Origin of the sequence: Pseudoalteromonas luteoviolacea H33-S (assembly GCF_001625695.1) — a bacterium.
In the GTDB taxonomy this organism is placed as follows: Bacteria; Pseudomonadota; Gammaproteobacteria; order Enterobacterales; family Alteromonadaceae; genus Pseudoalteromonas; species Pseudoalteromonas luteoviolacea_B.
In genome coordinates this window covers 115,343-173,013 of the sequence record NZ_AUXY01000071.1, presented here as the reverse complement: position 1 = coordinate 173,013, position 57,671 = coordinate 115,343, and the positions used below count along the sequence as shown (strand labels likewise).

Genomic DNA, 57,671 nt, shown 5'->3' with positions numbered 1-57,671 from the left:
CGCTGATAGCAGTGTGTATGGCAAGAAAGTGGCAACTGATAGCGGCGATGATTGGCATACACAAAGCAGGTTGTGCTTATATACCTCTTGACCCGAACTACCCGACAAGTCGTGTGGAGTACATGCTATCTCATTCAGGTGCTCAGGCTGCGATTGTTGATAGTGATAACACAGCTACATTGTGTGCAAAAGTCAAAACGCGTATTCGTTTAGATACTCTCGACTTATCTCAACAGTGTATAGAACCAGAAATAGATATAAACCACGATGATTTGGCGTATGTGATCTATACCTCTGGTTCAACAGGCAATCCTAAAGGTGTTGCTGTTGAACATCACAGCTTGGTCGCAATGAGTAAAGCGCTTAGTTGTGTATTTGGTCCAACAGAATTGCAAGGTGTGCTGGCTGCTGCGTCAGTGTGTTTTGATACATCAGTGATGGAAACGTTGGGCACATTATCACTGGGTGGAACCGTTATACTGGCTGAAAATGCGCTCGGATTGATGACCTTACCACATGCAAATCGAGTTAAAGCCTGCGTCATGGTGCCCTCATCAATGCATACCATACTCAACTCAGGAGCTTTGCCAAACAATATCGAATGTATTGTTTTTGGGGGTGAAGCACTCAAGCTCTCATTAGTTAATAAAGTGCATGCACTTACTCCTAGACCTCGTGTAGTTAATGCCTATGGCCCGACAGAAGACACTGTATTTTCAACACTTAAAGACGTTGATGTGGGAGCGCAAACCATCACTATCGGAAAGCCTGTCGAAAATTCAATTGCCTATATTCTAGATGACGCCCTCAAGCCTGTGAGTCAGGGCATGGCTGGAGAGCTTTTTTTGGGTGGCGATAAGTTAGCCAGAGGCTATTTAAATGATGATAAACAGACGCTTGAACGATTTGTTGAACTTAACATCGAGCATTTGGCGCCTAAACAAAGGTTATACAGAACAGGTGATTTGTGCCGTTGGACCGACGCCGGAGAAATAGAGTTTTTAGGGCGAATAGATCAACAGGTTAAGATCAGAGGATTTAGGATCGAACTGGGTGAAATTGAGTCGACTTTAGAATCGATACCATTTATACATGCAGCCGCGGTGAGCGCGCTAGAAAGCGATACTGGGCAAAAGTTACTTGTGGCGTATATTGTAGAAAAGCCTGAAGCACTAGATCATGAGGCGTTAAAGTCATTGCTGCTAGCACGATTACCAAAATACATGGTACCACACTTGTTTATGTCCCTAGACTGCTTACCACTTTTACCCAATGAGAAATTAGACCGCAGCAAGCTGCCCAGCTTGGCGCAAGTCAGGGCTGCAAATCTAACCCAACCTTTGGCTAAGAATGAGCGCATTGTGTCAGGCCAAAATGCAGACATGATCGCGCGTATTCAGCAAGTGGTTGCAACGCTTTTAGGTATTAAAGATGGCCTGCTTATCGATGATAATGCAAGCTTTGAAAGCCTTGGCGTAGACTCATTGAATTTGCTGGAGCTTGCAAGCAGGCTAAACAAAGCATTTAGCACATCTTTAACCCCTGCATTGATATTAACGTTTCCAACAACCGCTTTGCTGGCTAGCCACTTATTGGCTGAACAAGCCAACTCTCCCAAAGAAAAAATGCCACATACCAGCGAAACTCTGAGCCAGTTTCAAACGCTATTGCAGTCTAGTCATCCAACATTTGGCTGTGCAAGCGCACAAGCTTGGAGCATAGACGATAAAAGTCTATTTGTTGAGGCAATATTGAGTATGGTAAATCGCTTAGGGATAAATCCATACGGAAAAGTTTTGCGTACAGGGAGCGCGTCCAAAGGTCTCATTGGAGATAGTTATAACGATGAGCAACGCGAATCAATAATTTGGTCTACGAACTTATACTTTGGACTTAACCGTGACCCTCAGGTTATTGAGCATGCGACTGATGCACTGCACAATTACGGCACGGGTATGGGGATCTCAGCCGCCGCTACAGGTATGACGGATCAACACGTTGAATTTGAGAAAGAGTTTGCAAAATTGGTTGGTAAAGACAGTGCCTGCCTTTTTCCGACCGGGTATACGGCAAACCTGGGTGCCATATCTGGTATATTGAGTGCTAATGACATCGTGGTTATCGATCAGCTTTGTCACGCCTCAATTGTTGACGGAGCAAGACTCAGCGGGGCCACGATCCGCACTTTTAAACACAATGATAAAGACGATTTAGCAAATGTATTAGCGCAAGAGCAATCGGCATATCGCACAACGTTAGTAGTATTAGAAAGCGTATATAGTATGGGTGAGGGCACCGCGCCTGTTGCAGATATCGTAAAAACGGCTAAGCAATATGGTGCATTGGTATTAGTAGATGAAGCCCATTCTTTTGGCTTTTATGGCGACAAAGGAGCCGGTGTATGTGCAGAGCAAGGTGTTAGCGATCAAGTTGATTTTATCATGACGACTTTAAGTAAAGCGATGGGGAGCATTGGCGGTGTGATTGCTGCCAGTGAACAGCACGTCAATTTACTAAAGTCGGCATCGAGAGCTTATATTTTCCAAGCATCTATTAGTCCAGCGGATATCGCTGCGGCACTGGCGTCTTTGCGCATCTTGCAAAACAATGATTCAATGCGGGCCCAGCTTTGGGATAGAACGCGTTATATGCGCCAAAAACTATTGCAAGCAGGTTTTGACTTGGGCACTGGGGATGGACCGATAGTTACCCCCCACTTTGGAGACAAAGACAAGTTATATGCGATTGTCCGAAGCTTGTATCAACGCGGAGTGCAAACCTTAGCTGTGACTTACCCAATTGTTGAAAAGGGGCGTGGGCGGTTACGCTTTATATGTTCAGCATCCCATACCTACGAAGACATTGATTATACGGTTAATGCATTAATTGAATCCGAAAAAGAAGTAAACACTCAATTAAGCCAAGCTTCACAACAAAAAATGAGTGGTTTGTGTGATGATCTAGACACCGAATTACCAAGTTTAAAAAGCTGGCGAGAAGGGTTTGTCCGTTACCTCAATGGTTATTTACCCAGTGAAACAAAGCCACAGCCAGATCTGACTATATCTATCTACCTCAAACCGAATAATGCCGCTGTCACTTTGGTCGTTAAAGATGGCCGAGCGTATAGTCAGTGCGAACAGCTGAGTCGCATAGCTGATTGTGAATTGCATATGACCAGTAGCGAAGCTTTAAAAGCCTTATTATCTGGTAATGTACAAGCGTTGCTTGAAGCTATCTGTGATACAGGTTGCATATTAAAAGGGCAAACAGAGGTGCTTGTATGGTTTGTCGCAAGGTTAATTGAGCGAAGTGTCAGCCGAGCTCAAAAAGGCGATCTAGAGGATACATACGTAGATATATAAGTAAACTTGAACTGCCAGTGGGCTTATCAAGCGAGTGAAAATAATTGAGCGCCAAGTGCGCTTGATTACTTTTTAAAAAGTATTCTATTTCAGTGTTTTATAGATCTTGTAGTTGGTTAAAATGGCCATGTTGTGATTGCCGACATGTTTGATACGAACCGCTAATGCAGTGTGCTCGAATCTTGATATGGATTACCACCAGCGGCCATTGCAACGAACAGTGAATAAAAACATATATAGACACGCCATTTATATCGTTCATATTTACCCAATATAGGCACGACTTAACCGCTAACCCTTCTATAAAGACCGTTTAAGAACGTGACTCGCTATAACAATTGCCTTATGCACAATAGTTGGGCATAGTCTGTGAAGGTTACAAAGTTATAATGGATGCACTCACCTTTCAGGATAAAGGCCCACATAACTTAAAATTATGTGTCATTTCTTTGTGTCATTTTATTAATTTAGGATATGTATTAGGGTTCTAATTATGCTTAAGATGCCACACTCTGTACTTTGGGTTTATGCGCTTTCTACAGCCACACTTTCAACCTTTGCCAATGCAAATAGCTGTGAGGGAGAGTTGTTTTCTATTAACTCTGGTCGCGGTGCACCAGGCGTATTATTTAGCTTGCAAGAGCAAGATAAGGCCGCCAAAGCATTGTCTATGGCTGAATTTAGCTCAGCGGCGATGGCTTACGATTCAACGCTTAAACGTATGTACTACACCTCTTCACCAATGCCATTTGAATATAAAGTGGATTTAAGTGAACTTGATGCGCCCGCAGAAGTGCTTGCGCAGATCCCTGTTCAGGGTGACCGATTTAAGTACAATCGCTTAGCGTACTACGATTTTGAAACCAAAACACATCACAGAGTGGACGGTATTACCAAGTCATTGATTGGTATGACATATGATGCGCAAAGCGACCAACTTTTAGCCAATAGCTACAGCAAGCTGTATAGCATTGATAAGTCAAACGGCAATGCAACAACCTTAATGCACTTTGACGGTGTTGAAGGTGAGTATCGCGGTGACCTTGTGATCAAAAATGAAGAACTATATTTGGTCACTTCAAGTGCTGTGTACTTGATTGATCGTAGCGATCCGCAAAACTACAGCATGAGCAAGCTTTCTGACCATAATTTAATTGCTGTAACAGGCGCGACCCTTGCGCAAAATGGCGACATGCTCATTAGCCGTACAGTCATAAATGATCATGGTCATCAAAATCAATCTGAGCTTTATAAGCTCAACCCAAACACGGGTGGTACGTGTTTAGTGGCGACTTTACCACTGCGTATCAACGATTTGGCGACCAATACCGACAGCTCAGTTGCTTGCTATACCCAAGACCCGTGCGCGTTAGACAATAAAATTACTTTGCTTTCTAACACCATTGTGAACGACTTGGATCACACGTGGCGCACCTATGGCCTTGGCAATACAAACTTTTATGCGCCCGCTGTATTCACTTCAGCGCCTACCTTTAATGGTGGCCATGGTGGTGTAAACCGCTTACAAAATGTGTCTCCAACTTCATTCGAAGTGGCATTTAAAGAATGGAATTATCTCGATCAAGTGCACCCTAATAAAGAGTCATTTGATTACATGGCACTGGAACAAGGCCGCTATACAATGGCCGATGGCACCGTATTAGAAGTAGGCAGTTTTGAGTTATCTGGCACTAAAAACTTTGACAGCATTAGCTTTGAACAAGCATTTTCTGCTAACCCCTATGTATTTTTACAAGTGCAAACCTATGAAGGTGGCCACACCATTGCAACGCGTGTAAAAGATATTTCAACAACTGGCTTTAAAGCCGCATTCTTTGAGCAAGATACGCTAAATGAAGGCCATACCACCGAAGTAGTATCTTACATTGCGATTGTCCCAAGCACGGGCTCGACCGGTACACTCGACACCCAAGCAGGCGCAAAAGGCTACAGCTTATTCAGTGCCGATATTGACCATAATGGTGGCCAGATTGGCGAGCACTTTTACGTGTTAGCTGAAGAAACCTCTAAAGATGCAGAAACGGCACATACGCTTGAAACCTTACACGTGCTCGATGTTGCGGGTGTAAGCCTAGTTCAGCAAGTGAGCAGTAATGGTGGCGATAACTTAAGTATTCGCCGTATTCAGCAGTAAATATCTTATCTTAAGCAATAAAAAAAGCCTGTACAGCTATGCACTGTACAGGCTTTTTATTTTCCGCTCATCGTTTGCATTCTTGTGCGTCCTGAAAGGCCTTTGAGATCACAATACTAAACGAGGTACCCTGCCCTATTGGCGATTGTTTTTAATGGCTTACATGATGCAATCAGTACGTGATTTATTTGCGCACTTTAAACTTAACAGGAATTATCGATATCGCTACGGAGCGCGGCAATAAAATAAGCATACGATGGCAAGACTGGCAAATGTTTGCCTGTTTGGTCTGAGCTTATACGCACCTATATGGCTGCTGGAACGATAAAACCCGAGTGGCCCGAAATTTGCTAATTTACTCTGTTCGTTTTATCTGCTTTTGGTTGAGAGGAACAACTTCGCAGTCAAAACACGCTAGACAGAATCTCAAAAGGAGCTGAATTATGCAAATTTCCCATTACGCAGGTGCGGGAGAACCCTATTACAATCGCACTCAGTCTATTAAACATGATCAATCAGTCAAAGAGTCGAGTACGCCATCGGATGAGGCGTCTTTTTCTACTCGTCTTGAAGGCAAAACAAATTTGACTTACCTAATTAAGCCGGAGCACGTCAAAGTAGCCGATAAAGATCAGTTCGCTATGTTAAATCGAGACATGAGTCCGCTGTCTTCCAAACATACAGACTTGGCCGGCTATTATAAACAACATGGTGAACAGCAGGATGTTGTTGGCATGATCAAGGTTGATGGTCAGGTTATGGCCTACTTGCGTGGAGATGGCTCTTACGCAGGTCGCAGTGGGGTACAGGATTTGTTCCGCCAGGCTGGCGGTGATATAGAGAAGTTAAAGTCGTTGGTTGAACAACATTACCCAGGAAGTGGTGAAGTTGAGTTTTTTGAGCAAGGCGAAGGGCCAACAAATGCAGAGGTCTTTGAAATGTTTAATGGTAGCTCTTACCAAGACTACGCTCAAAAGCAGGTCGTCATTCATAAGGAAACTGAGTTCAACGAAATGTTGGCACAAGATCAAGCATATCGAAGAAAGCTGATGTTCGATCAGACACCTCAAACATCAGTATTTCGTGTCGGTGGTCAAGTGGTCGGTAGTATGGATGATCAGGGGTTTGCTGATGTGGGTCAGGCGTTGACAGCCATGGCTGATCAGCGAGGCATTCAACGAGAACAACTCAAATCTCTGTTTACATTAGACTTTGATAGATCACCAGAAGACTTTAAAGCGATGCTCAATGACGTGTTTGGTGATGATGTGCAACTGGAAACCTTCAGCTCACAGCAAGCCCCAAGCCGCGCTGAAGTTCGAAGCATGGGTTTATAGATACCATGAAACGTGGTGCGAGGGCTGCCAAATCAATACGAGCCCATTAGACGTGAAGTCTCGAACGTTGACCCGCTTAAAATCATATAGAAAAGCCAGCCAAGTCTGGTTTTTTATTTTTCGATATCGCCTGCTTGAGCATAGCTGAAGTCTAAATTGATACGAAGCATTAACTTTGGCACTTAAATCAACCACTTTGATCCTATGATTACTTTTGATTACACTCCCCTTTTAATTAACTTTTTAATTACAACACCACTCTCTTCGGATACTATCAGTGCCGGATATTCCCTCCTATTGGATGGCAGGATATTTTATTGAAAGGTTAATTTAATACATACATCAAAAGGAAAGTTGCAAATGATTTTAGCTAGGTTTCTAACTATGCTCTTTGCTGTTTTCACTTGCATTTCATATGCAAGTGAAAGTAGTAGCAATACATTTACGTCCCAAACGCTGGGTAATTTAATTCAACATGGTGACTTTGAAAATGAAAACTTATTTAAGTTTCCATCTAATAGCAGCAACGTCGCCTATTTAACAGATCAATCTCCGATCAACGGAAAGCAAAGTGTAGAAGTTAATTTTACGGACTTTGATACCTATAGTCCTTACTTTCACAGATATGTTTTCCCTGAAAATACTCAACTTTCAAGCTTACACTTCAGTGGCGTAATAAAAATGGTGTCAGGATTTGATACAGAGTCCATTATTGCCGAAGCTCATTTGACTTATCATAGCGATGGGATATACCCATATACTTATGAACGAGTAACACTCTCACCTGGTCATAACTCAAACACATCATTCAAAGTTAATCTCCCATTGGATGAAACCAGAAAGATAAAGCATGTGTATTTAAAGTTTATGCACAATCGAAATCAGCAAAACCTTACCGTATTGCTTGATGATTTGGCGCTTCATGTTATCCCAAAAGGGAATAATAACCTGATCCCGCATGGCGATTTTGAAAGTGAAAACTTATTCAAGTTCCCTTCTAATAGTAATAGCACCGCGGGTATAACAAGACAGTCTCCTATCGTCGGCGAACAAAGCGCAGAAGTGCACTTTACTGACCCTAACGTATATAGCCCTTACCACCACACGTATACTTTCCCAGAAAACACGCAGCTTTCTAGTTTACACTTTAGCGGGCTATTACAAATCACCGCTGGCTTTGACACTGAATCAGTCGTTGCTGAGGCACATGTCACCTATCATAGAGACGGCAAGTACCCTTATACTTATGAGCGAGTAACACTCTCTGGCAATGCAGTCACACCTTTTCATGTGAACTTACCCTTGGATGAAACCAGAAAGATAAAATTGGTGCATTTAAAATTTATGCATTATCAAAACAGCCAAGACATGTCTGTACTTCTTGACGACCTTGCCCTTCACGTCGTTCACACAGAGCGTCCTAATTTAATTCCTCACGGCGATTTCGAGCACGAAAATTTATTTATATTTCCATCAAATAGTAGCGGCGTTGCCCACTTAACAAATCAATCTCCTATTCGTGGAGAGCAAAGTGTCCAAGTCCAATTTACGAATTTTAGTGTATACAGCCCTTTCTACCATACTTATGTATTTCCTGAAAATACCCATTTGAAGAGTTTAAATTTTAGTGGGCTGTTGCAAATGTTGACCGGTTTTGACACTGAATCTGTGATTGCAGAAGCACACGTCACTTATCAACGTGACGGTCAGTATCCCTACACTTATTCGCGAGTAACTTTATCGGGTAACGGTAATTCCGTGACACCGTTTGATGTCCATTTACCATTAGACGAGACCAGAGCGATCAAGCTGGTGAACTTGAAGTTTATTTATAACCAAAATCAGCAAGATACAACCGTTCTACTGGATGATTTAGCTTTGAAAGTAGAAACTAAATAACACATTGATATGCAATATTTTTAGTGTTTCATTATACAGGCAGCCATCGCTGCCTTCTCATCGTAATGTGAATAAAAACTATACTCCAACATACATATAAGACATCAAATAACATCGAATTTATAATAAAAAAAGCATTAACCAACCTTTACACCCCAAATTAGTTAAATACTATTTCCAATAACAATCCTAGGATTATGAATTTAAAAATAGAAACCTTACTAAATTCACATTTAGAAAATTCATTTTTAAAATGAAAGCCCTATTGTCAATAGCTTTTATTTATCATAACTTAAATACTAAATTAACAACGTAAAGAAAATATCTATGAAATTAAATCTAAACAAAAAGAAATTAAAATCTCTTTCTTCTGACAGTAATGCATTTCCTGCAGATCTAACACCTCGAGTCGGTGGTGGCAGAGGTAAAGCGGTAGATTCTGAATATACTTGCTATATAGACTACACAGACGGAGACGCTTGCAACACAGTCACCATTCCAATTTTCACAGAATATAAAGTGTGTTTTGTAACAGAGCAGTAAATAAAAAAATGAGCTCTCTTTAAAATAAAGTGGGCTTTTTCAAAAATAAGGAATTATCAGAGTCCATTGCAGATAGACTGCTTCATATATTTATCTATAAGTTATTATAGAATATAGTTTTACTCAGTGTCAGGGATAATTATTCGTCATGCTATATTGATTTATAATGCCTGATAAGCGTAAGCCACATCATTGATATGGTACGATGTACTTATGCTACCCTATGTCATTTATTCATATGACGATGCGGAACTTCTCATTTCAAGCAACTAGCTAAGGTCACCCGAGAACAGGGCTGACAGCTGATGCCTCGCCTAGTATTTATTTACTAAAGATCCACAAATTCGCGGTTAAATGCTAAAAAATCAGCAAATGAGCGAGTACTGAGGTGTTTAAGATAGTAAGCTCTGTGCTGCGCTATTTCAGATGCTGATTGCGATAGCATCTGCATGACACAATCAGTTCCTGCCTCTAATACTGAGCCTGCCAAAATAGCGTCAATATGTTGTTGTGCCTGAGCTTTCGGTTGCAAAACAGCGGCAATATATAATTGGTTGTACAAGTTCAACGCAGGAGTGAATTCATAAGGACAGGACTCACGATATACGTGGCCAACCGCCAGATCAGGGATCAACGCACATCGTCCTCCAGCCATAAACGCCTTGGCACTCAAAAACTGCTCATCACCTCCCCACTCTAGCAGTCCAACTAGACCGCCAATCTCTTCATAAAAGGTTCTGCAAAAGCAATAGAACGCACCATAAATGCACGGAATAGTCAGATCTGATGTTGGTTCCAGTAACCAATTTATGTGCTGGAAATCCTTCGGCTCTTTAACAGGAATATAAACACCACACCCTAGTGGCGTCGCTTCAACCTTTTCCCAGTCAGTATTAAGATGTAACGACTTACTACAAAATATTGTTCTAGGCTCGCTTTGGATCAGCTGTGCAACCTGCCTGTCCCAGCCCAAATCATAAAACTGCATGTGTGCATCTAGTAATACAATACTGTCGTATGAGGCAATTTTAATACCTAATTCACGGCAAGCAGCTACACCGATCCTGAAAGAGTTACGTATGTATTCAGCTTCAAATGTCTTTGCATGCTTTTCATAATCATAACCATCATCACTGGCATCATTTATCAGTATGATTTCTATGTCGTTCGTAATAGTTGCTTTGATGCTTTCTAGCGTCTTCTTGACATTATCGCCTTCATTCAAAAATGGGATAATCACACTGATACTCACTGGCAAACCTCACAATTAGTAAACTAATTGACTCAATGTACCTGTAGTGGTACGTTAAATCAAGATTTACATAAAGAAAACAAAGGAGTGACAAATGAAACCATATTTAAACAAGAAGAATATTAAAAAGTTATCAAGTGACAACAAAGATATGTTGCAGGCTGTAACACCTCAGGTTGCCGGTGGAATACGTTCATTACCGCCAACAAACCCGATGCAAGACTGCCCTATGACGAAAGACAAAACACGTTGTGTTGAGTGCTTACCTACGGGCCCTGTGACATGTCCTTGCCCTCCAGTAGGCTAAACAGCTTATAATACCTTTGGCTCGAGTCATTTAATTAACGCAGCTCTTAGTTTTCACTTGGTACACACCATGACTGAGCTGCGTTATATTATGAGCTAACAAGCGATTACCACTGATCAGACAAATCAAAAACCCTGTGACTTGTTATGGTATTAATCATACTAGGTGACTTTATATTCCCAGAACATAGGCGCAAATATAGTCACTCCATTTATGTCATCCACATTAGGCCACAACCTGATAAAGGGCCGTTAACGGCTTTAGGTCAGGTGCGCAACCAGCCTGTCCCAGCCAAGATCTTTTGCAATTCATTACAACCCACAATTTAAAAACCAGTTTCTAACATAAAAACAAACAAAAGCTCAATAATCACACATTAGCCATCAAAATAAGTTCTATCTACTCAAAAAATATAAATAATTGACATTTTGCGAACAAACATTACTATTCCCCCATTATTTGCACAAATAAAATTTACAAAACTCAACATTAAAAATCAGCAATTTGGAAAGCTGAAATAAGTGAAAAAATAATGAAACTAAGAAATATACTTTTGGCGCTTTGCGCTACCGGGATGGTCGCATCGTGTGGAGGTGGCAGCAGTTCATCTCAAGACTCACCAACAAGTACACTTGCTAATACGCAGCAAACAAGTACTACAGCCAATTCGAACACTCAGACAGATTCCGCGAATAACAGCCAAACTGGCAATATTGATGACAGTGGAAGCATCTCAGAAGACGCAACATTAGTCGCTCCTAAGGAAGTCGTTTCAGAGCACTTAAAATATTGTATAGAAAGAACGGCCAAAGAATCCGGCTGGAAGACGCTAGAAGACATTGAAGTTTTGAATTGTGACTTTGATAATAAATCAACCATTGTAAATAATATCAGTGGTTTGGATAAGTTACCCAATTTAAAAGAGCTCCAAATAACGGGGGGCTATTGGGACTATGATACCGAGCAACTCACTGATTTATCTCCACTCTCAAATTTGAAAAATCTAGAAGTTCTGCATATTGACTTTGGTAACGATATTCAATCTATTGAACCTTTAAGAGGCATGGAGTCACTTAAAAGTTTACATATCTGGCCAATGCTTTTTGAAGACTTAGACCCTATCTCTACACTCACAAATTTAGAGACACTGAGCATACAAGGCGCGCCCAGCTCAGGTGCAGAAGGCGGTAAAATATACCAAAGAAAAGTAACTGATTTTTCTGCACTAGAGAGTCTTCATAAGCTACAGCACTTGAATTTATCTAGACTAGATTTCGCCTTTGTGGATTACATCGGTAAACTTTCTTTCCTTGAAAATATGCCCAGCCTTAAATCTCTATATTTGACTGGCACACCAATCAGTGATTTTAATGGTATACAACACTTAACCGAGCTGGAAAAGCTCTCACTCACTTCAAGGTTTATAAACGACGACCCTCTGATAAAAGCAGAACTTGAAGCCAGTTACCAACATTTATATTCATTATCTAAATTAAAGTCTTTTCGCTGGGACCGCGTGCAGGAAAGCCCACTCGATGTACTAAAGACATTTAAACAGCTTGAGTATTTAAACTTACAAATTCTCACAATTTCTGAAAATGATAATAGAGCTGAGACTATCGGTTCACTGAGCACCCTGAAAGAGCTGCGCCTTGTATTAGTTAATAACTTTCCGCTTTCAAAGTTACAACAACTTGAAAACTTAGAGAGGCTAAATTTCTCTTCTGGTTCTTTTGACCCAACTCACTTTAACTTCCCAGTTGCTCTTTCTAATTTAAATCATATTGTCCTACAGCGAGTTTCAAGCTCTACAGATACACCATTAACCTATGGAGCATTTGCACCCTTACCTAACTTACAACTAATATCCATCGAAAATTCTGACTTAGAGAACATAGCACTTATTAATCAAGCCGCTAATCTTAATTGGGTTAGTTTATCAATTAATGACTCTGAAGATTTATCCTTCTTTTCAACAATGGATAAAGTAGAAAAACTAGCACTCACTTCAAATGGTGCACTAAACATTGACCCCTTATTGCAAATGAAAAGCTTAACAAACCTATTTTTATACCAACATGATATGTCTGATTTATCTCAGTGCGACAGTATCGCTAAGTTCAAAGAATTAAGACCCAATGTACAACTGAGTATAAATTATCTATGTAGCTCATAAAATTAAGTAATGGCTTTGATTGTGGCTAAGACAGGTTATCGCTACTAAATCACCATTACCTTTTTATTTAAAGCGCAAGTTTATAGCCATATAGATCTGCGCTTTGCTCATCTTTAATCAGAAAATAACCTACACTACTCCCTTAAAAGTGGGTAATTAACCCTATTACTAATTAAATTAACTATACTCAACGTTGGTATTGACGGCAATTTTTGCTAACCCACTACATATTAAGATTTTAAAACGCCTGAAATTCTGATGACAAAAATAAAACGACTCACATTGAATAAACCCCTCCCAAAGAATCATTAAATAAGTTTAATGTTTAAAGCTGGATAATTTAATTTTTGATAATTATTATGAAGTTTAAGTAGACTAAAAATAATAAATATCATGGCCTATCTAATACATTTTTTAAGTATCTCTCTTGTCACACTTGCACTGGCATTTCCAACTGACGTCGAAGGGAGTAGCAGTACTGATCCCATTGAATATTGCAAAGACTGCACTAACGGAGCGATTAAGTTTCATTTTTTATCTGAGGTATTAGAGAACAGCCAAAGGGTCGATGTTTATTTGCCTAAAGATTATGACCTAGGGGCTGATAATATCCGCTATCCAGTGATATATACCCTAGACGGCTGGACACTTTCTGAGTTGGTGGGAGGTGTAGTTAAGCACCTTAGCCAAACTGCTTCAATGCCAGAAGCAATCGTTGTTTCCATTGATCAACACTATGCCAAAGGTATAACACCGCAACTGTACAGCAATCAAAGTGGTTGGTCTGATGATCCAAAGGATAAGGCATTCTGGTCTGATAAAAACGGCGCAGATGATTACCTTAACTTCTTAAAAAACGAACTGATACCACTTATTGACAAGCACTATAGAACCAATTCTTTTAAGGCGTTAATAGGCATGTCACCCACAGCAAGCTTTGCCATGCACAGCTTGATCACCGAGCCCGAATTATTTAACGCGCATTTTCTATTTGCGGCAACAGATGTCATTGGCATGGGATATACACCTGAAAAGACCTTGATAGATAGTTTGGTCGAAACATTAAGTAAAAAGCCTGAACATATGGGCATTTTATACGTTGCATCGTCAATGCGAGAGGCAGACAAACAACCCGCCCAACAAAAAAATGTAGAGACGATAACTAACGCCCTAAAACCATTTAAAAACTTTAAAGTAAAGGCTGAACACATAGAAAACTATGGTCATTACCCTATGGCTGTAACAGGGCTGCTATCCGCGCTTGATTTAGTTTTCCCTCGAGCAAAGTTCGACTCAAGCAGCATACTTAATCACATGCGTGAAAACCCACAGAATGGCACTGTTACAGAGCAATTAATGCAACATTATAAGACCCTTAGTGATTATGTTGGCTTCGAAGTAAAGCCGTATTCCAACCTCACAAGAAACGCCAACAGCCTTCGCTCAGTAACGAGAATGTTGCGAAAAGAAGGTCGCTTTGATGAAGCAATTGAACTAGGACAGCTATGGGTAAAACAACAGCCTAAATCAGCCTATGCGTACTATAAACTCAGCGAAAGCTATCTGGCCGCGGGTTTATATAAGGCCGCAAAAAAGCAAAACTCAAAAGGACTAGATATTGCTAAAGTAAATAAAGACCCTAATATAGCACATTATATAAATCAAAAAGTAAACATTGAGAAGCAGCTTAGAACTCAAGCTCAAGCAGTAAATAGTGATTAGGCTGTATGCTTAAATTGTATTAGGCTCAAGGTTTTCAGCACAATTTTATTTAAATCTAGACAAGTATATAAAAATATATGGCATGAATATTTTATTAATTGAAGACGATACATCAATAGCGCAATATATATCCAAAGGGTTTAAAGAAGCAGGTCACCATGTTGAATGGGTAGATAACGGGAGAACCGGATTTACACTCGCAATAGAGCACCCGTATGATGTGTGCATTGTCGACAGAATGCTGCCAGAACTCGATGGTATTGCGATTATTAAGGGACTTAGAGCAATCAATAACTCAGTTCCGATTATCATTTTATCAGCCCTGTCTGACGTGGATGAGCGGGTAACAGGCCTAACTTCGGGTGCAGACGATTATTTGGTTAAGCCATTTGCGTTCAGCGAGCTAGAAGCCAGAGTAAATATCTTAGCGAGCCGCCATAAAACTTCGCAGACAAACGACACATCTACAATTCAGTTTCAAGACATAACGTTAAACCTCATCTCTCGCGAAGTAAGCGCTAATGACTCAATTATCGAATTAAAAAACAAAGAATTTGGTTTATTAGAAGTTATTATTCGTCAACCTAATAGAGCTTTCTCACGCACCATGTTGATGGAAAAAGTATGGGGCTATAACTTTGATACGAATACCAACATAATTGATGTGCACATAAGCAACCTCAGGAAAAAAATAGAATCGGTAAGCACAAAGTGTGTGATCAAAACATTACGAGGTGTTGGCTACACATTGGAAAAAATTAATCATGAGTAGTTATATCGGCAGACTTGCTTTGATTTATGCCGCTATCTGCGTTGTAACACTCGTGATGCTTTTTCCGATTTATAAAGAAATTGAATCACAGCAGAAAGAGAATATTCGCAGTATGTTGGCCCCCGATTGTCCTTACTGTAAGTTACGCAAACTATATATTAAAGACGGTCCTTTTGCGTTGAAGCAATACCTCGATCAAAGCCCCAAATGGATTAGTGTTAAGTTCTTAACGCTCAATAAGTTAAAATGCTTTTCATCGTCTGTTTGGTTACAACAAGAGGTGAGTAAAGCCGCAGAGCTCATAAGTTCAGACAAGTTATATGTCACATTCAATATTAACCCGTCCGCAGGTAAGAAGCTGACTCTCGTCTATTTAGAGCTCGGTAAATATGTAGTGATAGAAGAAAAGCTTTTTAAGCCAGCAAATAAAGCAACTGAAGTCGCAGATCAAGCAAATAATTACTTAGCACTTAGCCTATTAATAACGCTAATTATCATATGTGCTTTCTTGTTGTCGACACTGTACATAGCACGAAAAATCTATAAAAAAATAAACAATATCAGCCTTATCTCCGAGTCCATTAGCAAAACAGGAGATTTATCCAAAAGGATACCGGTCAATGAGGACAACAACGAGTTTAATCGTCTTGCAAAGCAATTGAATCAGACTTTTGCAACCATTGAAGCAAAAGTCAGCGACATAACTAATATGTCCAACACCCTAGCACATGAGCTAAAAACCCCTTTGACCCAACTCGCACATCAGATAGAAGCGTTAAATATTCCTCATGACGAATATATAACTTTAAAAAGTAGTGCTGATAACGCGACCGAAGTATTTAACTCCATACTGCGGATCTCGCGTTTAGAATCAGGCAATGCACGACTGATAAAAGAGCTATCTAATATAGAAGAAATTATCACGGATTCTGTTGATTTGTTGTCGCCACTGGCCGATTTAAAACAGCAAAACTTGCTGATGAATCTCAAACAGATAAAGGCCTTTGTAGACAAAAACTTAATTTTCCAAGCCGTGCTGAATCTTTTAGATAATGCAATCAAGTATGCACCTGATGAGTCTGATATTACGATTTCAACAATTATCAAAGAGCACACATTGATGATTTCAATCCAAAATGCTTGCGGGCCTATAGAGCAGAAGGAGCTTGATAATTTGACAAGCCGATTTGTAAGAGGCTCAAACGCCAACAATAATGATGGGCTTGGGCTAGGCTTGACGTTGGTAAATGCTATTGTCGCTGCACACCAAGGAGACTTAAAGCTTGAGGCTACAGCTGAAGGGTTTAAAGCTTCATTATTAATTGCTTTTAAAACTGAATAAAAAGCAGCAGTAAATGCTCACTTATCAAGAGCCTTAATTATCCAAATTAAGGCCTCCCCTCCTCATAAAAATCATAAATATATAAATAAATTAATACCACCACCACTATATAAAACACAAATAAATTTATATTTATCTTCGCAACATGTGATCCTCATAAATGCAACTATCGTAACAAGGCCTGCTAATGAAAAAATAATTCATTGGCCATTAAAATCAAACAAGGATATTAAAAATGATAAAAATAAAGAATAGTTTACTAAAAGCACTATCGTTCTCAGGATTAGCTTTACTTGCAACTCCGTCTTTTGCGGCAGTTGATGTATTCGCTGCAAACTCTGCCTGTAATACCCTAGTAGGTACCACAGAAACAGCTGGAAGCGGCGGGATTTCAAATGGTTCAGGCGGACTCAGAGCGACTTCTGATCTAACAATTATCTCTTGCGTATTACCAACTAACACGCCAACCCCCGGCGTCGAAGCATTTATTTTAGATAAAGAAGTAGGCCTTAGCTTTGGTAGCACAAATAGCCAAATACCGAGCTTTAATGGCACTACGGCATGCAGTTTAACGGCCTATGACCTGTTTGGTAATGTAAGGTTTTCAGACACCGACTTTTCAGATCAAACGGGTAAACGTACTTTATACGTGAGATCAACTCGTTCGAACACCAATGGATATTATGGCTTTGCTTGTCGTTTAAGCCGCGGCGATGAATTATATATGTATCAACTTTACCCGAAAGGACTTGAGCCAGGTACATTCTAAGCATTAAAAACTAAGCTTATTGTATATACAGTGTGAGTGTACTCACAGGTGCACTCACTCTTAAGCGAGCTTTGTATGCTGTTCGCTTTAAAAATTTAACCTTAATAATGACCATATAATAAAAACGTTTAAGGTAAGCTCACTATGAAAATAATTGTCAGTATTTTTTTCACGGCAATCATCACAGCTTTTTTCACCATGAGCTATTTAAAAATAGATAGTCAATCAAGCGCATCACACAGTGTTAGAAAAAGTGACCCAGAACATAAATTAGAGTCAGACTTAAACAGTGAGCAAACACTTGCAAACAACATTAATAGCCAAGCTTCGACACGCGGTGATATAGATTCACTAATTGAAACACAAACCGCATTACTCAATACCTTAAAGAATATGAATAACCGACTCACTGAAGTAGAAAACCGGTTAAACCTACTCGAACCTCAAGCTATGCCATCTACTCAGTCATTAGCTCGACCTATTCCGCAGGCACAGCTTCAAGCTGCCATCTCAGATAGCAATGCGCGACAGGACTTTATGCAAGCAGAAAACTCGTTTTACAGCCAAGGCCATGATCCTGCTTGGGATGCGCATATGACCTCAGCTCTTGAAGATGTCGAAACAGTCTTGCGTGGCACGTTTGATGATTCCGTACAGATCAGTGCCCAAGAATGTCGCAGTGATAGTTGTCGAGTCGAGTTTTCATTAGAGCAAGACGACATCAGCCTGCATCCACTGATGCTTGCTGCGCAAGGCAGTAGTAAGATGTTTTTTGATGAGCAAGTGATCAACGGCCAGAAAAAAACCATTGTTATTTACCAGCGCTAAAGCATATATGAATGACACGCCAAAATGTGAGTGCCCAATTACCAAAATGGTATAGGGCAACTTACATCAAGCTAAAAACGGATAAGTAAACAGACAAAAGTGCATGAGGTTAAACACAAAGTGTATATAAATAGGCACTAGAATATTATTGGTTTTTTGATAGCCATAAGCACAACCGACGCCCAACAGCGTCGCGATTAAGGCATATGCAATCCCTGCTGGAAGGTGCACAATACCGAATAAAGCACCTGAGCACGCTATCGTAAGCACTTGCTGATATCTTTGATGTTGAAAAGCCTTGTGCATTTGAGTTTGTATAAACCCTCTAAAAAACGCTTCTTCTGCATAACAAGTGATAAATAAATTAGTGACTACCCAGCCTATTAATATGGGGCTCAGCTTTGGATCCCACTCAACTAAGCCAGACATAACACCACCCGCTAGTCCACATAAAATTACCACGGTTGATACAGCCAAAACCTGATTCATATCTTTGCTATTGCTAGCGCGCATGCTTGGCACCATTAGCGCAATAGCCACCATGAGTTTGTCAAAGTTTAAATGTTTAGAGAACGGCACTGCGTTTTCGCTGACCAAATAAGACTCAATCACTAGTGGGTTATTAAACCCGGGGAATGCATGAACAAAAAATAAGATAGAAACGACAAATATGCCTATGCCGAGCAGCCAGCGAACTCCACTTTGTTTGCAGTATTTAAACCCATAGCTCATTAAAAACAAACTTAGCACGCCAATCACACCATAAGTCTCAACAACGCCAAAACTATAAGCGCACAGAAGCGAAATAAAGGCCAAAACGAGTGCAGTACGTTGCATAGCAAAGGTCACAGCACAAATCGCTAACAAAGCAGGAAGAAAAGATAAGACTATGTTTGCACTCAGGGTTAAGCCAAACAGTTCAAAAAGTGAATTCATCTCAATAACTACTTAAATTTTCACTCATCTAGGAGAAAAAATGCTGTTTTTACAAAGTGGTGCGTGAGAGTGTACGATGGTTCAAGCCAATTGAATAGTAAAATATAGCCCAGTAAAACTGGGCTTAGGTCAATTAGCAAATTTGCGCTGTTGGGCAAAATACAGGGGCAGTATGGCAAGCACCAAAGTCTCGACTATACGCTGATGCACCACCGCCAATTTGGCGTGTTTGCTTATCGTTTAAATTTTTAGTGCTGCTTAATTGTTTTAAGTTTACTTTGTTCAGCTTCATAATAAGTCCTGTTGTTAAATTAGATTGTTTTTATGTAGATATGCAGTAAGTACATCGCTTATCTAAACAAGACTGTGTTCAATTAATGTACACAATGCAAGCTTGAAATGTTTCGATTATGTATCTAACTTTTTAGGTAACTGTTTTATAAGTCATTTATAATATTGAAATTTTATCATATTCGGCAAAATTGACAGCGCTATAAAAATTAGTCTCTTCAAAATAATTCATTGCACTCAGAGCATAAAAACACGCTAGGCAATGCAAAAACAATCGATGCCGCTAAATTCGCAACTATTTCTCTCAACAAAACACTCCGTTATGTATGCCATCAACTAAGCACATAGCAGTATTCTCATCAGCTGCAGATTTACATCTCAAGCTCGAACTGAGTATCGGCAACCACTTTACCATTTATCTGCAATTCAACTTTGTGTAAACCAGGGTAATAAATGCGAGTCGTGATGGGCTTAATTGTATGGCGCTTTTTCAACGAAATTTGGCTTTTAGGCGCTAACTCTAGAGTTTTCCATTTAAACACTTTTGGTGATGTCGAGCCATTGGCTTTTTGATGGTGCACAATATAATCAATCATGAGTGATTGCGTTTTATTATCGCCACTGTCAATGTTTGCCATCAATTCGATGTAAGAACCAAATTTAAGTTTGGGTGCAGAGGTACTCAGTTTTACATTCGATAACTGAGCCGCTGTATAACCAAGCGCCTCTAAAGTACCAACATGACCATTTTTAACCAATGTTCGACAGCCATGCTTTATCAATGCAGTTCGCTCAGGGCTTGCATTTTGCAACCACTCAATGGCCACTTCACACACCCTATCGGGGTGGTCCTTAGCGATGTCATTCAAGTTATTTGCAACAGATCGCCTTACATATTCACTGGGATCATCTTTGAGCAATGACAGCAGCTCAATGACGGGCTCAGGATCATTAACAAACTTTTTTAAGCGTAAGCCCCAAGGAAGTCTTGGGCGACATCCCTCACTTGCAAGCCTTCTTACATCAATATTGTCATCAAGTGCCCATGCCTTCATCACTTCTAAAGTACGCTCTGGCTCTGTTTCCAAAAAGTATCTTATCGCAAATTCTGCTGTGTTTCGTTTTGTCAGTGCTTTTAGTAAATGCATAGAGCGCTTAAAATCTGCCCTGCCCCTTTTAGCCACATAGTCAGCCATAGGCAAAACTGCCCAGCCAGAGATACCATTTTTATCGCTTACCGCAGAGCTCCATTGCCCTTCGATTTGATCTCCCAAAGACAGCTCAATAATACGTGCTGCTTGTTCAAAATCTTGCGGTAAATACATCTCCATAACGTCACAAATTCGGTTACTGCGCTGCTTAAACTCAAGGCTATCAAAGTCAAGACTAATCTCTTTTATAAACGCATCATAAAAGAAGTCAGGATAAATACGTTGAAAGTGGCGTGCCATGGTATGCACTAGATCTAAATTAAAAACGTTTTTGAAAGGTTCTGGCATGATATTTAAACACTCTAAGGCGCATTAGTTCTGTTATTGAGTAAACATACATGCAAAGCAGCACAAAAAAAAGCGTCTTATTTTGCCACTTAAAGTTCAAGCTGAGCGCATATAAACATAGTGGCTGATAGCTCGAGTTCATCGCTAACTCATTTATTAAAATAAAAACTTTAGCTTTACCTACTTTTTAGTGAGTTATTTTAAATCACCAGGAAAATACTTTACTAATACTTTCAACCCTACCCATTAACAATACTATTCAAACCTAAATCATAAATAGGCCTAAAAAAATTGTATTCACTATTTTTGTATTATATAAAACACACAGATCGCATAAGGTATGCGTCTAAAATATGCCAATCTATAAAAACTCGAAGGCATTATTAAATCATCAAAAGGAAATTCCAATGAAATTAAAAATACAAAAAAAAAGTTTAAAAGCACTTTCAAATGATAAAGGGTTAGAAAATGGAGTCACGCCTCAAGTCGCAGGTGCACACTTCACACAAGCCTATGGCTGCCAGCAAACTGTAAGATGTGCAACGAACAATTCAAAGTGTTGTCATGCATCTGATGATGCAAGCTGCAGAATCGGTTGGTCTTGTCTGTGCTAATTGAATAGCGATGTGAGTATGCCAGCTAATGGCATGCTCGCTTTAATCTTGCTAGTGATACCTAAGTCAGCAGTAAATAACTCCGCCCCGCAAACGATATTTTACGCTATCAATCCATTCCCAAAAGATAAAATAGCGTGCATGCATTCCCATAACGATAAGCAATAGAGGAGCAAAGATAACTCTGCTCGAGATCAATACCTACTCATATTTCATACTTGATACCTTGAACACACGGGCTTTTGAGATGTAAACTAAGTGTAAAATACAATGAGACAAAAAGGAGCTTCACATGGGAAAATCCAAACCTGCTAATATGGCAAATGTTGGGCACTGCAATGTTGAAGATGCGTTAGAGCAATTGACTCAACAAAATCATGAAATCATATCTGAAAAGCCGATCACCAGCGGTAAATTCTTTGAAGCCTTGCGCGATATCTATGTTCGATATTGTGATATTGCGTCTCAATTACAGAACGCAGATAAAAAGATAGTCGCTTTTAGTGTTGACTATGAAACTCGCCAAACAAATGGCTTATGGAGCACTCACCCATGTTACAAGGTGCACTTTTCAGATAAAGAGATCTTGCCTTTCTCAACCAAGCACACTGGTATTTTCAGCCAGTAATACACAGACGGCAACACGATGCCTAAATGGGCATCGTGATCAATAACAGTATGCTTTAAAAGCACAATACGACAGAACTACGAAGTAATTAAGCTATGTTACCTAAGCCGCGAACACTCAAAACTTATAGCCAATATTGAAAATCAATGTCGGCTCAGTCGTTTTTTCTTCAATCTCTATACCTGATAAGAAAGTGGATTCGTCCCTATGGTATACACCTAGACCAGTGCCTATTTCAAAACCTGAGTTATGAAACCCCGTCAAATGATAGTTATAAGTTAATGCAACATAATCGGTGTCATCACGAAGAATACCCAATAACCTACCGAAATTAACACCCATAGTATGACGTGAGTTATCAGAAATTTGATATTGTGCGCCAGCAGACGCCCCAAAAAACCAATTGCTACAAAATATTTGCTTTCATCTAAGCGAATAGCCAATTGCTGACCACCTATCCCGCCATATTGCGTACCCACCCCAGTTGAAAGTTCAATTGCAGCAGAGTGCGTAAAAAATGACATGAATAATAACTTAAACAATAATACCGCTTTATACATCTTTACTCATCCAAACTTGCCTATAGCATTTATTATTAATTTAAATAGGCTTGTAAAAGCGCAGAACTTTAAATGGGGGTTGTTAATAATGCAATAAAATAAAATATTATAAACCTTTACGAATTCATTTAGATTCAATTCAAATTTGTCTAACCTTCATTAAGCTGATACTTTAGGATGTGTTTTATTGCTTAATCAGATTTCAAGGATGTCACACTATGAAGGCTCATAGAACAGAGCGATTTTTAAAGCTGTTTTTACCTCTTTTACTAGCTAAATACCTTGCCAGATCTCCAAAACTCCTTATTGGTCTATCACTATTTTTTATTTTACTTATCGTGTTTATTGTCAAAATAGCCACATTTGCAATTTACTCTTTTCTATTTGGTGGGCTCTTATTTATCGGCTGGCAAAGCTGGAATGCAACAAAACGGCTTTTTAGAAAACAAAAAAAGTCATAATCGACTCATATTCGTCACCTCGCGCAGTGGCGAGGTAACTAGGGCTATTACTGTACCAGCTGGTAACTATTACCCAGCTCATCTTGCAGTACATACGCTACACCGTTAACAGCCGTGACGTTCAGTGGTTCAGTCAGTATACGACTTGAATAGTGCCAGCCTTCAGGCAAGTTTAGTCGCTCTCCTAAATTCGTTAAATCATCCATTTGCAATGACGCATCCAAAATGCGGCTGAACGATTGCATTACATAAACTTGCCCAGTGTTATCGGTAATTTCATATACCCGTCTACCTTGATAAAAATGCCAAGTATTACTTCTAGCTACCTTACCAGCAACATATTGCGCTTGCTCACCACCTGCAGCGCTTATATCAGCGGTGGTTAGCAGGCGCATTTTGATGTCGCCAAATTGACGAAATTCAGTATCTGCATCCAGTGTAATTGTGTCACCACCTCGGCTTTCGTCCACCACAAAAAAACGCGGACCATTTGGTATTGCACTCAGCGCATCGTATTGCAGTGCAACTTCATCAAAATCAATGGCATCCCACTGTGCTTGACGGCACATATCAACCCCTGGGGTGCCCCACACTTGCGCAACGACTTTGCCGTTTTGCTGATAAGGCAATAAAATTTCACAGTAGCGCATATTGTAGCTTGGCCCACCTGTGACAAGCGGCTCTTGCACTTTGGTCGATTGCATAAACGCTAAAAAATGCAGCGCCAAGTCTTCCCCCACATCATCCTGAATAAAATGCCCTGCAGGAAAACGGCGATGGTCAGCGCCAGCAGCCCCCGGAACATGGTTAACCCATTTTTGTTGGTTAGATTCGCTCCCAAGCCCCGTATCGTATTCACCAGCGTTAAACATAAATGGATTATGATAAGCGCCTAATGTTTGCCACGCAGGTAACGTTTGCATCTCAATACCTGATAGCATGGACGGAAATGCGCGAATTGCCGCTTTGTATTGCACATTTGGATACGGCGCGTTGTACGCTGTGACTTCAGCATCGCTTAACTCAATTGCTGAGAGCTTTTGAACCACATCACCCGCCAATAACTCAGGTACACTGGCTGCATAATTGATCCACTGCTGAAACCCTTCAACACGATCTCGCGAGCGAGAATCAAAAAACGTACTGGCATCTGCAGTGATTGATTCATCAATCTCAAAGCTGGGCAACTGATAAGGGTTACTGCCTGTTGGGATAATTGGCATATCGCCATTTGCGACCACAATTCTGGCAAAGCGCTCAGACATATTACCCGCTATTCTCAGCCCGATAAGGCTGCCCCAGTCTTGGACAAACAAATTGATATCTGTGAGCTGTAACTGATCTATAAATGCCTTAGTCCAAGTCACATGATGCTCATATCGATGTACTGCCGTATTTAATGGTTTGTCCGACTTACCCATCCCCATATTATCTAAAGCAATCACTCGATAACCTGCATCCGCTAAGATAGGGATCATTTTACGATATAGATATGACCAACTCGGCTGACCATGAAGCATCAGTACAACTTCCCCATCTTTTGGCCCCTCGTCAACATAATGTAGTCTCAGTCCTTCTAGCTCTATATAGTTAGCTGAAAAGTCATAGTCGGGTAAGCCATCAAAACAGGTATCTGGTGTTCTAATAAACTCCACGCCTTTGGCTGTAGTCAACGTATTAATCTCTGCCTCTAAACACGCTTCACTTAATGGGCCTGTGACAGGTCTCGTCTCAACGGGTGTTTGAGCGGCGGTTTCTTCAATTGTGATAACTTCATCATCGTTATCACTGCATGCCACTAATAAGCCACTTAACAAGCACACCCCAAATACTTTTTGCAAAGCCGCCGCAGAGTGTTTCAACTTAAACTGTTTTTCTCGAATGCTATAAATCATGTTTGTTTTTCCTTATGCCTTTGCAGACAATTGCTTGTCGTGTTAGGCATAGGAATATCACCGTAAAAAGCTGTCGCGTAGCCAGTTGTGTGCAGATGGTGTAAAAGTCTGTATCAATGGTGTTTTCGCGGCATATCATCAAAACGAGTTTGCTTGTACCATGCAAATATATCGAGAACTGCTGGAATACTAAGTGAATAAATTCGATATGCCACCGAGCCAAATTGGGCTGTATAACAAAAGAAAAACACAAGCTTGGATATTTTTACTCATTTGGCCTTGGTTCAATATCTTGCTGCTGTCGTGTGTACTACTTGCCCTTGATGCCTTCACACCGCACTTATTTGCACAGGCCACATTCAAGGTTTGGAGCGGGTTTTGCGCAGGTTATCTTTTATTTAATATCTTAGAACCTGTTTTAGCGCGGCTGTTTACTGTAAATCTGCGCCATAATGTTTGGCTATTTAGACCGTTTTTCATCATTGTATTCTATGCGCTGATTGGCCCTATTGTGAACTTGCCCATCAACAGCGCTGCTGCCCCTCAAGTGACTTTTTTACCTATTGTCATTATGTTACTTGAAACCTTGGTTTACATTGCGGTGATGCTCATGTTTAAACAGCAAACTTATCACTTTCAGTCTCAGCTACAGACACAAAAAGCAGAACTACAGATACTGAAAATGCAATCTAACCCGCATTTTTTGTTTAATACTCTGAACCTCATTGCCAGCGAAGTAACACATCACCCACAAAAAGCCAAAGCGCTAATTTACGATTTGAGTGATCTATTGCGAGAAGCCATGCAGCAGGCCAAACAGCAATTTATTCCCCTTGAACAAGAGCTAAAACTGGCTGAGTTGTATCTAGCTTTGCAGCAAAAACGCTTTGCCGATAGGCTTACCTTTGATATTGATTGCCACAACGAGTTGGAACAACTGCTTGTCCCCTCTTTACTTTTGTTGCCGATTGTCGAAAACGCGGTGAAATATGGCATTGCGCCCTACGCTAAGGCGGGCCACATCAGTATCATTATTGAAAAAAAGCACTCAAACCTACAGATTGAAGTGCAAGATACCGGCGCTCAATTTGATGACAGCCAAGTTGCACAAGGTGAAGGGCTGCGCATCACAACTGAAACCCTCAAATTACACTATCAAGGCCAAGCCACATTTGCGTTACAATCCAGTCATGAAGGCACCAGTGCGTTTATTCAAATACCAGCATTACATTGAGCAACTATGAATACAAAAACCGTGATCCTTGTCGACGACGAGCCCGCTGCAAGACAAAATTTAAAGGATGTGATAGAGGGTTTTGATGACCTCACAATTATTGGCGAAGCCTCAGATGGTAAATCGGCCATAGCGCAAATCATGATTAAACGCCCTGATATCGTCTTTCTGGATATTGAAATGCCTGAATTAAATGGCTTTGATGTTGCCAAAGCGACCCAAGAAATAAACTATCAGCTGATTTTTATGACCGCATACGAACACTATGCCCTTAAAGCCTTTGATACCAAGGCCATTGACTATTTAGTCAAACCTGCAAGGCCTGAGCTCATCATAAGAAGTATCAATAAAATGCTTAATCAACATGCACACTATCAGGCACATATATCCACAGAACGCCTTATCCTCAGCGATCATGCTGAGCAAAAAATCATTGAATTTAACCATATCAATTATATTGAAAGCATTGGCCGCTATCGTCGAGTGCATTTAACTCAATCGGGTAAACACATACACAACACAGAGACCATCATCTCAGAAAAAACCCTAGATGGGTTTGAGGCAAAACTACCAGACTCGCAATTTTATCGACTACACCGAAGTTACATCATCAATGCCACACGGCTCGTAGAACTTAAATATCAAGCGCGCAAACATTTCGTTCGACTTGCAGGCACAGATGAAGACATTCCGGTTTCACGGGGTTTTGTCAGCACATTAAAAGCCCGTATCGCACACCATGACTGACAAGTTAAATTAAAAACGAGGTTTATCGACTTTGCCCAATCGCTGACACCAATATCTGACTACCTGGTAACCAACTATGCATGATAGACAGCACCTGCCCTTTTGCTGTTTGTACCTTATACACACCGGACATCACGTTCTGTTCAAACTCCAGTTCCTGCGGACCATACTGGGTAACCACTCCTTTGTTATAAAAACTAATTTTATTATTTTTTATAACAAAATGTGCGTTGTAGTACTTTAAGCATTTTATGTTCATAAACACAGTAAATACGAGATACGAGTAAAAAAGTGCCTTAAGTGCTTCAGTAAAGGTAAGCTTAAGATCACTCAAGTTCCCCATATACAAAGCGGTGGCGAGTAAAATAGAGATAATGCACAGTGCACTCAAATGCAAAACTTTAAACCAACCTGGTGTATCTATCTTAATCTCATCATTTAGCATCTGCACAGCTCTCCCATATTTATTACTTTGAATGACAACCATCCAATTAACGTAATAAACAACCATACAGTTGCATAATTCACAATAGAAACCTTTATTATGAGAAGAGCTTTAACTTTGAATATCTTATATTTTTATTGATAATCATAGATATAAATTCAAAACTACCAATTTAAACGATTCGATTTAAATGCAAACGAGTGTAAACAAAAATAAAGTTAACCTACACTAATAGCGAAGGCACTCCTTTGCTGACCTTATTAATAAAGATATGTGGCTCGTACTTAGCGAATAACGATTTACTAATTCATAGAATTACATTATGCAATACCCTCATTTCTCAACATCTCATTCAGCTGTGATGTGTGGAATTCTTTACTCAAAAATAGAGCATATTTACTTCACTATTGATACTTACCCCCCTAAATTTTTTATAAATACTTTTATAAAGTGCTAATTTAAAAGGGCTTTTGTTAAGTTTTGGTTGCAAATAAGAGTATCAGCTGATAATTTACGACAATCGATTAAGGAGGAGGTACAAGGGTGTGGTGGTGAGTAGCACAAGAAGGATCAAGACAGAAAACTTTAGAGCGTATGTCCAACGCTCAATGCGGCAGCTGCGCAAAGAAAGAAAATGGACACAAGAACAATTAGGGAAAAAGCTCGGTGTAGACCAAGCATCAATTAGTAACTATGAGTCTGGCAAAACTGATATGACATGCACTCAACTGTTTGAGCTATTTCTCATATTTGGTAAGGATTTGAGTGGAGTATTCGAATTTAAATCTTCAACAGTTACTAGTAGACAACAAGAAAAGGAGTAACCAAAATCATGTATGAAATTTATTCACTGGTAGATCATGGACAATTAGCTTTTGTAGCCCTAGGTCTCCTACTTAGTTGGAAATCAGCTTCAGCACGATGGTTTATAATTTCATATGCCGTAGTAATAATATTTAATCTAGCTTCTTACCCTATAAGCTCACAATGGAACACTCATTACTATCTTTTTCAAGCGGGCGTAAATGTTGTATTTATGTTACCAATAGTTTATCGTAGGAATTTAGCATTATATATCTATGAAAAAACCAACATAGACTTTTACAAGCAAGTGCATGATAAGCAAATACTTTCCTCTCAAGAATGTATGATTGCTCTCGTATTTATATTAGCTATACTTGTTAATTTAGTCACTTGGTGTGAAGTAATGGCTTATAAGTATTCCTATATTAGTAATGCTTACTTTAAGTTGCATTTTAGAGACAATATTGTTTTATGTGTTCAACTGGTATTGTGCACATGTTTGTTATCTTATGCACGAAAAGCTGAATCAAGAGAACTAGGAACTGAAGAAGCTAATTCATAATTACGTTGGCATAATCATTTAGGGAAAACGTGTTGCTTAAAGTTGAGAAAGTCATCTTTTAAAACTGCATGACTAGCTTGAAAATTATAAAAGCTAAAAGTTTTGAATTTAAATAAATGACTATCAAATAAGGATGCAAAAGAATGAAGATCTTAACTAAAAAACACTCGAAAGAAGTTATCGGAGGTAACTCTCGATCTCCAGATTTGCCTCAGACACAGACTGTTTCTTTTCCTTCAAACACTGAGGTAAGCTCTATAGATAATAGTTTTTCAACCACACAATTAAAAAATTAGGTCTAGGTTAAATAATGAGGCTTTGTATATAAAAACCAGTTATAAATTTTTAAGCGAGTTTATATAAAATAGTTATTTTCCATCAAGAAATATAAAATATTTAATATTTCTTGACTCTTTAATAAAATACAAACCAACTTGATTTTATAATAAAAACCATTGATAAAGCATTTGATACATCAAAACATATTTAATAACTAAACCATAACAAAGATACAGGCTTCGCTTTGTGCCTTCTTTTTATTATACGCACTAAAAGCAAAATAGAGGGAATTAAACTATGAAAAAACTAAACATTAACACATTAAAGTATATTTATGGAGGAGTCAATCCTCGTTCACCTGACTTACCGGAAAGAAAGCAACAATTAGAATTATTAAGTAGCTAATATTTCGGCTATAAAAATAATATATATTAATAAACGTTTATAAATAAATGAAAGGATTTAAGATCGATGAAAGAGCTTAATAAAAAACTCTGTAAAAATATTTTCGCCGGAAACTCTCGTTCACCTAAGGGACCTGGCCGCCCCGCATCAATTCTAAAAGAAATCTTGAAACGAAAGTAATAATATAATAATTACATCTGAAGGTGCACCTTTAAGGCACCTTCAAAGATGAAAGTATACATATGAAGCTTACCAAAATTGATATCCCTACTGATAATAACCAACAATCCATTGTCAGCATTTATATCAAATCCAAATAACCTCAGGGGAGGTTCATGAAAAATCGTTTGCTATTTAACATTTGTACAAGATAACTCTCGCTCCTAATGACCTTTAATGGCTTTGCACGTAAGGCTTTTTTAGATATGTGTCTTTTCTCAATAAATTTAGCGTTATATGCCTTATACCAGAGAATGCATCTGCGAAGCGTCATCCACCTCCCTTTATCGTTACAACTAACAACCAAAGAAAGCCACTCTCTACGCACCCAGTGCACTAATAAAGTAATTTAATGATGAAAATGTTAAGCCTTAAAGCATTATAACTTATCTATAAAGGAGTTAATTTGAACTCTCGTAGAACTCCGCCTAGAGCACAAGCAATTGAGCTGTCCGACGCAAAACAATGCAAATATTCACAGAAACAAGTCTAAGCAGTAGCTTTCTCTTAAAGAGTAAGCCACCACAGATGTGCTTACTCTTATGAATATTCACATATTTCATATACATATAAAACTCTTCTGACGAACTCGACACACCTAACCGCCTAAGCAATAAAGCGCTATTCGCCCCCGTAATTTACACCTTATAATTTAAATTCTGCTTTTTTCCCTGTGCCAATCAGCTGCTGTTTTGGTTGCACTAAACTGGTATAAACTCGGCCAAGCGACTTAGGCAGTACCAAAGAGACTGCACTTAATTGCTTATGGGGTGATACGCAGCCAAGTCTGAAATAAGCGCGGCTGTGATGCCCTTTGTGAAGTTGAGTAAGCTGTGCTGGAAATTGATTCAGCTGACAGCTCAGTAATGCACCATTGGCCTGTACTTTTGTATGTGTAAGTACAAGTTCCTTTAGCTGTTTACGCTTTACTTGCTCTGTTTGCCCAGCTTGCAATACCAACTCTGTATCTCCAAGCAACCACGCCTCATTATTATGTAATAAATTCAGCCAATGACTAAAGTCAGTATTGACGAACACATCGATTTGACCGCTTCGTACCGTTATCGTTGCGGTGGTTTATTTCAGTGCATGTGCTTGAGCTATGGCACTTGTGCACAACATCACAGTATAAATAGTAAAAGATAAAAAGTGCTTCAAAAGGTTCATCGGCAGTATGTCCCAGTTTGAATAGCACCATTATTAGAAATCGCTTTCATTTCAAATTCATAACAATTTTCTTTGTCTTTACTGGGTGAGTAAGTGACATAATAATTCTCACCTTGATAGTCATAACGCATGCTTCGCTTACCATCGGCATCTACAGTGTGCGTCAAGTTTTGAACATCCCCCGCAGGCGGTCTCAGATCGGCGCGATCTGCCCCACCACTCAATGGCGCAACGCGTGGTAAATCACGAGTGTCCACTTCACCCACTAAGCACTGAAACACATAAGGTGGCGCAGTCGATAAATGATATCGATAGCCAAACGTGTCATCAGCAATGCCATTACACAGCTCTAAATCTCCTTGCGAGATAGCGCTGCCATCTGGGTTGTTAAAACCATAGAGCGGATAACCATCATATCCCCAACCGATAATGGTATCGTCGTTGAGCGTCTCCATCGCATCCATCATGCACGTAGGTGCAGCGTGATAGTGGTAATCATCTCCTCTACCCGCATGGCCACCGCAATTATCTAGTTGCCCAAGGGCAACCGTATCGACACTTGAGTCGTAATTAAACAAATCGAGCTCACCCGCAGCAGAATAGTCATAAATGGGCACCCCATTTATTGCCACACCGAGCGCAGCATCTACTGTTGTGGGGCTAGCCGCAGGTTGCGACTCCAGTTTAATTGGCGCGGCATAACCAACCGCAGGGACAGGGATCTGTTCATTGGTCGCCTTTATACCGTTCATCAAGTCATGACTTGGGTAAGTATCCGAGGTGATATAGGCGTAACTATCATCACAGGTTACAACAACGTCACTTTCCGAAGACATTGCCACTGATTGGCGAATGAGTTCACAACGTGTGAGTTCTGTTTGCACATCACCGCTGAGCGTGTATTTGAAATCTAGCGTGGCACTGAGTTCCCCGTCGGTATAGCTTATTTGCTGAGTATATACGCCTGCTGCTTGCTCAGAGGTATCAATAGATTGCGGTGTAAAAGTCAGGCTTTCACCGTTACTATCACTGCAAGATAAATAACTACTGACAAGCAAGCTTGACTGAGATAAAGACACTTTCGGCAGGCTGCTTTGAATGCAGCTCGGTGCTTGGTTTGTGATTTGATATAACAACGCCACTTGCGTTTGCCCACCTTGGCCATCGGAGATGGTAATGGTTTGAGTATACGCTCCGGATTCAACCCCATCACTTTGAATTGTACTTGGCTCATAGCTCAGTGTATCGCCATCCGCATCGCTGCATTGCAATGAATCACTGACTGCAACAGCATCGCTGCCTCGTGGTATATCAATCGAATTGGCGGTGCATTGTGGTGCTGCGTTTTCAGTCGAATTAGTTGGTGTTGATGTATTATCCGCACTGCTCCCACCGCCGCAACTACTCAATGATAAAAATAACAGGGTTATACTGCTTAATTGAAATGCCGACATTGCCATTGTGTGCCCTTTTTTATAATAAACCCCCAAAACACATGGAATTTTTTATTCAGGTTATACAAAATAACCCGACAACACTATTGCAAATTCAACAAGTAATCAAAAAGCACATAACCCTAAGCTGATCATGTGGCAAAAAGCATTCAAAAACCCTGCATAATGTACGTATTTTTTATCACTTCTCATCTCATCCGAACAGTAAAAAATACGATGGCATAGGTGCTTAATTAGCTTAAAACCCAACCTATACTCCAAGACAGAGACATGGTAAACATGACTGCCCACGAAACTTGTCTTAGCACCATTTTAGTTGCAAAGCGCCACTGCATTTCCCGAATAATGGTGAGCAACGATACAATACAAGGCAACATCACCCCCGCCAAATACACGGCACATAACAATTGAACGTCTGTGATTTCAGCGATTTTTAGCCCTTGTGTACTACTATCAATCAACCCAATCGCCAAACCATCTTTACGAATGGCGCCCAAGATCACCGCAATAGCTGCGCCCTCAGGTAAATTCACCACACTCATCAATGGTGCTATCACGCCAATTAAAGCATCGAAAAAGCCAAGCCACGCTAAAAAACCAGCCGCTAAACAGATCCCCACAAAAAGCGGAAATGCCGTCATAAAAAAGGACTTAAGCACATCGGTCATTTCATTGAATGCAAAACGCCAATTAGGCGGTTGTAAGAACCCCCGATTAAGTAAGTTATGAGAGGCAGCCGCTTTTCGCTGCGCAGTAGAGGTTGTCGCAATCAAATAAATACAAGTTGTAACGGCCAAAATAATCAAATATGGCAAGGTTAAATAGGGCTTACCCGCAGCGGAGAACACCGCAACAGTGGCGGGCAATTGATATGAGCAAGCAGAGCCAAACGATATCGCCGATACACAGCTGCCACGAGTGCAGCAAGAACAATTACGAGTTTGAATTATCGCAGGTACATTGCAGCCAAATCCCATGATCACACGCACCAAGTCACGACCACTTAATCCGAGTTTGTGCATAACTGGGTCTAAACGATAAGACAATCTATCTATGAGCCCTGTGGTTTTATACAAAGAGATAATAATCGAAAAAATAACCACCGTTGGCAATGCGTACAAGATTAAAAACGGCAACATAGACACCAAGCCATAATCACCCACCAGCATATGATTAAAGGGCTCAGGCAAATGAGAGAGCTTTGATTTAATTAAGTCGACCGGCTGCTCAATCGTTGGATACAGCCAATCGGCAAATGTATTTGCATTGGTCACGGCCAACCAAGCGGGCAGCACCAATAATAAAAAAGATAAGAGCGGGGCAAGTCCTGTTTTTTCGAAAAACAATAACTTGGGCTGTACTGACCAATTGGCTGACAACTTCGGCGCACTTTTTGGAAAACGAGATGGACGCGCTAACGCCTGCTCTATTTCTATAAGTTGCGCATCTGAAATATGGCGGTTATCAACTGTCACCCAAGCCAAATTAGTGCTTTCTCGAAGTCTCGCCAGCTCCTCCTGAACGCCTACCTTGTCTTTTACCAAATCCCAATAAGTTAAGATAACAATACCTGTTTGGCCTTTCGCCAAATGCCACAGGTCAGATAAGTCACTTTTTAAATCAGACGCCTTTAGCGTCAAAATAATATGCTCACTGGTTTTTAATCGGCTCAAGACTTGAGAGGTCACAACACTATCCATACTGGTTTGTATGCCAGGCGTGTCTGTGATTGTTTGGCCATTCCAAGTGTACTCTTTACAAAATAAAGAACTGCCTTGAAAGTTGCTTTTACCTGACTTTTTACCTATCAAGTTTTCCGTGAACGCAGTTTTACCCACGCTCTCTTTGCCAATCAACAACCAATTATTTTTTTGCTTTTGCTCTGGGTAAAAAGTCTGTACATCAATAAACTGCGTCATTAGCAGAAGCACTCCTGCTGCTTGCAACAGTCCATATCCTCAAGCACCATACCCGCTTGGCGGTAATGCTTCATCACTGACATATCAAGCTCTAGCTCTGAACCAATGACTCTACATGGCGCAGCAAAACGGCCTCTAAACTTATAGATAAAACAAAGCAGAGTTGGGTCATGGTAAAGTCTCGGCCCTGCTAAGAATAAATTTCTGCGTTTAGTGGACTCATCAAATGCACTGACCCACGGGTAACCGTTATCTTGGTAGACAAACAAATCAGACACAGGTCCAAGGTCCATCTCAAAGCCAGTGCAATTAATCGGTGGAAATGGCGTACGCACCTCGTTGCCATCAGTAGATTGCACAACATACTCATTGCCTTCTTTGTACACTGAGCTGACTTCAAACTCGCCATCAAAATCAATGTCTTTATTGTCTGCAATCGACTTCATGCGCTCCATAGTATATGGAGATAAAACTTGACTGGGATCATAGGTATCGGCCTCATTGGGCTTGCAATCGAGCAGCGTGACTTTATTTGCTGATTTTGCCAAATTAAACGTGGCATCTACACCGCTCTCATAGCCGCCAATGACCACATAATGGCCTTGTTCTAATGATTGCCAATCACGGATATGGGTATTGTGCTGACAGAGCTCTGCACCACTAAACGCATTCATACTGGGTGATTGAAACTCGCCTCCTGCCCATATTAAAAATTTGCATTGGATCTCAGAGTCGCTCGTCTGCAAATAAAACCCGTCATTTGGCCCTATCGATGATACTTCAAGTAGCTCAGTTTGTGTCTTGACTGGGATTTTGTAATGGTTAACCACCATATTTAAATACTTTGCATACTCTTTGCCGCTCAGATGTTCTTTACCCGCATTAAAAGCCGGTGAAGTATCTGGGGTGATGGCGTTTAAGTCTGTTTGGTGATAGCCATTACAAGGAAAGGAAGGGGTAATAAAGCGCATGCTTTCTGGCCATCTTAAAAAGCTCTCCCCCACTTCGCCTCGCTCAAGCACAATGAGTTCTTCATCTTCAATGCCCATTTGCTTTAATAAAGCTGCACACCCGAGTCCTGCAGGGCCTGCGCCAACGATTACGACTTCCGTTTTGATCATGTGAGGTTCACCTATCTCGTTAAAACTTAAATTTGATACGATATAACACATCAATATACACAAATGTAAATGAGAATTCATTGCATTTATGGATTAATCTTGCTGGTCGTACCCTTAAACATAAAAGCCTGTAGCAATTCCAATGGTGAAATCACCAAAATATGTTATAACATAACAAATAAGTAAAAATAGTGGTATATCAATTATGACCTCCGCACTTGAAGAAAAAATTATTAATGCGCCTGAATCAGACTATATGAATGACGAGCAATTGGCATTTTTTAAAGACCTACTCATTGAGTTACACGACACAACCAGAGCACGAATAAAAGAAGCCAAAGAGGAAATGCTCAACCAGCCAGATTTGCCTGACTTTAACGATAGAGCCTCTTGGGAAGAGCAATGTGAACTCCTTATGCGCATTGTAGATAGAGAGCAAAAATTACTGCCTAAGATTCAACTTTCTCTTGAGCGTATTCGTTTAGGCACCTATGGATATTGCCTCGAAACTGGCGAACCTATTGGGGTCCAACGACTGATGGCAAGACCGACCGCAGAATACTGCATTGACGTCAAAGCATGCCAAGAAATGAAGGAGCATTTAATCCGATCTTGATTGACACACTCATCCAACTATCCAACTATCCAACTATCCAAGTAACAATAAGGTAGCAAGTTATGTTACAAACACCGTCAAAATTACCTGTTACAGTACTTTCCGGCTTTCTTGGTGCGGGAAAAACCACCCTATTAAACCACATACTCAATAACCGAGATGGGCTGAAAATTGCGGTTATTGTGAATGATATGAGCGAAATTAACATCGACGCCGCCACCGTTAAAAATGAAATCGGCGTCAATCGTGCAGAAGAAAAACTCGTCGAAATGAGTAATGGCTGTATCTGCTGCACCCTACGAGAAGATTTACTCGAAGAAATCACCCAACTCGCCAAAGAAGGTAAGTACGACTACCTCGTTATTGAATCCACCGGCATATCAGAGCCACTTCCAGTAGCTGAAACCTTCACATTTACCGATGAAAATGGCCAAAGCTTATCAAATGTCGCTACATTAGATACCATGGTCACCGTTGTCGACGCCCTTAACTTTTTAAAAGACTACGGCCAAGCACAGTATTTACAAGATGTTGGGGAAAGCTTAGGTGAAGATGACCATCGCAATGTCGCCGACTTATTAGTCGACCAAATCGAGTTTGCAGATGTGATTGTTATCAGTAAGACCGACCTTGTTACTGAGACAGAGCTGCGCCGTTTACAGAGCATTTTAAGTACGCTTAATACCGAAGCCTTACAAATACCTGTATTAAACGGCCAAGTGCCGCTCAAACAGATCCTTGCTACAGGAAAGTTCAGTTTTGAAAAAGCCCAGCTGGCTCCGGGCTGGTTAAAAGAGCTCCGTGGTGAGCATGTGCCGGAAACGGAAGAGTTTGGTATCAGCAGTTTTGTATATGCCGCACGCAAGCCTTTTCACCCGCAACGATTTTATGATTTTTTACACAGTAAAGACAAAAAAGGTAAACTCATACGCTCCAAAGGCTTCTTTTGGCTTGCATCACGCCCTCAGTTTGCAGGTAGTTGGAATCAAGCTGGCGGTATGGCCCAATATGGCGTCGCTGGCCTTTTTTGGAAAGCCGTTCCCCAAGAGCAGTGGCCAACAGACCCTGAATACATTGATGCGATACAAGATATGTGGGAAGAACCCTATGGGGACATGCGTCAAGAGTTGGTGTTTATCGGCCAAAAGCTCGATAAACAAGCGATTATCGATGCACTGAATGACTGCCTGTTAAGCGAGGAAGAAATGGCACTTGGTATGCAGCTTTGGAGCACGCTACCTGATCCATTCCCAGAGTGGGAAACAAGATAGACGTAGAATTAACGAGGCAGCCCTACTCAAAACGCTGCCTCAATTTTACCTTATCAGCCTATCAAAGCTCAGCCTCTAACACTGCAAGTGCACGCTTTTCCGCTTCGTCGACGACACCGTCAGCCTCGATAACTTTAATGACAAGCTCTTTAACAAATTTACGCATTGGCTCGTCAACAATGTGATGCATCCTGTGCTGAATAAAGGACTCAATGTCATTTTGCTTCACAGCTAAAATCGATTTACTCATGCTATCTTCAAAATAGTCTTCTAACGCTATTGTCGAATTCCACTGCAGCTGATTAGCCCACTCATAGACAACCTGCCTTTCGCTATCGTCTATTTTCCCGTCGACACCAATAAATAATAAAGCAAGGTCTAATAATGATTCTTTCTGCAATTGGTCAATGCAGATCCCTGTATCAAAATGACTTAATAGTTGCTCAAATTTCATTATTTCTCCTTACGAATTGATAAGTTACATTCGCTGAATTAGCAATATTACATTTGCTCTTTTACAAACATAACCTACTTATATACGTCTATCAAAGCAATTTAGAACAAATCAGATAAATTGTATTGTTATTGGGACAGATAAGTTTATACAATACTCGCAATAATGAATACACAATAAAAATCAACAATAAAGACAACAAAACATTGCTCTTATAGAGTAAGTTATAAGTCATGGAAATTAATATGCTCAGAAAAATCCAAGGGATTTTACTTCTCACTTCCATAACAACTCCATTCGTCAGTTATGCAATAGACAAGCAGCCACCAAGTCAAAAATCACTTCAAAAACTCTTACCAATACAAACCGCAGAGGTCACACCACGTATTGTAGGAGGAGAAGAGGCTATTCCTCATTCGTATCCATTCATGGGAGGCCTTCAACTAAATGGCTCGCATTGGTGCGGTCTGTCATTTATCGGTGATAACAAGGTACTGACTGCATCACATTGTGTAGACAGTCACCCTGCTAATGAATTTACGGTTATATTTGAGGGGCATGATTTATCAGACCCGACTCAATGGCAAACTTATCAAGTAACTCACATTATGATGCACGAACAATATGGAGTCGGACATCATTATAATAATGATATTGCGGTATTAGAGCTTGATCGTAACGTTGAAAATATCGAACCAATTAAGATTGCAAACCAAGAACTTAGAGATAGCCTTATCGCAGGTGATTCACTAAAAGTAATGGGGTGGGGTCGATTAAGTTCAGAGGGCGACTCAACTGAAAAGCTAAGAGAGGTGGATGTTCCATATGTTCCGAACGAAATATGTAACGATGTAAATCACTATAATGGCTCTATTACAGACACCATGATGTGTGCTGGCTTGAATGAAGGTGGTAAAGATTCGTGTCAAGGTGATAGCGGCGGGCCCCTTGTTATACAGAATAATGGTGAATGGGTTCAAGTAGGTGTTGTCAGTTGGGGAGATGGTTGTGCGCTACCCAATAAACCAGGGGTTTATGCGGATGTTGCCCCATTCCTACTGTGGACGTATGTTAATGCTTTTGATTTTGGATTTGATAAGCTATTACCAAATAACTACATCCCAGCTCAGTCTTCGGCAACAATCACGGGCTCATTTAAAAACACATTAAATGAACCCGTAAATATATCAAGACTTGAGCTTATCACTGCATCTTCTGTTGACCCAAGCGTTGAACTAATAGAGCAAAATTGTGACGCATCTACACTTGCTCCCAAACAAGAGTGCACATTTACAATACAAACCTATGATGACTATCAATATGGCCAGTACAATATTACTGCCAATGTTGAACAACCTTTTCAAACTGATATCTCTAATCAATCAACGTTCCGTAAAGTCTCCGGTTTTTCTGAGGATATCAATGAATATTTAGCCACTTCAGAGAATATTATTTGGACTACCGGTGGTGACCAAAAGTGGTATATTGGTGAGCTTGATTCAGGAAAAAAAGCCCTGTTTAGTGGTGATATCACGGATCAAACCGAAGACAACACTCTAAAGCAAGCTGAGCAGAAATCATACTTACTCATTCAGATTGAGAAAGAACCAGACATTAGTGCAATCAAATTCGACTACTTGTTATCAAGTGAACAAGATTATGACTTTGTCTACATAACTCATAATGATGAGAGGTTGCTTTTTGATAGTGGTACAAACAACGAACCAATTAATGTAGAAGTCACTCTTAAAGACGGGCTCAATCAAATCCTAATCGAGTACCATAAAGATTTTAGTGTATCAGTTGGCACTGACAACGTTTCGATCCAGAATTTCACTACCATATTTGCAAATAAAGCCCCAACGGCAATCGTCACTCAGTCTGAGTTAGACATACGAAGCGAGTTAGAGTTTGTAATGGATGCTAATCAGTCATCAGACGCAGATGGTGATAACGTTACCTATCAATGGATAGATATAAGCAACCCAGAATCTATACTAGGTACAGACGCGAGTATCACTCTAACGGCAGAAAAAGTGTCCGTAGACACGACAAAAACTTACCAAGTCATAGTAACTGATGAATTTGAAGCAACAGATACCGCGCTTGTCACCGTCAACATCCTAGCAAACCAAGTCCCCATTATTGAGTTTAAGGAAACAACTATTGATGTCAGGAGTGAATTAGAGTTTGTCCTTGATGCAAGCGCCACAATTGACCCAGAGAAGGATGCGCTAACCTATACTTGGTTTAAGCTTGAGGCAGGATATGAAACCATTGGCGACAGCCCTATGTTGCAGATCAAAGCTGACAAAGTGCTTGAAGACACAACTATTACGTATCAGCTAACTGTAAGCGACATTTTCGGGGCTGAAACGACTGAACAGGTCACAGTAAACATCGCCAAGAATAATGCACCAGAATTCACTCTAGAAAACGAAACCCAAAGTGTCTCTATTGGCGAAGAAGTAGTGGTGACTGCAACAGCCAATGACCCTGATGGCGATGAACTCACTTACGCTTGGTCTCAAACTTCAGGTTCAGATGCCACATTATCTGATAATAGCAGTGAACTAAAATTTACGGCACCATCTGTTACTCAAGATGAAACTCTCACCTTTACATTGACTGTGACAGACTCATTTGGCCTGTCCCACTCTCAAGAAATAAGCGTTAATGTAAAAGCACCAGTAGCTCCTCCACCAAAAGTAAACAAAACCGACGAAGATGGCGGCTCATTTGGCTCATTTAGCTTGATATTAATCGCACTTATTGCTGGATTCAGAAGGTTCACCTCTAGATAAACTGTAAATGCCTCCAAAAATACTTCTGGAGGCATTATTAATTTTAATAATTGAATAAAGTCAGTTTCAAGTAAATTTCGTATTAAAAATAATGACTAGCAATCAATTTAATACATTTTGAAAAGCTCGCTTAATTATTTTAATAAGTAAAAAAAGGAAATAGGATGTTCAAAAATTACCTGCGCGTTATGATCCTCACAACTATAACTTTACCTGTAGTTGGACAAAGTGCAGAGAAAAACCAACCCCTTACAAAAACAAAGATAACAACCCCTCCACCATCATATTACGACATGTCGCCACGTATCGTTGGTGGAGAAGAATCAACGCCGTTTTCCTACCCATTTATTGGTAGTCTGCAGAGAAACGGTCGTCACTGGTGCGGCGTCTCATTTATTGGTGACAATAAAGCGCTTACTGCTGCTCACTGTGTAGACGACGGTGCTGTATCAGAATACCAAGTCAAATTTGAAGGACATGACTTAAGCAATGAAACTCAGTGGCAAACTTATCAAGTTACACGCATCATCTCACATGAGCAATATGACTATTCCTTTTGGAATAACAACGATATTGCTGTTCTAGAGCTGGACCGTCCAGTTGAGAATATTACTCCAATCCAGCTTGCAGACCATAACGTAAAGAGTGAACTCAATGATGGAGATACTTTAAAAGTCATAGGCTGGGGACGCTTGGGGCTTGGCGGCGAGTCACCCGAAAAGCTTCAAGAGGTAGATCTTCAATATGTACCCAATGATATCTGTAATGATATAGACCATCACAATGGTAGTATTTCAGACACTATGATGTGTACTGGTGTCCCTGAAGGTGATAAAAGCCCTTGTCATGGCGATAGTGGAGGACCGCTTATGGTTGATCGTAATGGTAAGTGGGTACAAGTTGGTGTAGTCAGCTGGGGAGTGGGATGTGGTGCGCCAAACAGACCTGGCGTATTTGCTGACGTCTCTTCTCTGTTACTATGGACCCATATCAATGCATTTGACTTTGGTTTTGGTCCTATCTCTCAGCAGCAACAGCTCTATATAAATGATAGCTCATCAGAGACTATATTTACCCCTTTCAAAAACACCCTGCAATCACCACTCTTTTTATCTAATGTTACACTTACTGAATCACCCGACTCGCTAAATAATACACCAGAAAACGTTTCAATTGTGCGCCAAGACTGTGCTAATACGACACTGGATGCAAAGCAACAATGCGACATTGCTATTCAAATACAAGACCATAAACAGTATGGTAATTATAATATAGATGTCGAAGTCGGTAATTCAGATAGCAGCACACAAACTATATCAGGTAATTTTAACTACTATAAAACTTCTAAGTTTGATGAAAATATCAATGAACACCTTGCATCATCAGAAAGCATTCAATGGATAACTGGTGGTGATGCAAAGTGGTATACTGGTACTACTGATGACAATATTAATGCCTTGTTCAGCGGTGATATCAACGACAGTGAACAAACGTTCGTCGTCGCCAAATTAAATAACCAACGTATTAGTGAGTTCAACTTCGATTATCTTCTCTCGAGCGAGTCATGTTGTGACCATATTACCGTTTTTCACAATGGCAAGCAGCTTACATTAGATAGCTATAATGACGAAACCTTCAGAAATATTAGTATCACATTAACTGAAGAGCAAAACGAAATTGCAATTCATTATACTAAGGATTTATCAGTCTCCAGCGGCACAGATAATATTACTATAAAAAATATCACCACAACTTTTATAAACTCTGAACCTACGGCTATAGTCGAAAATACAAAAATTAAAGTACGTAGTGAGCTTGATTTTACTTTAGATGCGAGCCTGTCATTTGATAAAAATGGTGATGAACTAGCATATCAGTGGATAGATTTAGCAAAGCCTGAAGAAGTCATTTCAACGAGTGCACTTGTTTCATTAACAGCAGATAAAGTAGACAGCGATACGATTAAAACTTACCAAGTTACAGTGAGAGATGAATATGATGCAATATCAACAGCACAAGTAACGGTAAATACTATCGCAAACCAGGTGCCAATTATTGAACTTGCGCAAGATACAATCCATGTTAGAAGTGAAATGGAGCTCACACTAGATGCAAGCGCATCGGTAGACCCAGAATCAGACGCACTAACTTTCTCATGGGTCAAACTTGCTAATCAAGATGTTGTCGTCGGCGATGAAAGTGTCACCATAGTCAAAGCAGACAAAGTAACTCAAGATTCAACAGTGATCTATCAACTGACAGTGACAGATAGTTTCGGAGCAAGTTCAAGTGCACAAGTTAACGCCATTATCGCTAAGAACAACGCTCCTCAAGTGAGCATTGTGAGCGAGGCACAAAATGTATCCGCTGGTGAAAAAGTGCTAATTACATCAATAGCTTCTGACCTTGAAGGAGATGAGTTAACATATACTTGGACACAAACAGCAGGCAAGGAAGTAACACTACCTGAAAATACTGATCAGCTTAGTTTTACTGCTCCAGAAGTAACTAAAGATGAAACCTTAACATTTGTCCTGACGGTAAAAGACGCTTTTGGTTTATCTCATTCACAAGAGGTAAGCATTACTGTGAAAGCGCCAGTTGTGCAAGAAAGCTCAGCTGAACCAGTTAAAATTGAGGCTGAGAAAAGCAGTGGTTCACTGGGCTCGTTTAGCTTATTAATGATAGCTTTGATCACGGTAATTAGAAGAGTGACCGCTAAAAAAGCGCTATAAAAGACTAAGCCCCAAAGCCTTCAATTCAATTTTGAAGGCTTTTCTACCTGTTATTCCAGAAGCCACATTTAACCTCACTTGCCTAAAAAATACCATTCAAACTGCTAAACCAGCTTTAATGGAATGAAAATATTTTATATTAAGAAAGATAAAAATAAACAATTTAATTTTTATTACCTTTAAAATTACTCTCATACCTAATTTTGTCCACAATTAAATCAACCCAAACAAGGCAATACCTATACTCTAACGAATTAACATATACCAACAAAGGATGTAGTAACATGCTCGATAAGATGAAAGGATTACTTCTTCTCGTAACAGTAATATTGGTACCCATTGGCCAAGCAAAGGAAATATCAAAATCAGCCGCGCAACTTCCAATTAGTTATAAATTTAACAACGCCATAACCCCTTACATTATAGGAGGTCAGGAAACACAGCCCTTTGCATATCCATTCATGGGAAGTTTGCAAGAAGATGGTGAGCATAAATGTGGTGTGTCATTTATCGGGGAAAATAGAGTACTTACAGCGGCTCATTGCATAGACTCTGCGTACTACGTATTTGATACTTACATAGACAGTCTGCAAGTTAAGTTTGAGGGTCATGACCTCAAGGAAGACTCACAATGGACAACATATCAAGTGACACAAATTGTAACACATGATCATTATGACTGGGCATATGCCGATTCAACCAATGCCGACAAGAGTTATGATATTGCAATTTTAGAGCTAGATAGGCCCGTTGAAAATATAAAGCCAATTAAGTTAGCAGATATGCAAATCAGGGAAAGCCTTACATCCAGTGATACCCTAAGAACAATGGGATGGGGAAAAATCGATGATGGCACCAAAGCGCATAAACTAAGAGAAGTCGATCTACAGTATGTGCCAAACGTGCTTTGTAAAAAATTTGAGTATTATGATAAATCGGTCACTGACTTAATGATGTGTGCGGGCGCGATTAATACAAATGAAAGTACTTGTAATGGCGACAGTGGCGGGCCACTCATCGTCAAACGAGACAACGAATGGATACAAGTAGGTATCGTAAATTTTGGCATCGCTTGCGGTAAAAATGGTCACCCCACAGTGTTTGCGGATATAGGTACTCTCTCCGGATGGCTGTTTGGTAAAAACTTAGAATTTGGCTTTAAAAATAAAACCCACAATGCCTTTGTTACTCGTAATTCACCCACATTAATAACTGGCGAATTTAAAAATACACTTGAATTCCCTATTACTATCTCACAAATTGCAATTTCTCAAGAGCCAATTCACTTCTACTTTGACCCCAATCCTTATGGAATTGAGCTAAAGCAGCAAAACTGCGAAGGCTTGACGCTTGCCCCCAAGCAAGAATGTCAATTTACAGTACTTGTTCCTGAAGAATATGAACTAGGTCATTACAAACTTGATGCCAACATTACAGCCCCCATCATAACTGCATATTCGCAAACGTTAAATTTTTACAAGACTGACGAAATCACTGAAAACGTCAACCAACACTTATCAACACCATCAAGTACGAAATGGTATTCTGGAGGCAACACAAAATGGGCTCTCACAAAAACTGATAAAGGTGAACATGTACTTATCAGCAGTGATAAGACCGATGTTCAAAGTCAAAATAGTTCACAACTAGGATATCTCACCATCGAAATAGATGACATACATATCAGTGCGCTGAGCTTTGATTACCTTAATACAGGTGATACAGCTGTGGATTATTTAGAAGTTTATCACAATGGTAAATTACTTCGTCGTGATCGTGGACAGCAAGAAGTTGGTAAAAATGTGCATCTTGAACTCAATAAGGGACAAAATCAGATCACCGTTTTATTTTATAACAGCTCCGTTGAGCTTGCCAGCAATGTCATCCTTTACAACGTAAAAACCATATTTACTAACCAAGCGCCCATCGCTTCGGTGAAGCTAAATAATATTGAGGTACGTAGTGAACTTGACTTCACACTTGATGCCAGTCCATCCCAAGACGCAGATGAAGACGCATTAACATATCAATGGGTAGACATTCATAACTCTGAACAGGTTATCAGCGAAGAAAGTATCATCCTGCTCAAAGCCCCAAAAGTGACGACTAATACCCTCAAAACGTATCTAGTCACTGTGAAAGATGAGTTCGACGCAACTTCTTCAGCCCAAGTAAATGTTAATGTTACTGCAAATAATGCACCTAATGTTGCATTGTCTAGTGACAAACATACAGTCAATGTTGGCGAGGAAGTCTTGATCACATCAGTGTTCAGTGACCCAGATAATGACTCCTTAACTTTAACATGGACACAGACATCCGGCACACAAGTTGGCTTGCCAGAAGAGGCTGAACAAATTAAATTCACAGCCCCTTCTGTTACGCAAAATGAAAGATTAACGTTTACATTATCCGCCACAGATCAATTTGAGTTATCAAGTGCGGCTTCAATCGATATTTTAGTTAACGCTCCTTTGGACACAGAGGCTTCAAGACCGGCACCTTCAACACCTCAAAATGAGGCAACAAACAGCGGGTCATTTTGGCTCTTGCATTTTTTTGCACTGCTAATGTTGGCTGCTTTACGCCATTCTCGGAATTAATATTCTTTTTATAGAAAAAGAGCCTGTACTTTTATCAGGCTTCTTTTATTCAGTATTTATCAATTAATGATGTATGAGAACAATATATAACAATATTTAGCAATACTTTTTTAAATAAAAGTCATATTATTTTAGTGTATTTATTCTTAGTTCGTACCTTATATTGCTTAGTTTTAATAGTTCAAAATAGGATTTAACATGAGTGTTAAGATGAAAGGATTGCTTCTTCTCGTGACTGTTATGACACCAGTCATTGTCAATGCAATTCAAGATATTCCCCAAGCATCAAATTCGCGTGCTGTAAATTTATCACCAACGCCAGAGCAAATTACCCCCTATATAGTTGGCGGCGGTGAAACCACGCCTTTTAGCTACCCATTCATTGGCAGCCTGCAAATAGATGGCCGTCACCAATGCGGAGTTTCTTTTATCGGAGAGAACCGAGTGCTTACCGCAGCCCACTGCATCACATCTGGCTCATTTAGTGATTTTATGGTCAAATTTGAAGGGCATGATCTTACCGATGATTCGCAATGGCAAACGTACCGAGTACATGAAGTCCTTTGGCATGACGAATATGACTGGGGGTATCGAGAAGATAACGACATGGCAATTTTAAAACTTGATAGACCTGTTGAAAATATCACCCCGATAACATTAGCGGATAAAGAGGTTAAAGAAAGCCTTACTCCCGGCGAAACCCTTAAAGTAATGGGATGGGGACGACTCAGCCATGGTGGAGATGCCCCTAAAAAACTGCATGAAGTTGATCTTCAATATGTACCCTGGGACGTTTGTAACGATAAAGACCATCACGATGGCGGTATCACAGAGTCAATGATGTGTGCAGGGGTCCCTGATGGAGATAAAAGTCCTTGCCATGGGGATAGCGGTGGCCCCCTAGTCGTTAAAAGAGATGGCGAATGGATTCAAGTTGGGATAGTCAGCTGGGGAATTGCTTGCGGTGCGCCAAACAGGCCGGGAGTTTTTGCTGATGTAGCGGCCCTTTCAATGTGGCGGCTAGGTAAAACTTTAGAATTCGGATTTGATGAAAAATCACGTAACGCATTCAAGGAAAATCAACCTTCTTCTACCTTTACTGGCACATTTAGAAACACTTTAAGCTACCCTATTAATATTACCAACTTTGCGATTGCGAACTATCCTGACTACCCAAATTTGAATTTATCAAATGCTGAATTAGTTGAGCAAACATGTGCTAACTCAACCTTAGGATCTGAGCAAGAGTGTCAATTTACCGTACTAACCAAGGATCAGCATGCTTATGGCAGCTATCTTATGGAAGTTGAGATGGACTCACCCTCTGACGTATATTTCACTGAGTTTTTAACTTACTACAAAACATCCGAACCCGACTCTGACTTTAATCAACACCTCTCAACACCAACCAGTATTGGTTGGTCAACCGGAGGCGATGCAAACTGGTATACAGAGGCTACCGCATCTGGAGAACCTATTTTAGTTAGTGGTGATATTACAGATCAAACAGATGATCCTAATCTAGATGAATTTGAACAAAAATCATACGTGATGGCTGTAATTGATGATGTGCACATTGATGCTGTCAGTTTTGACTACCTTATCTCAAGTGAATTTTATGGGGACCATGTCACGGTATTTCATAATAACAAGGAGATCCTCAAAGACAGCGGCTTAAAAGAAAACCTGCAAAGCGTCAACATCGATCTGGATGACGGTGTTAATCAAATCGCTGTCATTTACACTAAAGATTCCGAGTATTCTGCTGGAGAAGACAAGGTAACAATTCATAATTTTAATACAACTTTTACCAACCAAGTACCCACAGCTGAAGTTGCACAAAGCCAAATCGATATTCGAAGTGAGTTAGAGTTCACACTAGATGCCAGTGATTCATCTGACCCTGAAGACGACAAGCTCACTTTTACATGGATTGACTTAAACACACCTCAGGATATTCTTGGCCAAGAAAAGACAATCACACTGACAGCCGACAAAGTCACAAAAGACACCAAAAAAGTCTATCAAGTGACCGTAACCGATGAATATGAGGCCTCAAGCGTCGCTTTAGTGACGGTCAACATTGCAAAAAACAATGCGCCTATCATCACTTTATCAAGTAACACGCTCGAGGTAACCCAAGGTGAAAAAATACTCATCGTCTCAGAATTCTCTGATCCCGAGGGGGACAATTTAACCTACCAATGGTCGCAAACTTCAGGTACAAAAATCACATTGCCACAAAATACGCAAAACTTGGAGTTTACAGCGCCCAACGTAACCAAAAGTGAAACTCTCTCACTTTCGCTCACAGTAACCGATGAATTTGGTCTTTCAAGCTCAGAGCAAATAGATATCAAAGTCAGTGCACCGCAAGTACCAGAGAGTCAACCCACACCACCGGAAGTCATAGAAAGTAAACCCACTCCACCGGAAAATGACAACAGTAGCGGAGGCTCACTCGGTTTCTTAAACTTATGCTTATTCGCTATATTGCTCATGCAAAGGCGTAAACAGGCTAAAATAGAACTCTGAACCATTCCCATTAAATAGCCTTCATAATATCACTGAAGGCTGTTTAACGTTCAATAATTGGAACAAGCAGCACACGCTACTTTGACTCGCTTCCAAAAATAAAAAGTGTGTTAATAAGCAGTTTACTCTCACCTAATTAGATTTATATCTCGCTGAACTATCCTTTTTTTAATTAGCTAACGCCGTCCTAATTCATTTTTAAAATGAAAGTATCGATTTAAAAATGCTTTGCATTTTGCGATAACGCAAAAACAAAATATAAAAAACCAATAAAATTCAACGCTTTATTTTTGGCACCCAGATTGCAATCAGTTAAAACAGCAAAATTGCATCTTGGAGAAGTTTATGAAATACAAACTATTGAGCTTGTGCCTTTTGTCTGCGGGCGTCAACGCAGCACCTTTCGATACTTGCCCTTCTAAGGCATTTTTAGTGCAAGGAAACACCGCCGCCATTTATGGCGTTAACTTAGTTTCCGGTGCGTATACAGAATTTGCGCCCAACGTGGGCACCAATAACAAGCTTAACGGGTTTGGTTTTAACCTCCATGACCGTTATCTTTATGGATGGGATTACAGCCGCAAAGATATTGGTCGCGTCGGTAACGACTACACATTAGAGCCTCTAACCACAGTTGGTTTTCCAGACACCAACTTTTACGTCGGCGACGTGGCGATTCACGAGAACGCTTATTATGTCTACAGAAAAGGGAGTTCTTATGGCTTGTATCGCGTATCCCTTGACGAATCAAGCAATGATTATTTGCAAGCAACGCGTGTTATTAATGGTGGCGACCTTAACTTAAATATTTTCGATATGGCATTCGCACCTAACGGCGAAGCTGGTATGGCATATAGTGTTGATAGCAATGGTAATTTACACCGCATCAATGCAACAACTGGCGCCAGCACTGTTCTTGGCAACGTAGGCCAATCAGGCACCTTTGGCGCCGTCTATTTCGATATAGATAACAACTTCTACATTAGTCGTAATCAAGACGGTCATATCTATCAAGTAAATATTGATGATCCTGCTGATACCCAGCTTTTCGCATATGGCCCAAGCTCTGGCTCTAACGACGGCGCACGCTGTGCTACCGCCCCTATTATCGATGAAAGTGAAGATCCAACAATGGACTATGGCGATGCGCCAGAGAGTTACGGTACCTCTTTAGCCGAAAACGGTGCCCGTCATGTCGCAGGTGACCTTTACTTCGGCGATGGTGTCAGTGCAGAGCATTTGCCAAAAGCGCAAGATGATGACGATGGCGTTAGTTTCGTCACAAGCATAGAAACCGGCTACGATGCCCTCATCTCTTTTACATTGTCTACCAACGGCTATGTCAACGCATGGGTAGACTGGAATCAAGATGGTGAATTTCAATCTTCCGAGCGCATTATTAGCGAGTTGTCAGGTGTAGCAGGCGAAAACCGCGTGTTAATTCCTGTGCCTGTAGATGCTTTAGAAGGTAATACATGGGCCCGCTTTAGAGTGTCTAACAACCAAGATATCGCGCCAACAGGGGGCGTAGACAATGGCGAAGTGGAAGATATTGCGGTCTCCGTTGTTGAAACTAGTTTAATCGAGTCATCAACCGCTTGGCAAACCGCTGCATTTGAAGATTTATGGCCACAAAAAGGTGATTATGACTTCAACGATGTGCTAGTGAGATACAGAGCAACAACTGGCCAAGTCGGTAACCAAATCGTGCGATATAAAGTAGAAGGCGCTTTAGTTGCCGTCGGTGCAGGCTATCGCAATGCATTCGCGCTGCGCTTTAAAGACATAGCCCTAAATCATGTCAACCAGGCACAAGTTAAGTTAACTATTGATGGTGTTGAGACGCAAGCCAGTCCCCTAGAACCAAATAGAAACGAAGCGATTGCCGTAATATTTAAAGACACAAGAGAAATGGTGCCTGCACTGGAAGGATGTAAATTCTTTAGAACAGAAGAAGACTGTATTGATAGACAACGAGCACCTGTTCCGTTTGAGCTTATTCTCCCGCTATCAACCACCTACAGTGTTAATGTAGCAACATTAGACAAGTTAGACCCATTCATTTTTGCAGTGACTGGTTACGACCATGGCCCATATGTTGACAGCAATAATGGTCGTGGCTGGGAAGTACACTTAAAAAACCAAGCACCAACAGAAGCATTTGATCCTAGCTACCTTGACCAAGGAGATGACACGTCGTCAACAAATGGATACTTCCAAACGAACACGGGGTTACCATGGGCAATGATCATCAATACAGATTGGCAGCACCCTAAAGAAAAAACAGATATGTCAATCGCATATCCGCAATTTGCAGAGTTCGCATCATCAGCAGGCCAAAACAACGTGACATGGTTTGAAAATCCTGTCGCAAATTACCAATATACTATCAGCAGTGCATCACAGAACTAGGAGAGTACCATGAACAAGTTAATTATCACCCTAATGACATTAGTACTTTCAGCATGTGGCGGCGGTTCTGGTGGTTCAGAAAGTCAAAGTAATACAAATGCAGTAACTTCAAGCAGCAGTACTGCGCCAGCGACAACAAGCACTAGCACAACAAATACAGGCGAAACAACCGCAGCACAACCTCAAGGAGAAGGTATGGATAGTATGGATGTTGATGTGGCATTTGATTTCAAAAGCAACGTGGCAGTCGAAGTGACCTTAAGCGAAAATGTAGTCAGTGAACGCGCTTTCATCAACATCTGTAAACAAGGTGAAAGTATCACAAACGCTGATAACTGCTTCTTAAGAGCACCGTTGGACAGCAATGGTTTTACAACACAAATACAGTTGCCGCATGCAGATCAGAAGCTCAAAGCCGAGATATGGTTCTACAGCACATCAAAAGAGCCTTTGGTTTACAACTGGGAAGTAGATGCCAGTCAACAAACACAAACCTGGGTAATCAACTAACTTCAATTTGATTAGGAGGCATGACAATAATGCCTCCTACATTTACTTCTGTAAAGCCTTCCCCAAAAGATAACCAAGCAACATCACAGGCCTTTCAGCCTATATTCAAATCAGGCGACTAATCGCCTTAAACATTGAATACATAGCGACTGGCTTACCGATATGATCGGCGAACCCCAAAGCTCTGTAATGTGCTATATCTTGGGGCATTACGTTAGCGGTTAGCGCTATTATGGGTACATTTGAGTTTACTTTATGAATTAGCGCAAAGGCTTCCAACCCATCCATTTCGGGCATTTGAATATCCATCAGCACAATATCATAGTGCGCTTTTTCAAATGCCTGCACAGCCAACCAACCATTTTCAACCAAATCGACTTGCGCCCCTGTTTTTTCCAACATCTTTTCAATGACGAGTTGATTTACTTTATTGTCTTCAGCAATTAACACTTTAATGCTTGAGAAATCAGGCAGCGTATCTTTGTCAGGCTTTGTGCCTACCTTAGCAGGATCAGCTTGTGCCAAGGGCAAAGTCACCGCGATTTGTGTGCCTTTTCCTTCCTCGCTAGTGATATCTATCTCACCTTTCATCAAATTGACGAGGCTTGAGGTGATCGCCAAGCCCAGTCCCGTTCCACCATATTTTCGAGTTGTAGATGAGTCTGCTTGCTTAAAGCGGTTGAAAATAGACTTTTGCGTCTCTTGATTCATACCTATACCCGTATCTATCACCACAATAGATAACCCGTTACGCCCTTGATACTTCAGCGTTTTCACTTTAATTTGAATACCACCAGCATGAGTAAACTTGACAGCATTGGACACCAAATTAAGTAAAATTTGCCGAACCCGTACTGAGTCGCCTAACCAGATTGGGTGACAGCTCTTCTCAATGTCTGTTTCAACAGTGATCGACTTTTCTTGCGTTACACTTTTTAAATCCGCGACTACTGACTCGACGGTTTCTAATATCGAAAAAGGCGCCACTTCTAACTCTAACTTATGTGCCTCTATTTTCGAAAAATCTAATATATCGTTAATAACGGTCAGTAAAGACTTTGCTGAATACATAGCCTTTGAAACTAGGTGCTTAGACTCTTTATCGAGGTTATCTTGCTCTAGCAACTGCAATGTCCCCAAAATGCCATTCATTGGCGTTCGGATCTCATGACTCATATTAGCTAAAAACTCACTTTTAGCACGAGACCCCTGTTCTGCCTTATTTTTTGCTTCTATTAATGCTTGATTTTGCTTACGTATTTTATCGCGAGAACGTTTTAATTGGCCTGAGTACTTTCGATTAAAAAAACCCACGTTACAACAATATAAATAAATACTTGAAGCCGCTACAACTTGAGTTATAAGCGGTGACTGCTCAACAAAATCAAACCCCAATAAAAACCCACCTGATATGCCACCGACTATTAAACTGGCGCTACAGCTGTAAAACCGCTTGATCCCACCTAATATTAAACTATTGAGAGAGTTGACAATTAACAGCGCAAACACCACCCAAACCTGAAAGCCCACCGCGGCAAACCAAGTGCCATAAAACAACGCATCAAGGTGCAAATTGGTATACTCTGCGGCTTTTTCATCGGATACTAGTCGACTATGAAAACGGGCTAAGTGAGGCCAGATCAGGCAATTTAAAATGATAAAAACAATATAAGTTGGTGTTAGACTGGCATACAGCGCCCCCACTAACATCACCGCCATAAGCACGCCACCGATTACTCGAGGTGCATAATTTTGCTTTGCCAACGAAGGCTTGTGTTCGGCAGTTTTTCTTTTTGTTTGAGCAGACGTCATGTCAAAGGCTTCTGTCTAAGCGCAGCTTATCCTTTAATTTTATACACTAAATCACGCACTATTATCTATTTTTTAACTTAATTTGTTAAAAAGTTTCTTTGAAAAGCACCTCATAGCTGCCTCACGCCTATGAGAGCCCTCTTTTAGGTAGGTTCAAAATAACATAGATAAGGCATGTAACGTCATGACAATAGCCAAACTCAGCGCGACCCTCACTCCGAGCCTTAAAATGTGGCTTTTTGATCTAGTTCTTGCTCATACAAACCAAATCATAAGAGAGTAAAGCAGAATTTCGCTTAAATACTTAGTCGATAACACACTGATTGATAGATCAGTTTGCCAAAACTCCGGAGATAAGCTTGAGAAAAGCCAAGACCAACTCAACTGATAAAGGGCGCTTATTGGTATAAAGCATAACATCACTACTTTCCATAACGGGTAAACGTTTGGTTTGTTCTCTTCAAGACTCATCTTGCCTTTACTCAAGCTTGTATAAACCTCTTACTGAGTAAGGGTAAAACACGTGTTTTACCCTTATATTTATCATTTAATGTCTTTAACCAATTTATAGCTTGGTATATGCGGCTTGATCACCATGGATAAGGTGTGTTGGCACTAGCTTAATTTTGTTAGCATTTTCCCGTAAAGTAAAATAATGTTCTGTACATTCATAGGAGTAAGCATTGTTCTCTCGCGGTATAATCAGACGCTTTTCCTCTCCCTCATGTTGGGAATAAAGACGATTGTTTTCAAACGTAATAGAAAGGGTTTGGGAATCAATGGAGCGATAATCGCCCACCAATTTTTCAGCAAATGAGGTTATTTTGTCTTGGTCTTTAATCGGCTTCGGAGACAGCCCAAGCGCAATGGCAACCATATCAAGTAAGGCAAGACCCGGAAAGTACTTATCCTGATTACTCATACCGGTGGCGACCAAGTCGTGTTCAGGCAAATACACATGCCAAGTAAAAAAGCCAGGCACCATACCAGCATGGTTGTAACTTATCTCTCCCCCTAACTTATAGACATTCAGCCCCAAACCATAATTTGCAGTTGAGTTGTCATTGAGTCGCACTTTTTGGGTCATCAAGTTCAAGCTTTTTTCACTGACAACTTGCCCAGACATCAACGCTTTATTCCATACCTTCATATCTTGTAAAGTAGATGCAATAGCGCCCGATGCGTGGATCCAGCTACGATCCACTTTCCATGCCCTGTCTTTTGATTTTGCTGCTTTAATGTGCTTTTTAGGTGCATCAAAGTTGGTCGTATATCCAACCACGTCATTCACACGTATCCCTTGTGTGACAACAAATGTATTGTCCATCCCCAAGGGCTTAAAAAATGTATCTTGCATATACTGGTTATAAGGCATACCAGTGGATACCTCTATTGCTTTGCCTAACAGGATATAGCCTAAATTAGAATAGATATGTGTATCGCCCGAGTTAAAACTCAGCGGCAGCCTCGTAATGATCTTTATCACTTTATCTAGTGATGCATAGTTTCCCCAGACACTGTTCACAACAGGGTCGCCTAAGTAATCGGATAGGCCAGACGTGTGGGTTAATAAGCTAAAAAGCGTTAAATCTCTATATTTAGGATTAATCTCAGGGATAAACTTCCCTATCGGGTCTTGCAAAGACAGGAGGTTACTTTCAGCTAACTTTAAAATGGCAGCGGCCGTGAACATTTTTGTCACAGATCCTATCTGCATCACATCATCTATCTTAAGCGGTCTTTTTGTCTTAAGGTCTGCCAAACCAGCCGCACCGCTGTATATGACCTCATCGGATTGCACCAACTGGACAATCAACCCCGGTTCATCAGCAGCACTGTGACACTGTAAAACTGCATCAAAGTCTTTGTCATCTGCATGACTCGTAAATGCACATAGCCCTAAACAAATACTTATTGCACTCTTTTTCATCTTAATTCATATCCTTTGGGTCTTGTTATTGTTTTGACCGAGTTATAACGTGCAAAAATGAAAGAAAGGGTGAAAATTTATTTGTAACCTACTTTGACCTACAAAACAAAGTAACGATATTGGCACAAGACCGCGTTACCTTGCCTTTAAGCGACTTAGCTCTAACTGCCTCATTGGCATAGCGTCAATGTCTCGATATATGGTGTTTTCATTCAAGTTTTCAAATCTATAACTTGCTTTTATCGTGCCATCCAAGCCAATTAAATGAGCGGTACTTTCAGGCATGTCATCGCAAAGTTGAAACTCCAAAGGACTCAATTGCATATGATCTGTATTGAGTTCAAAAACACCGAAATATGAGTTTGCAAAGATCCGTAACCGCCGTTTATCTAACTCCTGCTGATTGAATTTCGCAGCCAAACGAGTCAGATTGCGCTCTTGCAGAGCACACATAACAAGTACTCTACTTTGCCACCGCAATTGCTCTAATGTATATGTATCAGCCCAAGCGGGATAAACCATGCCAAGCTTGATAGCGACCACCAGATGAAATACTGTTTTATTTAAAAGCATACTTCCTCCCAAAACGATTTAATACGTCTTGATTACATAGTAAGCTCATCAATGCGGTTATTTTATGATCTAATTTTCTCTGTATTGGTATAACTATAATTAAAAAATAATGGGATAAGCAGTGTCATGGTAAGACTCTTGTATTTATTATTGCTGATTGTCTCTGCAGGTGTATTTTCTCAAAATACAGCGACAGGGCCGCATATTGAAGTGGCACTGGTGTCAGAGCATAATCAAGTACGTGTTGGTGATACTCAGTGGCTAGGGGTTTTACTGAACCCTGATAAGGATTGGCATACCTACTGGCTAAACCCCGGTGATTCAGGTGAGGCGCCCACCATACAGTGGCACAGTGATGCAGACATTGAATTTGGAGATATTCACTGGCCGCTTCCAAAGCCCATTCAAGTCGCTCACCTAGTTAACTATGGCTACGAAGGTGCGACCTTGCTCATGGTCCCTATCAACCTCAGGCAAGCAACTAAAGAGCGCATCTCTATTAGCGCCAATCTGTCTTGGCTGGTCTGTAATGAAGACTGCATCCCCGGCTGGGCAACATTAACGATAGATTTGCCTGTCGCTGACACGATAACGCCATCAGAACACGCAAACCTATTTGAGCAAACGCGATTAACTTTACCAGAAAAGCACGGAGACACCGCACAGTTTGAACTTACAAGCACGCACCTAGGTTTACAGACCACCTTGCCTTATCAATCTGACTGGCACGTATTTCCTTTTAGAGGAGATGTGATTGCTCATAATGCAGATCAGGCTTGGGCACATCAAGCAAACAGCGCACAAGTGGTCATATCCTTATCAGACTACTTTTCGACCCCAAGCGAACCACTCAACTTTTTAATCAGCGATGGTAAAAATGGCTTTTACGTTGAGGCCATCCCAAATGATACAAGTAGCGCGGGTAACAATTCCCCGTCACAATCCCTTTGGTTAATGCTGCTATTCGCGTTTATCGGTGGACTCATTCTTAACATTATGCCCTGTGTACTGCCCATTCTGTCTATGAAAGCGCTGTCTTTCGCACAGTCACAAAAGGCAAATCACTGGGGATACCCTATCGGTGTTTTAGTCAGCTTTTGGTTATTTTCGAGCATCATACTGGTATTAAAAGAGGCTGGGAGCGCTGTTGGCTGGGGCTTTCATCTGCAAGAGCCATTGCTCATTGCTGGGCTGGCGTTTTTATTCACCTTGATTGCCATGATGTTGTGGGATTTACTCCCAAAAGGCATCAATCTGGCAGGCGTGGGGCAATCGTTAACGGGCGAAAGTACCTTTACTCAGCAATTTTTCACTGGAGTACTGGCTGTCATTGTCGCCTCTCCCTGCACCGCGCCATTTATGGCTACAGCGCTCGGTGTAGCCATGATAAGCCCAATGTTAGATACCCTCGCTATTTTTACCGCACTCGCTGTCGGGTTTGCACTGCCTATGACGCTACTTTCGCTGTCTACTCGTTTTGCTAACTTGCTCCCAAAACCCGGGCCTTGGATGCAAACATTTAAGCATTTTCTCGGCTTTCCCATGCTGGCTACTGTTGTTTGGCTTGCTTGGGTATTTCTGTCTCAGACCAGCAGTTTTGGTCAGCTGTGGTTGTTATCAGGACTATTAGGGTTTACATTTTTTATTTGGTTGTCCGCAAAAGTTAATCGGGTCTATTGTGTTATGAGTCTATTGCTTGCAATGACGTT

Annotated in this window: 42 protein-coding genes (2 of these 42 running past the window's edge); 27 read left to right on the top strand and 15 right to left on the bottom strand. The window is 40.5% G+C overall.

Going from position 1 to position 57,671, the window contains the following annotated elements:
• The 5 genes from N477_RS12310 to N477_RS12290 all read left to right on the top strand — a co-directional run.
• Positions 1 to 3,365, top strand: partial view of an amino acid adenylation domain-containing protein gene (locus N477_RS12310; RefSeq protein WP_081216472.1) — the 3' portion only. Its footprint begins 205 nt before the window's first position; only the last 3,365 of its 3,570 coding nucleotides appear in the window; its start codon lies off the left edge, out of view; the stop codon is at positions 3,363 to 3,365.
• Positions 3,366 to 3,858: 493 nt separating this feature from the next.
• Positions 3,859 to 5,520, top strand: a complete 1,662-nt coding sequence (locus tag N477_RS12305; RefSeq protein ID WP_063362105.1) for an H-type lectin domain-containing protein — start codon at positions 3,859 to 3,861, stop codon at positions 5,518 to 5,520.
• 443 nt (positions 5,521 to 5,963) lie between these two features.
• Complete coding sequence (locus N477_RS12300; protein ID WP_063362106.1) at positions 5,964 to 6,857, top strand: hypothetical protein; 894 nt, start codon at positions 5,964 to 5,966, stop codon at positions 6,855 to 6,857.
• 360 nt (positions 6,858 to 7,217) lie between these two features.
• Entirely contained in the window at positions 7,218 to 8,756 is a 1,539-nt protein-coding gene (locus N477_RS12295; RefSeq protein ID WP_155731879.1) for a hypothetical protein, read from the top strand.
• Positions 8,757 to 9,083: 327 nt separating this feature from the next.
• Positions 9,084 to 9,299: a hypothetical protein gene (locus N477_RS12290; protein ID WP_063362108.1), complete on the top strand. Its 216-nt coding sequence runs from the start codon at positions 9,084 to 9,086 to the stop codon at positions 9,297 to 9,299.
• Positions 9,300 to 9,627: 328 nt separating this feature from the next.
• Here the strand turns inward: N477_RS12290 and N477_RS12285 are convergent, their stop codons facing one another.
• Positions 9,628 to 10,551, bottom strand: coding sequence for a glycosyltransferase family 2 protein (locus N477_RS12285; protein ID WP_063362109.1), 924 nt, complete (start codon positions 10,549 to 10,551; stop codon positions 9,628 to 9,630).
• 94 nt (positions 10,552 to 10,645) lie between these two features.
• On the opposite strand from N477_RS12285, the gene N477_RS12280 reads away from it, so the two are divergent.
• The 7 genes from N477_RS12280 (at position 10,646) to N477_RS12250 (ending at position 18,467) form a co-directional block, all read left to right on the top strand.
• Entirely contained in the window at positions 10,646 to 10,858 is a 213-nt protein-coding gene (locus N477_RS12280) for a hypothetical protein (protein ID WP_063362110.1), read from the top strand.
• A gap of 532 nt (positions 10,859 to 11,390) precedes the next feature.
• Positions 11,391 to 13,034 (top strand): hypothetical protein, encoded by a 1,644-nt coding sequence (locus tag N477_RS12275; RefSeq protein ID WP_063362111.1) that lies wholly within the window; start codon positions 11,391 to 11,393, stop codon positions 13,032 to 13,034.
• A gap of 393 nt (positions 13,035 to 13,427) precedes the next feature.
• The gene (locus N477_RS12270; protein ID WP_063362112.1) at positions 13,428 to 14,756 is read left to right on the top strand and encodes an alpha/beta hydrolase-fold protein; all 1,329 of its coding nucleotides are present in this window, start codon (positions 13,428 to 13,430) and stop codon (positions 14,754 to 14,756) included.
• 82 nt (positions 14,757 to 14,838) lie between these two features.
• Positions 14,839 to 15,528, top strand: coding sequence for a response regulator transcription factor (locus N477_RS12265; RefSeq protein ID WP_063362113.1), 690 nt, complete (start codon positions 14,839 to 14,841; stop codon positions 15,526 to 15,528).
• A complete protein-coding gene (locus tag N477_RS12260; protein ID WP_063362114.1) occupies positions 15,521 to 16,870 on the top strand; it encodes a HAMP domain-containing sensor histidine kinase in 1,350 nt (449 codons plus the stop codon). Before N477_RS12265 ends, N477_RS12260 begins: the two co-directional genes overlap by 8 nt.
• Before the next feature lie 235 nt (positions 16,871 to 17,105).
• Positions 17,106 to 17,639 carry a hypothetical protein gene (locus N477_RS12255; protein WP_063362115.1) on the top strand — a complete coding sequence of 178 codons (534 nt, stop codon included), beginning with the start codon at positions 17,106 to 17,108 and terminating at the stop codon, positions 17,637 to 17,639.
• A gap of 144 nt (positions 17,640 to 17,783) precedes the next feature.
• Entirely contained in the window at positions 17,784 to 18,467 is a 684-nt protein-coding gene (locus N477_RS12250; protein WP_063362116.1) for a hypothetical protein, read from the top strand.
• Positions 18,468 to 18,533: 66 nt separating this feature from the next.
• On the opposite strand, the gene N477_RS12245 is transcribed toward N477_RS12250, so the two are convergent.
• The 3 genes from N477_RS12245 to N477_RS12240 form a co-directional block, all read right to left on the bottom strand.
• The gene (locus tag N477_RS12245) at positions 18,534 to 19,403 is read right to left on the bottom strand and encodes a CPBP family intramembrane glutamic endopeptidase (protein WP_063362117.1); all 870 of its coding nucleotides are present in this window, start codon (positions 19,401 to 19,403) and stop codon (positions 18,534 to 18,536) included.
• Positions 19,404 to 19,536: 133 nt separating this feature from the next.
• Positions 19,537 to 19,695, bottom strand: coding sequence for a hypothetical protein (locus N477_RS26015; protein ID WP_155731878.1), 159 nt, complete (start codon positions 19,693 to 19,695; stop codon positions 19,537 to 19,539).
• 370 nt (positions 19,696 to 20,065) lie between these two features.
• Positions 20,066 to 21,193 carry a DNA alkylation repair protein gene (locus N477_RS12240; protein ID WP_063362118.1) on the bottom strand — a complete coding sequence of 376 codons (1,128 nt, stop codon included), beginning with the start codon at positions 21,191 to 21,193 and terminating at the stop codon, positions 20,066 to 20,068.
• A 407-nt stretch (positions 21,194 to 21,600) separates the two neighbouring features.
• On the opposite strand from N477_RS12240, the gene N477_RS12235 reads away from it, so the two are divergent.
• Together N477_RS12235 and N477_RS12230 are read left to right on the top strand one after the other, a co-directional pair.
• Positions 21,601 to 21,807 carry a hypothetical protein gene (locus tag N477_RS12235; protein WP_063362119.1) on the top strand — a complete coding sequence of 69 codons (207 nt, stop codon included), beginning with the start codon at positions 21,601 to 21,603 and terminating at the stop codon, positions 21,805 to 21,807.
• A 292-nt stretch (positions 21,808 to 22,099) separates the two neighbouring features.
• The gene (locus tag N477_RS12230; RefSeq protein WP_063362120.1) at positions 22,100 to 22,435 is read left to right on the top strand and encodes a hypothetical protein; all 336 of its coding nucleotides are present in this window, start codon (positions 22,100 to 22,102) and stop codon (positions 22,433 to 22,435) included.
• Positions 22,436 to 22,713: 278 nt separating this feature from the next.
• On the opposite strand, the gene N477_RS12225 is transcribed toward N477_RS12230, so the two are convergent.
• Positions 22,714 to 22,995, bottom strand: a complete 282-nt coding sequence (locus tag N477_RS12225) for a hypothetical protein (protein ID WP_063362121.1) — start codon at positions 22,993 to 22,995, stop codon at positions 22,714 to 22,716.
• Between the two features lie 508 nt (positions 22,996 to 23,503).
• The gene (locus N477_RS12215) at positions 23,504 to 25,351 is read right to left on the bottom strand and encodes a haloalkane dehalogenase (protein WP_063362123.1); all 1,848 of its coding nucleotides are present in this window, start codon (positions 25,349 to 25,351) and stop codon (positions 23,504 to 23,506) included.
• Between the two features lie 193 nt (positions 25,352 to 25,544).
• Here N477_RS12215 and N477_RS12210 point away from each other — a divergent pair, with 193 nt between their 5' ends.
• Complete coding sequence (locus N477_RS12210; protein ID WP_063362124.1) at positions 25,545 to 26,585, top strand: sensor histidine kinase; 1,041 nt, start codon at positions 25,545 to 25,547, stop codon at positions 26,583 to 26,585.
• A 6-nt stretch (positions 26,586 to 26,591) separates the two neighbouring features.
• Positions 26,592 to 27,332, top strand: a complete 741-nt coding sequence (locus tag N477_RS12205) for a LytR/AlgR family response regulator transcription factor (RefSeq protein ID WP_081216474.1) — start codon at positions 26,592 to 26,594, stop codon at positions 27,330 to 27,332.
• 22 nt (positions 27,333 to 27,354) lie between these two features.
• Here the strand turns inward: N477_RS12205 and N477_RS12200 are convergent, their stop codons facing one another.
• Complete coding sequence (locus N477_RS12200; RefSeq protein ID WP_155731877.1) at positions 27,355 to 27,783, bottom strand: hypothetical protein; 429 nt, start codon at positions 27,781 to 27,783, stop codon at positions 27,355 to 27,357.
• A gap of 545 nt (positions 27,784 to 28,328) precedes the next feature.
• Here N477_RS12200 and N477_RS12195 point away from each other — a divergent pair.
• Both N477_RS12195 and N477_RS12190 read left to right on the top strand, forming a co-directional pair.
• A complete protein-coding gene (locus N477_RS12195; protein ID WP_231098108.1) occupies positions 28,329 to 28,601 on the top strand; it encodes a helix-turn-helix transcriptional regulator in 273 nt (90 codons plus the stop codon).
• An 8-nt stretch (positions 28,602 to 28,609) separates the two neighbouring features.
• Positions 28,610 to 29,143: a hypothetical protein gene (locus N477_RS12190; protein WP_063362126.1), complete on the top strand. Its 534-nt coding sequence runs from the start codon at positions 28,610 to 28,612 to the stop codon at positions 29,141 to 29,143.
• A gap of 1,548 nt (positions 29,144 to 30,691) precedes the next feature.
• Here N477_RS12190 and N477_RS12185 read toward each other — a convergent pair.
• The 4 genes from N477_RS12185 to N477_RS12170 form a co-directional block, all read right to left on the bottom strand.
• Positions 30,692 to 31,084, bottom strand: coding sequence for a hypothetical protein (locus tag N477_RS12185; protein ID WP_063362127.1), 393 nt, complete (start codon positions 31,082 to 31,084; stop codon positions 30,692 to 30,694).
• A 125-nt stretch (positions 31,085 to 31,209) separates the two neighbouring features.
• The gene (locus N477_RS12180) at positions 31,210 to 32,673 is read right to left on the bottom strand and encodes a YHYH protein (protein WP_196760612.1); all 1,464 of its coding nucleotides are present in this window, start codon (positions 32,671 to 32,673) and stop codon (positions 31,210 to 31,212) included.
• Between the two features lie 227 nt (positions 32,674 to 32,900).
• Positions 32,901 to 34,586 (bottom strand): nucleoside recognition domain-containing protein, encoded by a 1,686-nt coding sequence (locus tag N477_RS12175; protein WP_063362128.1) that lies wholly within the window; start codon positions 34,584 to 34,586, stop codon positions 32,901 to 32,903.
• Entirely contained in the window at positions 34,586 to 35,707 is a 1,122-nt protein-coding gene (locus N477_RS12170; protein WP_063362129.1) for an NAD(P)/FAD-dependent oxidoreductase, read from the bottom strand. The genes N477_RS12175 and N477_RS12170 overlap by 1 nt, the downstream gene beginning before the upstream one ends.
• 205 nt (positions 35,708 to 35,912) lie before the next feature.
• On the opposite strand from N477_RS12170, the gene N477_RS12165 reads away from it, so the two are divergent.
• Together N477_RS12165 and zigA are read left to right on the top strand one after the other, a co-directional pair.
• The gene (locus N477_RS12165) at positions 35,913 to 36,323 is read left to right on the top strand and encodes a TraR/DksA family transcriptional regulator (RefSeq protein WP_063362130.1); all 411 of its coding nucleotides are present in this window, start codon (positions 35,913 to 35,915) and stop codon (positions 36,321 to 36,323) included.
• 62 nt (positions 36,324 to 36,385) lie between these two features.
• Positions 36,386 to 37,594: a zinc metallochaperone GTPase ZigA gene (zigA, locus tag N477_RS12160; protein WP_063362131.1), complete on the top strand. Its 1,209-nt coding sequence runs from the start codon at positions 36,386 to 36,388 to the stop codon at positions 37,592 to 37,594.
• A 61-nt stretch (positions 37,595 to 37,655) separates the two neighbouring features.
• Here the strand turns inward: zigA and N477_RS12155 are convergent, their stop codons facing one another.
• The gene (locus tag N477_RS12155; RefSeq protein ID WP_063362132.1) at positions 37,656 to 38,048 is read right to left on the bottom strand and encodes a TerB family tellurite resistance protein; all 393 of its coding nucleotides are present in this window, start codon (positions 38,046 to 38,048) and stop codon (positions 37,656 to 37,658) included.
• A gap of 245 nt (positions 38,049 to 38,293) precedes the next feature.
• On the opposite strand from N477_RS12155, the gene N477_RS12150 reads away from it, so the two are divergent.
• The 6 genes from N477_RS12150 (at position 38,294) to N477_RS12125 (ending at position 51,647) form a co-directional block, all read left to right on the top strand.
• Positions 38,294 to 40,852, top strand: a complete 2,559-nt coding sequence (locus N477_RS12150; protein WP_063362133.1) for a serine protease — start codon at positions 38,294 to 38,296, stop codon at positions 40,850 to 40,852.
• Positions 40,853 to 41,016: 164 nt separating this feature from the next.
• The gene (locus N477_RS12145) at positions 41,017 to 43,587 is read left to right on the top strand and encodes a serine protease (RefSeq protein WP_063362134.1); all 2,571 of its coding nucleotides are present in this window, start codon (positions 41,017 to 41,019) and stop codon (positions 43,585 to 43,587) included.
• 284 nt (positions 43,588 to 43,871) lie between these two features.
• Positions 43,872 to 46,190: a serine protease gene (locus N477_RS12140; protein ID WP_063362135.1), complete on the top strand. Its 2,319-nt coding sequence runs from the start codon at positions 43,872 to 43,874 to the stop codon at positions 46,188 to 46,190.
• Between the two features lie 198 nt (positions 46,191 to 46,388).
• Entirely contained in the window at positions 46,389 to 48,725 is a 2,337-nt protein-coding gene (locus N477_RS12135) for a serine protease (protein ID WP_063362136.1), read from the top strand.
• A gap of 345 nt (positions 48,726 to 49,070) precedes the next feature.
• On the top strand, positions 49,071 to 51,137 hold the full coding sequence (locus N477_RS12130) for an LruC domain-containing protein (protein WP_063362137.1): 2,067 nt from the start codon (positions 49,071 to 49,073) through the stop codon (positions 51,135 to 51,137).
• A 9-nt stretch (positions 51,138 to 51,146) separates the two neighbouring features.
• Positions 51,147 to 51,647, top strand: a complete 501-nt coding sequence (locus tag N477_RS12125; RefSeq protein WP_063362138.1) for a hypothetical protein — start codon at positions 51,147 to 51,149, stop codon at positions 51,645 to 51,647.
• A gap of 105 nt (positions 51,648 to 51,752) precedes the next feature.
• On the opposite strand, the gene N477_RS12120 is transcribed toward N477_RS12125, so the two are convergent.
• The 3 genes from N477_RS12120 to N477_RS12110 form a co-directional block, all read right to left on the bottom strand.
• A complete protein-coding gene (locus N477_RS12120) occupies positions 51,753 to 53,459 on the bottom strand; it encodes an ATP-binding protein (protein ID WP_063362139.1) in 1,707 nt (568 codons plus the stop codon).
• 565 nt (positions 53,460 to 54,024) lie between these two features.
• Complete coding sequence (locus N477_RS12115; RefSeq protein WP_063362140.1) at positions 54,025 to 55,389, bottom strand: serine hydrolase domain-containing protein; 1,365 nt, start codon at positions 55,387 to 55,389, stop codon at positions 54,025 to 54,027.
• Between the two features lie 135 nt (positions 55,390 to 55,524).
• Positions 55,525 to 55,962, bottom strand: coding sequence for a DUF4174 domain-containing protein (locus N477_RS12110; protein WP_063362141.1), 438 nt, complete (start codon positions 55,960 to 55,962; stop codon positions 55,525 to 55,527).
• A gap of 126 nt (positions 55,963 to 56,088) precedes the next feature.
• On the opposite strand from N477_RS12110, the gene N477_RS12105 reads away from it, so the two are divergent.
• Positions 56,089 to 57,671: the 5' portion of a protein-disulfide reductase DsbD family protein gene (locus N477_RS12105; RefSeq protein ID WP_063362142.1), read on the top strand. Its footprint extends 421 nt past the window's final position; 1,583 of the gene's 2,004 nt are visible here — the first part of the coding sequence; the start codon lies at positions 56,089 to 56,091; its stop codon lies beyond the right edge, outside the window.

What these genes read in the sequence shown, in the direction of transcription:
- N477_RS12305 (WP_063362105.1), top strand. Translation starts at nt 3,859, where the DNA reads ATGCTTAAGATGCCACACTCTGTACTTTGGGTTTATGCGCTTTCTACA.
- N477_RS12300 (WP_063362106.1), top strand. Translation starts at nt 5,964, where the DNA reads ATGCAAATTTCCCATTACGCAGGTGCGGGAGAACCCTATTACAATCGC.
- N477_RS12295 (WP_155731879.1), top strand. Translation starts at nt 7,218, where the DNA reads ATGATTTTAGCTAGGTTTCTAACTATGCTCTTTGCTGTTTTCACTTGC.
- N477_RS12290 (WP_063362108.1), top strand. Translation starts at nt 9,084, where the DNA reads ATGAAATTAAATCTAAACAAAAAGAAATTAAAATCTCTTTCTTCTGAC.
- N477_RS12280 (WP_063362110.1), top strand. Translation starts at nt 10,646, where the DNA reads ATGAAACCATATTTAAACAAGAAGAATATTAAAAAGTTATCAAGTGAC.
- N477_RS12275 (WP_063362111.1), top strand. Translation starts at nt 11,391, where the DNA reads ATGAAACTAAGAAATATACTTTTGGCGCTTTGCGCTACCGGGATGGTC.
- N477_RS12270 (WP_063362112.1), top strand. Translation starts at nt 13,428, where the DNA reads ATGGCCTATCTAATACATTTTTTAAGTATCTCTCTTGTCACACTTGCA.
- N477_RS12265 (WP_063362113.1), top strand. Translation starts at nt 14,839, where the DNA reads ATGAATATTTTATTAATTGAAGACGATACATCAATAGCGCAATATATA.
- N477_RS12260 (WP_063362114.1), top strand. Translation starts at nt 15,521, where the DNA reads ATGAGTAGTTATATCGGCAGACTTGCTTTGATTTATGCCGCTATCTGC.
- N477_RS12255 (WP_063362115.1), top strand. Translation starts at nt 17,106, where the DNA reads ATGATAAAAATAAAGAATAGTTTACTAAAAGCACTATCGTTCTCAGGA.
- N477_RS12250 (WP_063362116.1), top strand. Translation starts at nt 17,784, where the DNA reads ATGAAAATAATTGTCAGTATTTTTTTCACGGCAATCATCACAGCTTTT.
- N477_RS12245 (WP_063362117.1), bottom strand. Translation starts at nt 19,403, where the DNA reads ATGAATTCACTTTTTGAACTGTTTGGCTTAACCCTGAGTGCAAACATA.
- N477_RS26015 (WP_155731878.1), bottom strand. Translation starts at nt 19,695, where the DNA reads ATGAAGCTGAACAAAGTAAACTTAAAACAATTAAGCAGCACTAAAAAT.
- N477_RS12240 (WP_063362118.1), bottom strand. Translation starts at nt 21,193, where the DNA reads ATGCCAGAACCTTTCAAAAACGTTTTTAATTTAGATCTAGTGCATACC.
- N477_RS12235 (WP_063362119.1), top strand. Translation starts at nt 21,601, where the DNA reads ATGAAATTAAAAATACAAAAAAAAAGTTTAAAAGCACTTTCAAATGAT.
- N477_RS12230 (WP_063362120.1), top strand. Translation starts at nt 22,100, where the DNA reads ATGGGAAAATCCAAACCTGCTAATATGGCAAATGTTGGGCACTGCAAT.
- N477_RS12225 (WP_063362121.1), bottom strand. Translation starts at nt 22,995, where the DNA reads ATGTATAAAGCGGTATTATTGTTTAAGTTATTATTCATGTCATTTTTT.
- N477_RS12215 (WP_063362123.1), bottom strand. Translation starts at nt 25,351, where the DNA reads ATGATTTATAGCATTCGAGAAAAACAGTTTAAGTTGAAACACTCTGCG.
- N477_RS12205 (WP_081216474.1), top strand. Translation starts at nt 26,592, where the DNA reads ATGAATACAAAAACCGTGATCCTTGTCGACGACGAGCCCGCTGCAAGA.
- N477_RS12190 (WP_063362126.1), top strand. Translation starts at nt 28,610, where the DNA reads ATGTATGAAATTTATTCACTGGTAGATCATGGACAATTAGCTTTTGTA.
- N477_RS12180 (WP_196760612.1), bottom strand. Translation starts at nt 32,673, where the DNA reads ATGGCAATGTCGGCATTTCAATTAAGCAGTATAACCCTGTTATTTTTA.
- N477_RS12175 (WP_063362128.1), bottom strand. Translation starts at nt 34,586, where the DNA reads ATGACGCAGTTTATTGATGTACAGACTTTTTACCCAGAGCAAAAGCAA.
- N477_RS12170 (WP_063362129.1), bottom strand. Translation starts at nt 35,707, where the DNA reads ATGATCAAAACGGAAGTCGTAATCGTTGGCGCAGGCCCTGCAGGACTC.
- N477_RS12165 (WP_063362130.1), top strand. Translation starts at nt 35,913, where the DNA reads ATGACCTCCGCACTTGAAGAAAAAATTATTAATGCGCCTGAATCAGAC.
- zigA (WP_063362131.1), top strand. Translation starts at nt 36,386, where the DNA reads ATGTTACAAACACCGTCAAAATTACCTGTTACAGTACTTTCCGGCTTT.
- N477_RS12155 (WP_063362132.1), bottom strand. Translation starts at nt 38,048, where the DNA reads ATGAAATTTGAGCAACTATTAAGTCATTTTGATACAGGGATCTGCATT.
- N477_RS12150 (WP_063362133.1), top strand. Translation starts at nt 38,294, where the DNA reads ATGCTCAGAAAAATCCAAGGGATTTTACTTCTCACTTCCATAACAACT.
- N477_RS12145 (WP_063362134.1), top strand. Translation starts at nt 41,017, where the DNA reads ATGTTCAAAAATTACCTGCGCGTTATGATCCTCACAACTATAACTTTA.
- N477_RS12140 (WP_063362135.1), top strand. Translation starts at nt 43,872, where the DNA reads ATGCTCGATAAGATGAAAGGATTACTTCTTCTCGTAACAGTAATATTG.
- N477_RS12135 (WP_063362136.1), top strand. Translation starts at nt 46,389, where the DNA reads ATGAGTGTTAAGATGAAAGGATTGCTTCTTCTCGTGACTGTTATGACA.
- N477_RS12130 (WP_063362137.1), top strand. Translation starts at nt 49,071, where the DNA reads ATGAAATACAAACTATTGAGCTTGTGCCTTTTGTCTGCGGGCGTCAAC.
- N477_RS12125 (WP_063362138.1), top strand. Translation starts at nt 51,147, where the DNA reads ATGAACAAGTTAATTATCACCCTAATGACATTAGTACTTTCAGCATGT.
- N477_RS12120 (WP_063362139.1), bottom strand. Translation starts at nt 53,459, where the DNA reads ATGACGTCTGCTCAAACAAAAAGAAAAACTGCCGAACACAAGCCTTCG.
- N477_RS12115 (WP_063362140.1), bottom strand. Translation starts at nt 55,389, where the DNA reads ATGAAAAAGAGTGCAATAAGTATTTGTTTAGGGCTATGTGCATTTACG.
- N477_RS12110 (WP_063362141.1), bottom strand. Translation starts at nt 55,962, where the DNA reads ATGCTTTTAAATAAAACAGTATTTCATCTGGTGGTCGCTATCAAGCTT.